Annotated in this window: 56 protein-coding genes (2 of these 56 cut by a window edge); 20 read left to right on the top strand and 36 right to left on the bottom strand. The window is 69.4% G+C overall.

The features are described 5' to 3' along the window. Positions 1 to 1291 carry the 5' portion of an intein-containing Rv2578c family radical SAM protein gene (locus tag ACUZ2Y_RS30740; RefSeq protein ID WP_476325464.1) on the bottom strand. It extends 620 nt beyond the left edge of the window, so 1291 of the gene's 1911 nt are visible here — the first part of the coding sequence; the start codon lies at positions 1289 to 1291; the stop codon falls past the left edge of the window. A 131-nt stretch (positions 1292 to 1422) separates the two neighbouring features. Between ACUZ2Y_RS30740 and ACUZ2Y_RS30735 the strand changes: the two genes are divergently transcribed. Genes ACUZ2Y_RS30735 through ACUZ2Y_RS30715 form a run of 5 tightly spaced genes read left to right on the top strand, consistent with a single transcriptional unit; the run spans position 1423 to position 6216 of the window. Beyond that, positions 1423 to 2850, top strand: coding sequence for a fatty acid desaturase (locus ACUZ2Y_RS30735; RefSeq protein WP_476325462.1), 1428 nt, complete (start codon positions 1423 to 1425; stop codon positions 2848 to 2850). Further along, the gene (locus ACUZ2Y_RS30730) at positions 2850 to 3041 is read left to right on the top strand and encodes a ferredoxin (protein WP_476325460.1); all 192 of its coding nucleotides are present in this window, start codon (positions 2850 to 2852) and stop codon (positions 3039 to 3041) included. Before ACUZ2Y_RS30735 ends, ACUZ2Y_RS30730 begins: the two co-directional genes overlap by 1 nt. A gap of 3 nt (positions 3042 to 3044) precedes the next feature. Then, the gene (locus ACUZ2Y_RS30725) at positions 3045 to 4250 is read left to right on the top strand and encodes an NAD(P)/FAD-dependent oxidoreductase (RefSeq protein WP_476325458.1); all 1206 of its coding nucleotides are present in this window, start codon (positions 3045 to 3047) and stop codon (positions 4248 to 4250) included. 1 nt (position 4251) lies between these two features. Next, positions 4252 to 4854 carry a TetR family transcriptional regulator gene (locus ACUZ2Y_RS30720; RefSeq protein WP_476325456.1) on the top strand — a complete coding sequence of 201 codons (603 nt, stop codon included), beginning with the start codon at positions 4252 to 4254 and terminating at the stop codon, positions 4852 to 4854. A 36-nt stretch (positions 4855 to 4890) separates the two neighbouring features. Continuing rightward, entirely contained in the window at positions 4891 to 6216 is a 1326-nt protein-coding gene (locus ACUZ2Y_RS30715) for a YibE/F family protein (protein ID WP_476325454.1), read from the top strand. 272 nt (positions 6217 to 6488) lie between these two features. Here ACUZ2Y_RS30715 and ACUZ2Y_RS30710 read toward each other — a convergent pair whose 3' ends face one another. Together ACUZ2Y_RS30710 and ACUZ2Y_RS30705 are read right to left on the bottom strand one after the other, a co-directional pair. Then, positions 6489 to 7244: a peptidylprolyl isomerase gene (locus tag ACUZ2Y_RS30710; protein WP_476325452.1), complete on the bottom strand. Its 756-nt coding sequence runs from the start codon at positions 7242 to 7244 to the stop codon at positions 6489 to 6491. A gap of 2 nt (positions 7245 to 7246) precedes the next feature. Further along, on the bottom strand, positions 7247 to 8128 hold the full coding sequence (locus ACUZ2Y_RS30705; RefSeq protein WP_476325450.1) for a peptidylprolyl isomerase: 882 nt from the start codon (positions 8126 to 8128) through the stop codon (positions 7247 to 7249). Positions 8129 to 8259: 131 nt separating this feature from the next. Here ACUZ2Y_RS30705 and ACUZ2Y_RS30700 point away from each other — a divergent pair, with 131 nt between their 5' ends. The 3 genes from ACUZ2Y_RS30700 to ACUZ2Y_RS30690 are packed head-to-tail and all read left to right on the top strand — an operon-like array spanning position 8260 to position 10332. Next, positions 8260 to 8970: an MBL fold metallo-hydrolase gene (locus ACUZ2Y_RS30700; RefSeq protein ID WP_476332143.1), complete on the top strand. Its 711-nt coding sequence runs from the start codon at positions 8260 to 8262 to the stop codon at positions 8968 to 8970. Between the two features lie 2 nt (positions 8971 to 8972). After that, positions 8973 to 9614 carry a hypothetical protein gene (locus tag ACUZ2Y_RS30695; protein WP_476325448.1) on the top strand — a complete coding sequence of 214 codons (642 nt, stop codon included), beginning with the start codon at positions 8973 to 8975 and terminating at the stop codon, positions 9612 to 9614. 37 nt (positions 9615 to 9651) lie between these two features. Then, entirely contained in the window at positions 9652 to 10332 is a 681-nt protein-coding gene (locus ACUZ2Y_RS30690) for a DUF6597 domain-containing transcriptional factor (RefSeq protein ID WP_476325446.1), read from the top strand. On the opposite strand, the gene ACUZ2Y_RS30685 is transcribed toward ACUZ2Y_RS30690, so the two are convergent. The 9 genes from ACUZ2Y_RS30685 to ruvC all read right to left on the bottom strand — a co-directional run bounded on the left by ACUZ2Y_RS30685 (position 10295) and on the right by ruvC (position 20171). Continuing rightward, on the bottom strand, positions 10295 to 11170 hold the full coding sequence (locus ACUZ2Y_RS30685; RefSeq protein WP_476325444.1) for a hypothetical protein: 876 nt from the start codon (positions 11168 to 11170) through the stop codon (positions 10295 to 10297). The two genes, ACUZ2Y_RS30690 and ACUZ2Y_RS30685, sit on opposite strands and share 38 nt — an antisense overlap. A gap of 52 nt (positions 11171 to 11222) precedes the next feature. Beyond that, positions 11223 to 13529: a RelA/SpoT family protein gene (locus tag ACUZ2Y_RS30680; RefSeq protein WP_476325442.1), complete on the bottom strand. Its 2307-nt coding sequence runs from the start codon at positions 13527 to 13529 to the stop codon at positions 11223 to 11225. 123 nt (positions 13530 to 13652) lie between these two features. After that, positions 13653 to 14171, bottom strand: coding sequence for an adenine phosphoribosyltransferase (locus tag ACUZ2Y_RS30675; protein WP_476325440.1), 519 nt, complete (start codon positions 14169 to 14171; stop codon positions 13653 to 13655). 1 nt (position 14172) lies between these two features. Continuing rightward, entirely contained in the window at positions 14173 to 15396 is a 1224-nt protein-coding gene (gene secF, locus ACUZ2Y_RS30670; RefSeq protein ID WP_476325438.1) for a protein translocase subunit SecF, read from the bottom strand. A 1-nt stretch (position 15397) separates the two neighbouring features. Continuing rightward, positions 15398 to 17194 carry a protein translocase subunit SecD gene (gene secD / locus ACUZ2Y_RS30665; protein ID WP_476325436.1) on the bottom strand — a complete coding sequence of 599 codons (1797 nt, stop codon included), beginning with the start codon at positions 17192 to 17194 and terminating at the stop codon, positions 15398 to 15400. Positions 17195 to 17423: 229 nt separating this feature from the next. Continuing rightward, complete coding sequence (gene yajC / locus ACUZ2Y_RS30660) at positions 17424 to 17831, bottom strand: preprotein translocase subunit YajC (RefSeq protein ID WP_476325434.1); 408 nt, start codon at positions 17829 to 17831, stop codon at positions 17424 to 17426. Between the two features lie 113 nt (positions 17832 to 17944). After that, positions 17945 to 18988, bottom strand: coding sequence for a Holliday junction branch migration DNA helicase RuvB (gene ruvB / locus ACUZ2Y_RS30655; protein WP_476325432.1), 1044 nt, complete (start codon positions 18986 to 18988; stop codon positions 17945 to 17947). An 11-nt stretch (positions 18989 to 18999) separates the two neighbouring features. Beyond that, entirely contained in the window at positions 19000 to 19590 is a 591-nt protein-coding gene (ruvA, locus tag ACUZ2Y_RS30650) for a Holliday junction branch migration protein RuvA (RefSeq protein ID WP_476325430.1), read from the bottom strand. Beyond that, positions 19587 to 20171: a crossover junction endodeoxyribonuclease RuvC gene (gene ruvC / locus ACUZ2Y_RS30645; protein WP_476325428.1), complete on the bottom strand. Its 585-nt coding sequence runs from the start codon at positions 20169 to 20171 to the stop codon at positions 19587 to 19589. Before ruvC ends, ruvA begins: the two co-directional genes overlap by 4 nt. 107 nt (positions 20172 to 20278) lie before the next feature. Here ruvC and ACUZ2Y_RS30640 point away from each other — a divergent pair, with 107 nt between their 5' ends. Continuing rightward, on the top strand, positions 20279 to 20926 hold the full coding sequence (locus tag ACUZ2Y_RS30640) for a DUF5753 domain-containing protein (RefSeq protein WP_476325425.1): 648 nt from the start codon (positions 20279 to 20281) through the stop codon (positions 20924 to 20926). Here the strand turns inward: ACUZ2Y_RS30640 and ACUZ2Y_RS30635 are convergent. From ACUZ2Y_RS30635 to ACUZ2Y_RS30610, 6 genes are all read right to left on the bottom strand, one after another. After that, entirely contained in the window at positions 20904 to 22637 is a 1734-nt protein-coding gene (locus ACUZ2Y_RS30635) for a metallophosphoesterase family protein (protein WP_476325423.1), read from the bottom strand. The two genes, ACUZ2Y_RS30640 and ACUZ2Y_RS30635, sit on opposite strands and share 23 nt — an antisense overlap. 113 nt (positions 22638 to 22750) lie before the next feature. Then, entirely contained in the window at positions 22751 to 23263 is a 513-nt protein-coding gene (locus tag ACUZ2Y_RS30630; RefSeq protein ID WP_476325421.1) for a DUF4262 domain-containing protein, read from the bottom strand. A 151-nt stretch (positions 23264 to 23414) separates the two neighbouring features. Continuing rightward, complete coding sequence (locus tag ACUZ2Y_RS30625) at positions 23415 to 24167, bottom strand: YebC/PmpR family DNA-binding transcriptional regulator (RefSeq protein ID WP_476325419.1); 753 nt, start codon at positions 24165 to 24167, stop codon at positions 23415 to 23417. A gap of 10 nt (positions 24168 to 24177) precedes the next feature. After that, positions 24178 to 24798 carry a pyridoxal 5'-phosphate synthase glutaminase subunit PdxT gene (gene pdxT, locus ACUZ2Y_RS30620; RefSeq protein ID WP_476325417.1) on the bottom strand — a complete coding sequence of 207 codons (621 nt, stop codon included), beginning with the start codon at positions 24796 to 24798 and terminating at the stop codon, positions 24178 to 24180. A 36-nt stretch (positions 24799 to 24834) separates the two neighbouring features. Further along, complete coding sequence (locus ACUZ2Y_RS30615; RefSeq protein ID WP_476325415.1) at positions 24835 to 25143, bottom strand: AzlD domain-containing protein; 309 nt, start codon at positions 25141 to 25143, stop codon at positions 24835 to 24837. Between the two features lie 52 nt (positions 25144 to 25195). Next, entirely contained in the window at positions 25196 to 25882 is a 687-nt protein-coding gene (locus tag ACUZ2Y_RS30610) for an AzlC family ABC transporter permease (RefSeq protein WP_476325413.1), read from the bottom strand. A 72-nt stretch (positions 25883 to 25954) separates the two neighbouring features. Between ACUZ2Y_RS30610 and ACUZ2Y_RS30605 the strand changes: the two genes are divergently transcribed. Beyond that, positions 25955 to 26512 (top strand): helix-turn-helix domain-containing protein, encoded by a 558-nt coding sequence (locus ACUZ2Y_RS30605; RefSeq protein WP_476325411.1) that lies wholly within the window; start codon positions 25955 to 25957, stop codon positions 26510 to 26512. Between the two features lie 450 nt (positions 26513 to 26962). Here the strand turns inward: ACUZ2Y_RS30605 and pdxS are convergent, their stop codons facing one another. Then, on the bottom strand, positions 26963 to 27874 hold the full coding sequence (pdxS, locus tag ACUZ2Y_RS30600; RefSeq protein WP_476325410.1) for a pyridoxal 5'-phosphate synthase lyase subunit PdxS: 912 nt from the start codon (positions 27872 to 27874) through the stop codon (positions 26963 to 26965). A 224-nt stretch (positions 27875 to 28098) separates the two neighbouring features. On the opposite strand from pdxS, the gene ACUZ2Y_RS30595 reads away from it, so the two are divergent. Next, positions 28099 to 30204 carry an elongation factor G-like protein EF-G2 gene (locus ACUZ2Y_RS30595; protein ID WP_476325408.1) on the top strand — a complete coding sequence of 702 codons (2106 nt, stop codon included), beginning with the start codon at positions 28099 to 28101 and terminating at the stop codon, positions 30202 to 30204. Here the strand turns inward: ACUZ2Y_RS30595 and ACUZ2Y_RS30590 are convergent, their stop codons facing one another. The 5 genes from ACUZ2Y_RS30590 to ACUZ2Y_RS30570 all read right to left on the bottom strand — a co-directional run bounded on the left by ACUZ2Y_RS30590 (position 30205) and on the right by ACUZ2Y_RS30570 (position 34562). After that, a complete protein-coding gene (locus tag ACUZ2Y_RS30590) occupies positions 30205 to 31179 on the bottom strand; it encodes an NUDIX hydrolase (protein ID WP_476325406.1) in 975 nt (324 codons plus the stop codon). Continuing rightward, the gene (locus ACUZ2Y_RS30585) at positions 31176 to 32300 is read right to left on the bottom strand and encodes a glycosyltransferase family 4 protein (RefSeq protein ID WP_476325404.1); all 1125 of its coding nucleotides are present in this window, start codon (positions 32298 to 32300) and stop codon (positions 31176 to 31178) included. Before ACUZ2Y_RS30585 ends, ACUZ2Y_RS30590 begins: the two co-directional genes overlap by 4 nt. 25 nt (positions 32301 to 32325) lie before the next feature. Then, on the bottom strand, positions 32326 to 33237 hold the full coding sequence (locus ACUZ2Y_RS30580; RefSeq protein ID WP_476325402.1) for a phosphatidylinositol mannoside acyltransferase: 912 nt from the start codon (positions 33235 to 33237) through the stop codon (positions 32326 to 32328). After that, positions 33234 to 33842 carry a phosphatidylinositol phosphate synthase gene (gene pgsA, locus ACUZ2Y_RS30575; protein WP_476325400.1) on the bottom strand — a complete coding sequence of 203 codons (609 nt, stop codon included), beginning with the start codon at positions 33840 to 33842 and terminating at the stop codon, positions 33234 to 33236. Before pgsA ends, ACUZ2Y_RS30580 begins: the two co-directional genes overlap by 4 nt. Before the next feature lie 225 nt (positions 33843 to 34067). After that, positions 34068 to 34562 (bottom strand): MarR family winged helix-turn-helix transcriptional regulator, encoded by a 495-nt coding sequence (locus tag ACUZ2Y_RS30570; RefSeq protein WP_476325398.1) that lies wholly within the window; start codon positions 34560 to 34562, stop codon positions 34068 to 34070. A 109-nt stretch (positions 34563 to 34671) separates the two neighbouring features. Between ACUZ2Y_RS30570 and ACUZ2Y_RS30565 the strand changes: the two genes are divergently transcribed. Next, positions 34672 to 35232: a YceI family protein gene (locus ACUZ2Y_RS30565; RefSeq protein ID WP_476325396.1), complete on the top strand. Its 561-nt coding sequence runs from the start codon at positions 34672 to 34674 to the stop codon at positions 35230 to 35232. On the opposite strand, the gene ACUZ2Y_RS30560 is transcribed toward ACUZ2Y_RS30565, so the two are convergent. Further along, positions 35223 to 35789, bottom strand: coding sequence for an HIT family protein (locus tag ACUZ2Y_RS30560; protein WP_476325394.1), 567 nt, complete (start codon positions 35787 to 35789; stop codon positions 35223 to 35225). The genes ACUZ2Y_RS30565 and ACUZ2Y_RS30560 overlap by 10 nt on opposite strands. A 78-nt stretch (positions 35790 to 35867) precedes the next feature. Here ACUZ2Y_RS30560 and ACUZ2Y_RS30555 point away from each other — a divergent pair, with 78 nt between their 5' ends. Continuing rightward, entirely contained in the window at positions 35868 to 36311 is a 444-nt protein-coding gene (locus ACUZ2Y_RS30555; RefSeq protein WP_476325392.1) for a cupin domain-containing protein, read from the top strand. A gap of 1 nt (position 36312) precedes the next feature. Here ACUZ2Y_RS30555 and ACUZ2Y_RS30550 read toward each other — a convergent pair whose 3' ends face one another. The 3 genes from ACUZ2Y_RS30550 to ACUZ2Y_RS30540 form a co-directional block, all read right to left on the bottom strand. Continuing rightward, positions 36313 to 36693, bottom strand: coding sequence for a hypothetical protein (locus ACUZ2Y_RS30550; protein WP_476325390.1), 381 nt, complete (start codon positions 36691 to 36693; stop codon positions 36313 to 36315). Positions 36694 to 36877: 184 nt separating this feature from the next. Next, positions 36878 to 38899 carry a threonine--tRNA ligase gene (gene thrS / locus ACUZ2Y_RS30545; protein ID WP_476325388.1) on the bottom strand — a complete coding sequence of 674 codons (2022 nt, stop codon included), beginning with the start codon at positions 38897 to 38899 and terminating at the stop codon, positions 36878 to 36880. A 194-nt stretch (positions 38900 to 39093) separates the two neighbouring features. Next, positions 39094 to 39732, bottom strand: a complete 639-nt coding sequence (locus ACUZ2Y_RS30540) for a DUF305 domain-containing protein (protein ID WP_476325386.1) — start codon at positions 39730 to 39732, stop codon at positions 39094 to 39096. Between the two features lie 184 nt (positions 39733 to 39916). Between ACUZ2Y_RS30540 and ACUZ2Y_RS30535 the strand changes: the two genes are divergently transcribed. From ACUZ2Y_RS30535 to ACUZ2Y_RS30525, 3 genes are all read left to right on the top strand, one after another. After that, on the top strand, positions 39917 to 41317 hold the full coding sequence (locus tag ACUZ2Y_RS30535) for an LVIVD repeat-containing protein (protein ID WP_476325384.1): 1401 nt from the start codon (positions 39917 to 39919) through the stop codon (positions 41315 to 41317). 157 nt (positions 41318 to 41474) lie between these two features. Continuing rightward, positions 41475 to 42893, top strand: coding sequence for an LVIVD repeat-containing protein (locus tag ACUZ2Y_RS30530; RefSeq protein ID WP_476325382.1), 1419 nt, complete (start codon positions 41475 to 41477; stop codon positions 42891 to 42893). A gap of 101 nt (positions 42894 to 42994) precedes the next feature. Beyond that, entirely contained in the window at positions 42995 to 44413 is a 1419-nt protein-coding gene (locus ACUZ2Y_RS30525) for an LVIVD repeat-containing protein (RefSeq protein ID WP_476332141.1), read from the top strand. A gap of 58 nt (positions 44414 to 44471) precedes the next feature. Here ACUZ2Y_RS30525 and ACUZ2Y_RS30520 read toward each other — a convergent pair whose 3' ends face one another. From ACUZ2Y_RS30520 to ACUZ2Y_RS30510, 3 genes are all read right to left on the bottom strand, one after another. Further along, a complete protein-coding gene (locus ACUZ2Y_RS30520; RefSeq protein WP_476325381.1) occupies positions 44472 to 45080 on the bottom strand; it encodes a malonic semialdehyde reductase in 609 nt (202 codons plus the stop codon). A 101-nt stretch (positions 45081 to 45181) separates the two neighbouring features. Beyond that, on the bottom strand, positions 45182 to 45901 hold the full coding sequence (locus ACUZ2Y_RS30515) for a hypothetical protein (protein WP_476325379.1): 720 nt from the start codon (positions 45899 to 45901) through the stop codon (positions 45182 to 45184). A 42-nt stretch (positions 45902 to 45943) separates the two neighbouring features. Continuing rightward, positions 45944 to 46108, bottom strand: a complete 165-nt coding sequence (locus tag ACUZ2Y_RS30510; RefSeq protein ID WP_476325377.1) for a hypothetical protein — start codon at positions 46106 to 46108, stop codon at positions 45944 to 45946. A 28-nt stretch (positions 46109 to 46136) separates the two neighbouring features. Between ACUZ2Y_RS30510 and ACUZ2Y_RS30505 the strand changes: the two genes are divergently transcribed. Then, positions 46137 to 47024 (top strand): HupE/UreJ family protein, encoded by an 888-nt coding sequence (locus tag ACUZ2Y_RS30505; protein WP_476325375.1) that lies wholly within the window; start codon positions 46137 to 46139, stop codon positions 47022 to 47024. Here the strand turns inward: ACUZ2Y_RS30505 and ACUZ2Y_RS30500 are convergent. Further along, positions 47021 to 47437 carry a hypothetical protein gene (locus ACUZ2Y_RS30500; protein ID WP_476325373.1) on the bottom strand — a complete coding sequence of 139 codons (417 nt, stop codon included), beginning with the start codon at positions 47435 to 47437 and terminating at the stop codon, positions 47021 to 47023. The two genes, ACUZ2Y_RS30505 and ACUZ2Y_RS30500, sit on opposite strands and share 4 nt — an antisense overlap. Positions 47438 to 47794: 357 nt before the next feature. Here ACUZ2Y_RS30500 and ACUZ2Y_RS30495 point away from each other — a divergent pair, with 357 nt between their 5' ends. After that, positions 47795 to 48094 carry a hypothetical protein gene (locus ACUZ2Y_RS30495; protein WP_476325371.1) on the top strand — a complete coding sequence of 100 codons (300 nt, stop codon included), beginning with the start codon at positions 47795 to 47797 and terminating at the stop codon, positions 48092 to 48094. Between the two features lie 288 nt (positions 48095 to 48382). Here ACUZ2Y_RS30495 and ACUZ2Y_RS30490 read toward each other — a convergent pair whose 3' ends face one another. The 3 genes from ACUZ2Y_RS30490 to ACUZ2Y_RS30480 are packed head-to-tail and all read right to left on the bottom strand — an operon-like array spanning position 48383 to position 50140. Next, positions 48383 to 48979, bottom strand: coding sequence for a tetratricopeptide repeat protein (locus ACUZ2Y_RS30490; protein ID WP_476325369.1), 597 nt, complete (start codon positions 48977 to 48979; stop codon positions 48383 to 48385). A 10-nt stretch (positions 48980 to 48989) separates the two neighbouring features. Further along, positions 48990 to 49781 carry a hypothetical protein gene (locus ACUZ2Y_RS30485; protein ID WP_476325367.1) on the bottom strand — a complete coding sequence of 264 codons (792 nt, stop codon included), beginning with the start codon at positions 49779 to 49781 and terminating at the stop codon, positions 48990 to 48992. Then, positions 49778 to 50140: a hypothetical protein gene (locus ACUZ2Y_RS30480; protein ID WP_476325366.1), complete on the bottom strand. Its 363-nt coding sequence runs from the start codon at positions 50138 to 50140 to the stop codon at positions 49778 to 49780. Before ACUZ2Y_RS30480 ends, ACUZ2Y_RS30485 begins: the two co-directional genes overlap by 4 nt. Before the next feature lie 68 nt (positions 50141 to 50208). On the opposite strand from ACUZ2Y_RS30480, the gene ACUZ2Y_RS30475 reads away from it, so the two are divergent. After that, positions 50209 to 53607 (top strand): CHAT domain-containing protein, encoded by a 3399-nt coding sequence (locus ACUZ2Y_RS30475; RefSeq protein ID WP_476325364.1) that lies wholly within the window; start codon positions 50209 to 50211, stop codon positions 53605 to 53607. 1029 nt (positions 53608 to 54636) lie between these two features. Here the strand turns inward: ACUZ2Y_RS30475 and ACUZ2Y_RS30470 are convergent. Beyond that, a complete protein-coding gene (locus tag ACUZ2Y_RS30470) occupies positions 54637 to 55356 on the bottom strand; it encodes an alpha/beta hydrolase (RefSeq protein WP_476325362.1) in 720 nt (239 codons plus the stop codon). 173 nt (positions 55357 to 55529) lie between these two features. On the opposite strand from ACUZ2Y_RS30470, the gene ACUZ2Y_RS30465 reads away from it, so the two are divergent. After that, positions 55530 to 56358, top strand: partial view of an ROK family protein gene (locus tag ACUZ2Y_RS30465; RefSeq protein WP_476325360.1) — the 5' portion only. It continues 419 nt past the right edge of the window; 829 of the gene's 1248 nt are visible here — the first part of the coding sequence; its start codon is at positions 55530 to 55532; its stop codon lies off the right edge, out of view.

Genomic DNA, 56358 nt, shown 5'->3' with positions numbered 1-56358 from the left:
TCAGCCCGTAGCGGCCCTCGGCGCGCTGGTAGGGATCGGTGTTCGTGCCCATGGCGACGCGTTCGCGGGTCCAGCGCGGCGCGCGGAGCTGTTTGGCGAGCACCTCGGCGGCGTTGACTTTGACCACGATCTGGCTGTCGAAGTCGTGGCCCGCGTCGAGATCGAGATAGTTGTGGCTGGCGCGGGCAAAACAGTTGTGGCTGACGACGCCGTCGGCGATGAAGTCTCCGGTGCCGGTGGTGATGTCGAACAGCGGCAGGTCGATGCCCAGCGCCTGGATCTCGACCACGCCCAGGCGGGCCGCGGATTTGATCGCGGCGTCGTCGATCGTGCGCTTGGCCGCGACGGCCGGGCCGATGGTGTGGAACAGCCGCAGGTGCTCGGCGAGTCCACCGTCGACGCGCACACAGCAGCGGCCCTCGGGGGCCCTGCGCTCCTCCACCGCGTGTTGGAAACCGAAGTGCGCCAACGCTTCGAGGACCGCGGCGGCGGCCTTCGCGCCGAGGTTGCGGAACCGGACGATCCGGTTGGCGAAGGTGCCGTCGCTGTCGAACACGCCCGCCAGCAGGCCTTTGCGCCACTCGTCGGTCGGCGCTTGCGGCCACGGGACCGGCAGGCTCTGCGCCAGGTCGCCGGTCAGGTACTCGGCGACGCGCGCGTGGATCTCGTCGGCGGGCGCTCCCCCGCCGTCGCCGCGGGCGATTCCGCACAAGTAGCCGCGGCGGTAGTCGGCGGTGTCCTTGGGCGGCGCGGCGAAGCGGCCGGTGCCCATGAGCTTGTTGCCCGCCGTCAGGTGCGGGCGCCTGCCCGGGCCCGCGACCGTCCCGGTGACATGTTTCCAGCCGCGTTCGGTGAGGAACCGGTGGTCGCCGCTCGCGATCAGGGAGGTGCCGTCCTCCAACGTGACCCGGTAGGCGGGTTTGACCGTGGACCAGTGGTCGCGCACCTCGGTCGGCACGTAGTGCCGGTAGCTGCCCCGGCGTTGCGTGCCGTAGACGCGGTCGCCCACGCGCAGCGCCGAGATGGGCTTCGTGGAGCCGTCGGCCATCAGGATCGGGGTGTCGCCGTGCAGGCAGTAGCCGCACGCGTGCGAACACCCGCGGTACGGGTTGACCGTCCACTGGAACGGCATCGGCGAGCCACCCGGCACCCGGTTGAGCACGGACTTGGCCAGCACCTCGTGGAAGACCATGCCCGCGAACTCCGGCGTCCGCACGCTGCGCACCAGACCGGGCAGGCCGGGAAGTGCCTGCTCGTCCGCACTACCGACCCGCTGCCCATCCCATCGCACGACCTTAGTCGAACACATGTTCGAACACGGTGTCAACGACCCGATCGGTGGTTTACAAAAACTCACCCCTTGTCAAATCTGTTTTACAAAAGCTATGGTTTTGTCCAATCAACATCCGGGAGGCGAGGGCAATGAGGCCAGGACAGGACACCGGGACCGTTTCGCAGAGCTCGACCGAGACGTGGACCGACCGCAAGCGCTACCTCTGGCTGATCGGCCTGGTGGTGCCGTCGCTGGCGTTCCTCGCGATCGGCTTGCACCAGGTCACCGACTGGGCGGTGTGGCTGTGGCTGGGGCCGGTGGTGATCCTGGTGATCGTCCCCGCGATCGACCTCATCGCCGGTCTGGACCGGTCGAACCCGCCGGACGACGTGATCGACGCGCTGGAGAAGGACAAGTACTACCGCTGGATCACCTACGCGTTCCTGCCGATCCAGTACGCGGGCTTCATCACCGCGTTCTCCCTGATCGGCGGGGACAGCCTGTCGGTGGTCGAGAAGGTCGGCCTGGCCATCTCCATCGGCTGCATCGGCGGGATCGGCATCAACACCGCCCACGAACTCGGCCACAAGAAGGAGAGCCACGAGCGCTGGCTGTCCAAGATCGCCCTGGCGCAGAGCTTCTACGGCCACTTCTACATCGAGCACAACCGCGGCCACCACGTGCGGGTCGCGACGCCGGAGGACCCGGCCAGCAGCCGGATGGGCGAGAACCTCTACCAGTTCTGGCCGCGCACGGTCTTCGGCTCGGTGAAGAGCGCCTGGCACCTGGAGAAGAAGCGCTACGCCCGCCGCGACCAGCACCCGTTCCGCCTGGGCAACGACGTGCTCAACGCCTGGTTGATGTCCGCGGCGCTGTGGGGCGCGATGATCATCGCCTTCGGCGTCGGGATCCTGCCGTACCTGCTCATCCAGGCCGTGGTCGGGTTCTCGCTGCTGGAGGTCGTCAACTACCTGGAGCACTACGGGATGCTGCGGGAGCAGGTCGGCCCACCGGACCGCCGACGCTACGAGCGCGTGGCCCCGAGCCACAGCTGGAACTCCAACAACATCGCCACCAACGTGCTGCTTTATCACCTGCAGCGGCACAGCGACCACCACGCGAACCCGACGCGGCGCTACCAGACGCTGCGCGACTTCGAGGAGTCCCCGGTGCTGCCGACCGGCTACGCGGGCATGATCGTGCTCGCCATGGTCCCGCCCGTGTGGCGGCGGGTCATGGACCCGCGGGTGGTCGCGCACTTCGGCGGCGACCTCACCAAGGCGAACATCGCGCCTCGCAAGCGCGACAAGATCCTGGCCAAATACGGCACGGCCGCCACGTCGACCACGGAGGGCCGCGCGGACACCGATGTGGATCAGGTCCGCACACCCGCGAACCTGATCCACGTCGGCCAGTGCCCGGGCTGCGACTACGTCTACGACGAAGCTGTCGGCGACCCGCGCGAAGGCTTCCCCGCGGGCACGCCGTGGAGCTCGGTGCCGGACAACTGGTGCTGCCCGGACTGCGGTGTGCGGGAGAAGATCGACTTCCGGCCGGTGACGAAGGTGGGCGTGTGATGCGGATCGTGGCCGACCGAGCCCGCTGCGAGGGCCTGGGCATGTGCGAGGCGATGGCGCCGGACTTCTTCGAGGTCGGCGACGACGGGACCGTGACGGTCCTCGACGGGACTCCTGGCGAGGAGCACCGCACAGCGGTGCTCGCCGCGGTGGACGCCTGCCCGGTCCTCGCCCTGAGCCTGGACGGCTGACCCGTGGACCTCGTCGTGGTCGGTGCCTCGCTCGCGGGGCTGCGCGCGGTGGAGTCGGCCCGCCGGGCGGGGCACACCGGACCGATCACGCTGATCGGCGCGGAACCGCACCTGCCCTATGACCGGCCGCCGCTGTCCAAGGCGTTCCTCGGCACCGACGGCCCGACGGAGGTCCGGCCGTTCCGCGGCGAGGCCGAGCTGCGCGACGAGCTGGGCGTGCGGCTGCTGCTCGGCACGCCCGCGCAAACGCTCGACACGGTCGCCTGCGAGGTGTCGGTCGGGCGGCGGACGATCCCGTACGACGCGGTGATCATCGCGACCGGCGCGTCCCCGCGGCCGTTCCCGGGCACGTCCGGTGTCGCGGGGGTGCACCAGCTGCGCACCGCGGACGACGCCGTGGCGATCCGGTCGGCGCTCGACCGGGGTGCGCGGACGGTTGTGGTCGGCGCGGGTTTCATCGGCTCCGAGGTGGCCTCGGCGGCTCGGGCGCGCGGGCACGAGGTGACCGTCGTGGAGGCGGCGTCGCTGCCCCTGAGCCGGTCGATCGGAGTCGACGCGGGCACGGTGTGCGCGGACCTGCATCGCGCGAACGGGACGGACCTGCGGCTGGGCGTCGGCGTCGCGGCCATCGAGTCGGCCGACGGTCGGGTGACCGGTGTCCGGCTGGACGACGGGACCGTGCTGGGAGCCGACCTGGTCGTGGTCGGGACCGGCGTGGCACCCGCGACCGGGTGGCTGCGCGGAAGTGGCGTGCCCCTGCACGAACGCGACGGCGGCGTGCTCTGCGACGAGACGCTGTGGACCGGCGTGCCGGGCGTGTACGCGGCGGGCGACGTCGCGCACGTCCCCAACCCGCTCTTCGACGGCGACCTCATGCGACTCGAACACTGGACCAACGCCGCGGAGCAGGGCGCGGCCGCCGCCCGGCACGCCCTTGACCCGGCGTCGGCGCGTGGGCTCGCGCCGGTCCCCTATTTCTGGTCGGACTGGTACGGCCACCGCATCCAGTTCGTCGGCACCCCGGAGTGCGACGAGGTCCGCGTGGTGGACACCGATACGTTCACGGCTCTCTATCGCCGGGGGGACCGGATCGTGGGTGCGCTGACAGTTGACCGTCCGCGCGAGGTGATGAAGTTCCGCAAGCGAATCGCCGGGCGCGGCGACTGGTCGGAGGCGCTCGCATTCAGCGCTCGGGAAGGTGCCGCCTAGCATGAACGTCGTGACGATGGCCGAATCGACCGACGTCGCGGCCGGTGGCCCGCAGCGACAGCGCATCATCGCCGCCGCGGCCGCCCTCACCACCCGGTCGGGCTGGGCGTCGGTGACGATGTCGCGGCTCGCCGACGAGGTCGGGGTGAGCCGTCAGACGGTGTACAACGAGATCGGGACCAAGCCCGCCCTGGCCAAGGCCATGGTGCTCGACGAGCTGGGGCGGTTCCTCGCGGTCGTCGACCGGGCGTTCGACGACCACCCCGAGGACCTGATCGCCGCGATCACCGCGGCGGTGCGCGGCGTCCTCGAACTGGCCGAGGGCAACACCCTGTTGCGCGCCATCGTCTCCGCGACCCACGGCGCAGATACCGAACTGCTGCCGCTGCTGACCACCCACGCGGAGTCGCTGCTGAGCACCGCGAAGGCCGTCGTGGCCGACCGGATGCGGCCGTTCCGGCTCCCGTTCACCGCCTGGGAGTTCGACGCGGCGATCGACACGGTCGTGCGCGTGGTGCTCAGCCATGTCATGCAGCCTTCGGGCAGCCCGGAGGAAACCGCCGCCGACATCGCGTGGATCGCCCGGCGAGTGCTGTTCCCCTGATCCGCGGGTGCAGGCCAGTCCTGAGAGGATTGGGCGGTGGATGACTGGGAGACGCGGCCGATCCCGCGCGTGCGCGCGGACGACGAGCCGGAGCGCGCCTCCAGGGGCAGGCACACGGCGGGCCGTGGCCCCGAATCGGATGGCGCGGGCCGTCGCCGTCGCCGCGATCCCGATGACGACATCGCGGTAACCGGCCACGGGCATGGACACGGACCGGCCACCCCGGCTTCGGCGCCGGTGCGGCGGCTTCTCGCGTTTCTGGTGTCACCGTTCGCCTTGGCCGCGGTCATCGGGATGGTGCTGCTGTTCCCCACCGGCGACGGACCTGAGAGCGTCGGGTCCGGCCAAGAGCCGGTGCTCGGCACGGTGACCGCGGCGGAGGCCGGGCCGTGCCAGTTCGGCGGCGAACCGGGGACCGAGCCGAGCCCCGACCAATGCCTGACGGTCACGGTGAAGATGAGCGACGGGCAGGCCTCGGGCAGCGAGATCCGCACGGCCGTCCCGTTGGAACCGAGCACCCCGCGCTTCGCGGTGGGCGACGACGTCGTGCTCAGCTACGGCGGCGGCGACCCCCTCAGCGGCGGCTCCTACCAACTCGTCGACTTCCAGCGCGGCATGCCCCTCGCCGTGCTCGCCCTTCTGTTCGCCGCCGCGGTGTTGGTCCTCGGGCGTTGGCAGGGACTCAAGGCGCTGACCGGCTTGGGGCTGACGTTCGCGGTGCTGCTGCTGTTCGTGCTCCCGGCCATCCTCGGTGGGGAGAACCCGCTGCTGGTGGCGATCGCGGGCGCGGGCGTGATCATGTTCGCGGTCCTCTACCTGACCCACGGCTTCTCCGCGCGGACCACGACGGCGGTCTTGGGGACGATGGTCAGCCTGGCTCTTATCGGCGTACTGAGCGCTCTCTTCGCGGCGGCGTCACGGCTGACCGGCCTGGACGAGGAGACAGCGAACCTGGTGGGGGCACTGGGCACCGGCATAGACACTCGCGGGCTGCTGCTGGCGGGCATCGTGATCGGCGCCCTCGGCGTGCTCGACGATGTGACCGTCACCCAGACCAGTGCGGTGTGGGAGCTACGGGCGGCGAACCCGACCTTGACGTGGCGGGAGCTCTACGCGGCGGGCCTGCGGATCGGCCGCGACCACGTGTCATCGGCGGTCAACACCCTGGTGATGGCCTACGCGGGCGCGGCTCTGCCGGTGCTGCTGTACTCGTCGCTGTCGGACGTGGGCCTGGGCGCGCTGCTGGGGTCGCAGTCGATCGCGCAGGAGATCGTGCGGACGCTGGTGGGCAGCATCGGCTTGGTGGCGGCGGTGCCGGTCACGACGGCGTTGGCCGCGTTGGTGGCGGTGCGGGAGGACTAGGGCGTTCGGCGCCTGCCACAGTGGCGGGCCGAAGCAGAGCACTGGCCCCGAGCACCTCGACGCCGAGCAGACGGCCGTCCCGGGTCGAGCTCGAGGATGATCTCGCCCAACCGAATCCGATCACTCTCGACAATGACTTGGGTCGTGGCCTCGCCGTGCCCGACTTCCTCGACGATTTCGACGTAGGCGGCATCCGCCTCAGGATCAAAGGTGATCGCACCCGCCAAGCATGCCCCGCACCGGGCCGGGCCGTGCCGTGGCGCTGGGTCGACTTACTCCGCGATCGTGGCCTTCTGGATCTTGACCGGCACTGTCGGTGCGCCGTCCTCTTCGCCCATCTGCGGCGTGATGCCACCCGCGGCGATCTTGTCCAGCACCGCGAGGCCCCCGTCGTCGATGGTTCCCAGAACCGCGTAGGTCGGGGGCAGTTTGGAGTCGCGGTAGACCAGGAAGAACTGGCTTCCGCCGCTGTTAGGGCGGCCGGTGTTGGCCATCGCGACCGTGCCGCGCGAGTAGATCACCGTCTCGCCGACGCCGGAAGGCTTCAGGTGGCCTGGGTTCTCGTCCTGCACCGTGTACCCCGGGCCGCCGGCGCCCTGGCCGGTCGGGTCCCCGCACTGCAGGACCGAGAGGCTCTCGGCGGCGGTGAGCCGGTGGCACGGGGTGTCGTCGAAGTACTTCTTCGCCGCCAGGTGGGCGATGCTGCGACTGGTGCACGGCGCCGTGTCGGTCGCCAGGGTGATCGCGATGGCACCCAGGTTGGTCGTGAGCGTCACCGTGGCGGGCTTGTCCTTCGCCCGCTCTGCCGGCTTGCCGACGTCCTTGCCCTCAGGGGCGGGCTGACCGGTGCTGGTCTTGTACCGGCACGGCGTTCCGGCGGCGGCGGTGGTCGCCGGCGCGGAGTTGGCCGACTTCTCCGACGTGGTCGGGGCCGACTCCACCCCGACCGGGCTGCCCGACACAGCCGACCCGCAGGCGGTCAGGGTCAGGCAGGCGAGGAGCAGCCCGGTCGCGGTGGTGCGGTTCATGGTCAGGCGACCGTCACCGTGCTGATGGTGACCGGGTTCTTCGGCGAGCCGTCGCCCGGGGAGCCCTTGCGGGTGGTGCCCGTCTTGGCGATCTCGTCGATCTTCTTGAGGCTCTCGGCGTCGATCGTGCCGAAGGCGGAGTAGTTCGGGGGCAGTTCGGCGGTGCCGTAGACGATGAAGAACTGGCTGCCGTTGGTGCCCTTGTTCGTCTGCGGGTTCTTGCCCGCGTTCGCCATGGCGAGGATGCCGCGGCCGTACTTCAGCTCGGGGAACACCTCGTCGTCGAAGCTGTAGCCGGGGCCGCCGCTGCCGGTGGCCGACGGGTCGCCGCACTGCAGGACCTGCAGGCCGTCGCTGGTGGTGAGGCGGTGGCAGCGGGTGTCGTTGAAGTAGCCCTGCTTGGCCAGGCTCACGAAGCTGTTCACCGTGCACGGCGCGAGCGCGCGGTCCAGGGTCAGCTTGACGTCGCCGCCCGCGATGTTCGCGGTCGCCACGACGGTGCCCTCGGCGGAGATGTCGGCCGTGGGCGGCGCCTGCGCGGGCTTGGCCGCGGGCTTTTCCGCCTCGGCCGGGTACTCGCAGGTGGCTTTCGCCGGCAGCGCCTGCGGCCGCTTGGGCGCGGGCGCGAGCCCGGTCGGGATGTTCGCCGGGGTGTCCACCGGCGCCTCGGCGTCGGCGCTCGGCGAGGTGGAGGCGTCCGCCGGGGTGACCGGATCGTCGCCGCGGTTGGCGAGCCAATAGACAAGTCCCACGACGGCCACGACGGCCACCACGGTGCCCACCACACCGAAGATCCGGCGCTTGCGCGCGCGTTCGGCCCTGTTCGCCAGCTGACGTTCCAGCTTGCGCTTGGCCGCCTCTCTGCGCTGCTCGTTAGTCGGCACCTGGCACCCTCCCTGACCTACACGTTCCTGGCAGGCGCGCAGTCTATGGGGACCCCCGGTAAGAACCGTGTGGTGGGACGCCCCACTAGGCTGAGAGCTTGCCAAGAATCCCGTCGACCGGAGGTTCCGCCGTGCTCGTCGTCGGCTTTCCGACTGGGGCCTTCCAGGCCAACTGCTTCCTCGTCGCGCCCGAGGAGGGCGGCCAGTGTGTGATCATCGACCCTGGTCAGGACGCCGAGGAGCCGATCGCCGAGGCGCTGCGCAAGCACCGGCTCTCGCCCGTCGCGGTGCTGTTGACCCACGGGCACCTCGACCACACCTACTCGGTGACCCCGGTCTGCGACGGCAACGACGTGCCCGCGTGGATCCACCCGGACGACCGCTACATGCTCACCGACCCGATGCGCGGCATGAGCCGTGAGGCGGCGTCGTTCTTCGGCGGCCTGGAGATGCGTGAGCCGCGCGAGGTCAAGGAGATGGCCGACGGGGTCGAACTCGACCTCGCGGGCCTGAAGATGACCGTCGACCACACCCCCGGCCACACCGAGGGGTCGGTGGCGTTCCGCTCGACCACCGAGGAGGGCGGCCTGCTGCTGTTCTCCGGCGACACCCTCTTCGCGGGGTCGATCGGCCGCACGGACCTGCCCGGCGGGTCGATGGACCGGATGACGGCGTCGCTGCGCTCGAAGATCCTGCCGCTCGACGACGAGACGGTGGTCCTCCCGGGCCACGGGCCCACCACGACGATCGGCCGCGAGCGGGTCAGCAACCCGTTCCTCACCGGGATGATCGACCTGACCGACCCGTCCTCGGCGCACCGCGGCCGCGGCCGCGGCATCTGACGATGACCGACCCCCAGCCTCCGGTCGAGCCGGAGCGGATCCCGCTGACCCTGGCCGACCCGTCGCGGCGCCGAGGCTGCGTGACCGTCGCGGTCGCCCTGCTGTTCGGCGCGGCCGTCGGCGGTGTCGTCGGCCTGATCTTCGGACAGACCCCCGGCTTGATCACCGCGGCCGTGGTCGCCGGGACACTCGCCCTGCTGACCTGGATGACCGCGCGTCGGCGGATCTGGCTGCAGGGCACCCGCGTGGTGGCGGAGACGATCGGCAGCAAGGTCGTCGACCTGCGCGCCGTCGAACGCCTCGACTTGCTGGTGACCGACGTGCGTGGTGTGCGCACGGTCGGGCTTCTGGTCGGCGCCAAGGGAAAGTCCATCAACATCGCCCTCGCGGCGTACTCGGGCACGGGCGGGCGGGAACTCGGCATCCTCGCGCTGCGGCGGTTGGCGGACGCGCTCGCGGGGAGCGAGAACACGAGCGGATTGGTGTTCTCGCAACTGCTTGTGGCTCAGCTGCGCGCGGAGGCTCGGGGTGAGGCCGCACCGGAACGGCCGCTGTTCCAGCTTGCTTCGGTCGCGCCGCAGGGGAAACTGGCTCAGCGGTTGCGCACCGAGGCGATCACCCGGTTCGTGGCGAATCTGCCGTAGCCCGCGGACTGTCGTACCGCGCCGGCACACTCGGTGGATGACCTACCGTGAGTGGCCTGTCGACCACCCAGGCATCGCCTGCCTGTGGTCGCGAACCCTCACGGCCCGAGCCACCCAGCGGATCGTGCCGGACGGGTGTGCCGACGTCATCTGGCAGCGGGAGACCGGCAGGCTGTTCGTGGCGGGGCCGGACACCGAGGCGCAGATCAGCACCTCGGAACCCGGGACCATGGTCGGGCTGCGGTTCGAACCGGGGGCCATCGCCTTGGGCGTGCCAGCCGACGAGTTACGCGACGGCAGGATCGACCTCGACGCCTTGCGCCCCGACGGCCGGGAGTTGGCCGAGCGGCTTGGTGCGGCCGAGGATCCGCGTCAGGTGTTGCTCGACGCGTTCCCCGCCCACGTCGACCCGATGATCGGCCAGGTCCGGGAACTGGCCGAGCACACCGGGTCCGTGCGGGCCATCGCGGACACCGTGGGGCTTGGCGAACGTCAGCTTCGGCGGCGCAGTCTCGCGGCGTTCGGTTATGGGCCCAAGGTCCTGCACCGCGTCCTGCGCTTCGACCGGGCGGTGCGGCGGGCCAGGGCGGGACTGCCGTTCGCCGATGTCGCCTACCGCGAGGGTTTCACCGATCAGGCGCACCTGGCCCGCGAGGTGAGGGTGCTGGCGGGAACCACGCTCACCGCGTTGACCGGCGGTACGTCGCCAACGTCCTGAGCGCGTTCACCGTCAGCACCCCGGCCCACTCGAACTCCGTCACCGGCGTCCAGATGGCCCACTTCGGCCGCCACCCGCCGTCCTCGTGCTGGGCCATCACCAGGGCGTCCAGGCTCACCTCAAGTTCCGCTGTGGTGAACCAGCGTGCGGCGAGACTGTCCGGTGTGGACGCGTAGTCGTGCGGGTCGTGCAGCTCCCCCTCGGCGTAGCCGGGCGGGACCGTCCCACTGCCGCCGAGTCGCACGAACCCGTTGTCCCGGACCATCGTCCCGATGCGTTCGGCCGCCTTCTCCGCCCGGGCCCGATCCGGGGCGTGGTCCAGGAACTCCACGCAGGCCAGGGCCTCATACGGATGCGTGGCCGTCAGCGCTTCGATGCGGGGCCAGCAGAATTCGGCCGCCCGATCGACCCACGGGTGCTCGACACCGGCGCGCCACAGGGCCCCGACGAGGTTGGCCGTGGGCAGCAGCGAACCCTCGTAGGTCTCCGGCACCTCCCACCACGGCGCCCTCGGGTAGTCGCGGGCGTTGGGGTGGACGAACGGGACACCGCCGTCCGGGGCGCTGATGGACTCCAGGTACTCGGCGACACCATCAGGTGGGGCGCCGACCTCGCTCAGGACGTTCAGGGCCGTCAGCACGGTCACTGGCTGGCTGCCCGGGCCCCGGCCGTCGGGCTCCAGCGCGTTGCCGTAGCCGCCGTCGGGATTGCGGTACGCATCCAGCGCCGCGACGACGGCCGACGCGTCACCGGAGCCGAACAGGAACTCGAACCGCCTGCGGTCGAGCAGGCGGGCGTTGAGCAGGACGAACTTTTCAGCACGGTCGAAGGAAGTCACCAAACCAACGTAACTCCGTGCGCTCGTCCGGTCTTGTACGAAACGGACACCGCTAAGACGCTGACGTCACGCGGTAGACGTCGTAGACGCCCTCGATGCTGCGGACCGCCTTGAGCACGTGCCCCAGGTGCTTCGGGTCGCCCATCTCGAACGAGAAGCGCGACACCGCCACCCGGTCCCGCGACGTCGTCACCGAGGCGGAGAGGATGTTGACCTTCTCGTCGGCCAGCACCTTCGTCACATCCGACAGCAGTCGGTGCCGGTCGAGCGCCTCGACCTGGATGGCGACCAGGAACACTGACGACTCCGAGGGCGCCCACTCGACCTCCAGCAGCCGCTCCGGGGAACCCAGCAGGTCGTCGGCGTTGGTGCAGTCCGTCCGGTGGACGCTCACGCCGCCGCCGCGGGTCACGAAGCCCAGGATGTCGTCGCCGGGCACCGGGGTGCAGCAGCGGGCCAGCTTGACCCACACGTCGCTCGCGTCCTTGACCAGCACACCCGCGTCGCCCGAGCTGCGGCGCCGGGTGATCGTGGACGGCGTCGCGCGCTCGGCCAGTTCCTCCTCGGCGTGCTCGACACCGCCGAGCAGGGCCACGAGCCGCTGCACGACGTGGCGGGCCGAGGTGTGGCCCTCCCCCACCGCCGCGTACAGGGCGCTGACCTCGGGATAGCGCAGCTCACGGGCCAGTGCGTTCACCGATTCGGCCGACACGAGCCGCTGCATGGGCAGGCCGACCCGGCGCACCTCCTTGGTGATCGCGTCCTTGCCTGCCTCGATCGCCTCTTCCTTGCGCTCCTTGGCGAACCACTGCTTGATCTTCGCCCGGGCGCGCGGGGACCCGGCGAAGGCCAGCCAGTCGCGCGACGGTCCCGCGCCCTCGGCCTTCGAGGTGAAGATCTCGATGACCTCGCCGTTCTCCAGCTTGCGCTCAAGCGCGACGAGCCTGCCGTTGACTCGGGCGCCGATGCACCGGTGCCCGACCTCGGTGTGCACCGCGTAGGCGAAGTCGACCGGCGTGGACCCGGCGGGCAGCGTGACGACGTCGCCCTTCGGGGTGAAGACGAAGATCTCGCGGGCGGCCAGGTCGTAGCGCAGCGACTCCAGGAACTCCCCCGGGTCGGCCGCCTCACGCTGCCAGTCGAGCAGCTGGCGCATCCACGCCATCTCGTCGACGTCGGTGCCGCTGTGGGTGCCCCTGGTCTCCTTGTAGCGCCAGTGCGCGGCGATGCCGTACTCGGCGGTGCGGTGCATCTCGTGCGTGCGGATCTGCACTTCCAGCGGCTTGCCGTCCGGGCCGATCACCGTGGTGTGCAGCGACTGGTAGACGCCGAAGCGCGGCTGGGCGATGTAGTCCTTGAACCGGCCCGGCATCGGCTGCCACAGCGCGTGGACCACACCCATGGCGGCGTAGCAGTCGCGCACGTCGTCGACCAGGAGGCGCACGCCGACCAGGTCGTGGATGTCGTCGAAGTCGCGGCCGCGGACGATCATCTTCTGGTGGATCGAGTAGTAGTGCTTGGGCCTGCCCTCGACCTTCGCGGTGATCCGCGAGCCCTGGAGGTCGGCGCCGAGCTGCTCGACCACTGTGCGCAGATAGGTGTCACGCGAGGGCGCCCGGTTCGCCACGAGCCGGACGATCTCGTCGTACTTCTTGGGCTGCAGGATGGCGAACGCGAGGTCCTCCAGCTCCCACTTGACCGTGGCCATGCCCAGCCGGTGCGCCAGCGGGGCCAGCACCTCAAGGGTCTCGCGGGCCTTCTTGGCCTGCTTCTCCGGCGGCAGGAACCGCATGGTGCGCATGTTGTGCAGCCGGTCGGCGAGCTTGATGACCAGCACGCGCGGGTCCCGCGCCATGGCGATGACCATCTTGCGGATGGTCTCGGCCTCGGCGGCGGAGCCCAGCTGCACCTTGTCGAGCTTGGTGACGCCGTCGACCAGGTGCGCGACCTCGTCGCCGAAGTCGGCACGCAGGCCGTCGATGGAGTAGTCGGTGTCCTCGACGGTGTCGTGCAGCAGGGCCGCGACCAGCGTCGTGGTGTCCATGCCCAGCTCGGCCAGGATCGTCGCCACGGCCAGCGGGTGGGTGATGTACGGGTCGCCGGACTTGCGCCGCTGGCTGCGGTGCGCCTCCTCGGCGACATCGTAGGCGTGCTGCAGCAGCGCCAGGTCGGCCTTGGGGTGCAGCTCGCGGTGGACCGCGGCCAGCGGCTCCAAGACCTGCTTGACCGGCGCCGCACGCTGCGCGGTGATGCGCCGGGCCAGGCGCGCGCGGACTCGGCGGGTGGCGGACGGCTCCCGTCCTGCGGGCGTCAGCGGCTCATGGGCCCCTGGGGCCGCGCTGTCTACCTCATGGGACAACCGTGCTCCCGGCAAGTTCGGTCGCCAATGGCGAACGACTCCCGGGTCACTCATGTGACCCGGATACCGAGGATAACGCCGGAACGGGTGACGAACTTCCGCTGGGGCGGCGAACTGCCCATGTCAGACGACGAGCAGCGCCCGCAAGTTGTGCCCTGCAAGTCGCTCACGACCGCCCAGCGCGGCGATTTCCACGACGACCGCCACCGCCGCGACCTTCGCGCCCGCCCGGTCCACCAGGCCCGCGGCGGCCTCGATCGTGCCGCCGGTGGCCAGCACATCGTCGATGATGACGACGTCCGCACCGGGCTCGACCACGCCTTCCGGCAGTTCGAAGGTGGCCGTGCCGTATTCGAGGGAGTACGTGACGCGGTCGGCAACGACCGGCAGCTTGCCGGGCTTGCGGACCGTGACCAGCCCGAATCCGTGCACGGCGGCCAGCGCGGCGCCGAACAGGAATCCGCGGGCCTCCAGCGCGACCACCGTGCTGACGCCGTCCGGGATCTCGGCGGCGAAAGCGTCGGTGACCGCGCGGAACGCGTCCGCGTCCGCCAGCAGCGGACTCAGGTCGCGGAAGAGCACCCCTGGTTCCGGGAAGTCGGGGACTTCCCGGACCAGGGTGAGCGCGTCTTCCAGGCGCACGTCAGCGCCGCTTCTTGCCCGAGGGCCTTCCCGAGGCCTTGCGCCGCGCGTCGGCCGCCTTCGGCGTGCGGGACGGGACACCCGCCGCGATCGCCATGGCCTTCTCCCGACGCAGTTCGGCGTTGAGCGCCTCGTCGTCGGAGAGGTCGGTTTCCGCCTCGTCCCCGTCGACGCTGTCGGCGCTGTCGGCGGTCTCAGCCTTGCGGGCGACGTTCGCGCGGCGTTGGGCCACGCGCTCGGCCTGCTGCTTGTACTTCGGCTCGGTCATCTTCAGATCGACCAGGAGCGGGGTCGCCAGGAAGATCGACGACAGCACGCCCGCGAGCATGCCCGCGGCCATGACGAGCGCAAGGTCGCCGAGGGTGCCGACACCGAGCACACCGACACCGATCACGAGCAGCCCGAGGACCGGGAGCAGCGCGATGATCGAGGTGTTGATCGAGCGCATCAGCACCTGGTTCAGCGCCAGGTTCGCCGTCTCGGCGTAGGTGCGCCGGGTCAGGCCGAGCAGGCCGCGGGTGTTCTCCCTGACCTTGTCGAACACCACGACCGTGTCGTAGAGCGAGAAGCCGAGGATGGTCAGCAGACCGATCACCGTCGCGGGCGTGACCTCGAAGCCGACGATCGAGTAGATGCCCGCCGCGACGATGACGTCGTGGAACAGCGCGACGAGCGCCGAGACGGCCATCCACTTCTCGAAGTACAGCGCGAGGAAGATCGTCACCAGGACCAGGAACACGCCGAGCGCCCACAACGCCTGCCGCGAGATCTCCCCGCCCCAGGTGCCCGACACCGCGCTGTCGCTGATCTGCGCGACCGTGGACTCACCGCTGGGCGACTGCGGCTTGAGCTGCTCGAACAGCGCGTTCTTGACCAGCCGCACCTCGTCGACGGTCAGCGCCTCCGACTTGATCTGGATGGTCGAGTTGGCGCCGGTGCCGACCTGCTGGACCGCGGCGGGCGGCTTGTTGATCGCCTCCTGGAAGACGGTCTCCACCCGCTCGATCGAGATCTGCCCGGACGCGCTCGCCGACGGCAGCTGGATCTTGGTGCCGCCCTCGAAGTCGATGCCGAGGTTGAACCAGCGGAAGATGATCGACACGATGCAGACGAGCATCAGGCCGCCGAAGATCAGGTACCAGCGCTTGCGCTTGCCGACGATGTCGAACGCGCCGTTGCCGACGTGGAGCCGCTCGAAGATGCTCTGCTTCTTGGGGGTGGACACGTCACACTTCCTTCGCGGCGGTGCCCGCGCCGACCCGCGCCGCGCGCAGGGTCTGCTGGTTCCGCTGGACTGCTCCGAGGCCGGAGAGCTTCGAGTTGGACAGCCACTTGGACTTCGAGGCGAGCGCCACCAGCGGGTGGGTCACCAGGAAGACCACGATCAGGTCGAGCACGGTGGCCATGCCCAGGGTGAACGCGAACCCCTTGACCTGGCCGACGGCCAGCACATACAGCACCGCGGCGGCCAGGAACTGGATCGCGTCGGCGGAGAGGATCGTGCGCCGGGCCCGGACCCACGCGCGCGGCACGCCGGACCGGAACGACCTGCCTTCGCGCACTTCGTCTTTGAGTCGTTCGAAGAAGATGACGAACGAGTCCGCCGTGATACCGATCGCCACGATGAATCCGGCGATGCCCGCGAGGTCGAGGGTGAACCCGACCCAGCGGCCCAACAGCACCAGGACCGCGTAGACGATCGCCGCGGAGAGCACCAGCGACAGGATCGTCAGCACACCGAGCACGCGGTAGTAGAACAAGCAGTAGATGAAGACCAGCAGCAGACCGATGCCGCCCGCGATCAGACCGGCCTGCATCGAGGCCAGGCCGAGGGTCGCGGACACGGTCTCGGCCTCGGAGGACTCGAAGGACAGCGGCAGCGAGCCGAACTTCAGCACGTTGGCCAGCTTCTGCGCCTCGGCGGTCTTGAAGCCGCCCTCGCCGCCGGTGATCTGGGTGTCGCCGTTGATGGCGCCCTGGATGGTCGGCGCGGAGACGACCGCGGTGTCGAGCACGAACGCGGCGCGCTGCTGGACATGGCTGGCGGTGTACTCCGACCAGATCCGGGAGCCCTCGCTCTTGAAGCTGACGCTGACGACGTTGCCGACACCCTGCGGGTCCGGCTGCGAGATGGCGTTGTCGATCTCGCTGCCCTCGAGGAAGGACGGGCCGAGGATGAACTTCTCGAGACCGTCCTGGTCACACGTGGCCAGTGGGAGCTTCGGGTCGTCGTTGCCGATCAGCGGGTCTTTCTTGCCGCAGTCGAGCGTGGCCAGCGCGGCCTGCTGCAGCGCGGCGTCCGCGGGCGTCTCGGCGCCGTCGGCACCCTTGCCCGGCGCGAGCGTCGGGTCCTGGCGGCAGGCCTTCGCGGCGGTGATCAGCTGCCCGACCGGCGTCTTCTGGTCATTGAGCAGCGCGGTGTACTTGGTGCAGGCGTTCTCGGCGGCGGGCGGCGGCGCGGGCTGCGACGGCGGCGCGGGCTGCGCGGCCGGAGCCGGGCGGCCCTGCGGCGCACCCGAGGTGGGCGCACCGGCGGACGGCGCGGGCGCCGTCGTCGGGGCACCGCTCGCGGGCGGCTGCACTGCCCCGGAGGCGGGCGGCTGCTGCGCGCCGGAGGACGGCGGCGGGGTCTGCTCGGCCGGGGCGGCGGGAAGCGCGCCGATCACGGGACGGAACCGGAGCTGCGCGGGCTGCGCGAGGTCCTTGGCCTTCTCACCCTGCTCACCGGGAACGGTGATGATGATGTTGCTCCCGTCGAGGATGACTTCGGCGCCGCTGACACCGGTGCCGTTGACCCGCTCCTCGATGATCTCTCGAGCCAGGTTGAGCGACTCTTTGGACGGCTCGCCGGTCTCGGTGCGCGCGGTCAGCGAGACACGAGTACCACCCTGCAGGTCGATGCCCAGTTTGGGCTTCGCCTGACGGTCGCCGGTGGCGAACACCAGGGCATACAGGACAACGACGATTGCTATGAAGAACGCCAAATAGCGTCCTGGGCGGATCTGCCCGGCCGGTGGTGCCACGGTCGGTCCGTCTCCTCGGCTAGCTTCGGATGTGAACGCATGACTCCCGCGCGCTGGGGGCCAAGCGAAGTGCGGCTGACCAGTGTGTTTGGTCATGACACTGCGCCCGCACCCGAGTCACACATGTGGGTGAGGGCGCAGCGTACCTCTTGCGGCGTGAACCCAGTGTTGCGCGGGTCACTGTCCGCCTGCGTCGGGTTCCGGGCCGCGACCCGGAACCCGAGGTCGGCTACTTCTTGTGGTCGAGCGGCGGGGCGACCTGGGCCGTGGAACCCGGGACCTCGGAGGCCTTGGGTGCCTCAGTGGCCCCAGTGACCTCGATGTCCTCAGTGGCCTCGTCCGAGTCCTCGATCGTGTCCTCGTCGTCGTCGACGTCGGGGCCGACCTTCTCGCGCACAGCCTGACGCAGCCAGCTGGTCTCCACGCCGGGCGCGATCTCGATGCCGATCGACGCGTCGTCGGAGATGTCGGAAACCGTGCCGTAGAGACCGGAGGTCGTCATCACCCGGTCGCCGACGGCGAGCGAGTTCTGCAGCTCCTGCTGCTGCGCCACCATCTTCTTCTGCCTGCGCGAGCCGAGGATCAGGGGTATCGCGAGCACCGCCACGAGCAGCAGCGGGAGCAGAGCCTGGTTCATTTCACTCCGTTTCGGGAACGTTCCCCGATGCGGGAAAAGTCCGATTGTTCGGGGTTTCTCTCACCCGAGTGTGCCAGGTGCGGGCCGCTTCATCACAGCTCACACGTGGTCGATCACTCATCGAACAGGGTAGGCCCCGCCTGGCCGAAGGCTTCGATCGGGGCAGGCAGACCCAGGTGCGTCCACGCCGCCGCGGTCGCCACGCGCCCGCGTGGCGTGCGCGCGAGCATCCCCGCGCGGACCAGGAACGGCTCGCACACCTCTTCGACCGTCGTCGGTTCCTCGCCCACGGCCACCGCCAGGGTCGACACACCGACGGGGCCGCCGCCGAAAGACTTCACGAGGGCACCGAGGACGGCCCGGTCGAGCCGGTCGAGCCCCAGATCGTCGACGTCGTAGACCTTCAACGCGGCTTGCGCGACCTCGCGGGTGACCGCGCCGTCGGCCCGGACCTCGGCGTAGTCGCGGACCCTACGCAACAGCCGGTTCGCGATGCGGGGTGTTCCCCGAGAGCGGCCCGCGATCTCCTCGGCGCCGTCCTCGTGCAGGTCGACGCCCAGGATGACCGCGGAGCGGCGCAGTACCCGCTCCAGCTCGTGCGGCTCGTAGAACTCCATGTGCGCGGTGAAGCCGAAGCGGTCGCGCAGCGGCCCGGTGAGGGCGCCGGAGCGGGTGGTGGCGCCGACCAGGGTGAACGGCGCGATCTCCAGCGGGATGCTGGTGGCGCCGGGGCCCTTGCCGACGACGACGTCGACCCGGAAGTCCTCCATCGCCAGGTAGAGCATCTCCTCGGCGGGCCGGGCGATGCGGTGGATCTCGTCGATGAACATGACCTCGCCCTCGGCGAGGTTCGACAGCATCGCGGCCAGGTCGCCCGCGCGTTCCAGGGCGGGGCCGGAGGTGATCCGGATCGGCCTGCCCAGCTCGGCGGCGATGATCATGGCGAGGCTGGTCTTGCCGAGCCCGGGCGGACCGGACAGCAGCACATGGTCAGGTGGCGAGCCGCGCCGGGTCGCGCCCTGCAGAACCAGGTCGAGCTGCTCACGCACACGGGGCTGGCCGACGAACTCGGAGAGCCGCTTGGGCCGCAGGGTCGCCTCGTCCTGCAGTTCCTCCGGTTCCGCGACCGGGGACAGCTGGGACTCCCACTCGTCCATGTCGGGCTCCATCAGCGCTTGCGGCCCAAGGTGGCCAACGCCTTGCGCAACACCGCCGACGTGTCGCTGACGCCGTTCTCGGCGAGGACGCCGTCGACGGCCTGCTCGGCGAGCTTGGCGGCGAAGCCGAGACCGACGAGCGCCTCGACGACCGAGCCGCGGACCTGGCTCGCGGGCGCGGCGGGCGCGGTGCTCGTGGGCAGCGTGCCGACCTTGTCGCGCAGCTCGATGATCAGCCGCTCCGCGCCCTTGCGGCCGATGCCGGGCACCTGGGTGAGGATGGTGATGTTGCCGTCGGCCAGCCCGGCGCGCAGCTGGTCGGGTTCGAGCACCGCGAGGGTGGCCAGCGCGAGCCGCGGTCCGATGCCGGACACGGTCTGCAGCAGGCGGAACAGGTCGCGCGCCTCGGTGTCGGCGAAGCCGAACAGGGTCAGCGAGTCCTCGCGCACGACCAGGGCGGTGGCCAGCGAGGTCTCCTCGCCGCGGCGCAGCGTCGCCAGGGTGTGCGGGGTGGCCTGCACGGCGAGTCCGACCCCGCCGACCTCGACGACCGCGTGGTCGAGCCCGACCGCCGCCACTGTGCCTCGCACCGAGGAGATCACTTCGTCACCGTCCTGATTCGGGTTGCCTTGGCCGCGGCGGCCAGCCTCGCACGGTGCGTGCGGGCGATCTCCGCCGCCCTTGCCTCGGCCTGCGCCATCCGGTCGCGCATCGGCGCGCGCCACAGGTGGCAGATCGCCAGGGCCAGCGCGTCGGCGGCGTCGGCGGGCTTGGGGGCCACGGTGAGCCCCAGGATCTTGGTGACCATGGTGGTGATCTGGGCTTTGTCCGCCCGGCCGGACCCGGTGACGGCGGCCTTGACCTCGCTCGGGGTGTGGAACATGACCGGCAGCCCGCGGCGCGCGGCGCAGAGCGCGACCACGCCCGCGGCCTGGGCGGTGCCCATGGCGGTGCGGACGTTGTGCTGGCTGAAGACGCGCTCGATGGCGACGACCTCGGGGCGGTGCTCGTCGAGCCATGCCTCGACGCCGTCGGCGACCTTGAGCAGGCGCACCGCGAGGTCGTCGTCGGCCGGGGTGCGGATCACGTCGACCGCGACCGCGCGGACCGCTCGCCCGGCGCCGCCGTCGACCACCGCGATGCCGAGGCGGGTCAGGCCCGGGTCGACTCCCAGCACGCGCACGCTTCCTCCTTGAACACTCGTTCGAGAGCGTACCGAGGAGGGGGCGGACTTGATCGAGGACACGCCGCTATGCGGGAACGCGAATAACGGGTCGCAGTGTTCGAGAATTGTCACCCTTCGCCACTAACCTGACACTCAACGTCAACTGGGAGGCACGTTGCCGCAGGCAGATCCGCAAGATCGGCGCCGAGCACAAGATGCAGGAGATCGCCGGGCTGATTGAACGATCGACAACGTTCAAGATCGCCCTTCCGGCCATGCTGCCCGGGATGCTCCAGACCTACGACTACGCCGCGAGCAACGTGCACAGCTCACTTTCAAAGGTGGGTGCGGCAGAACGACCCAAGCTGATCGCGGCGAAGATCGGCCTCAGCAGACTGCTTCACCAAGGAGCCTGCTCGTTCACCTTCCTGCTGACCGAAACTGTCGTGCGGACAAGGATTGCGTCCAACGCGGCAATGGCAGACCAGTTCGATCACCTCGTCACGGTCAGCTCCTTGCCGGGAGTCGACATATCCGTTCTGACCTTCGGCACGGCATCGCCCAAGCCGCTGATGAGCACATTCGCCATCTATTACGACCGATTAGTGATCATCGAATCCGCTGCGGGAGCGATATCGCTGCGCGACCCGGCCGATGTTCGTGAGCACCCCGACCTGTTCGACTACGCCCACGAGCGAGCCCTCAAGGGCGACGACTGTCGCGATTTCCTGCCGACGGTGGCGACCGAGTTCAGGGAGTGCGATCAATCCTGATCGGCTCCTCGATCAGTTCCGGGCGCAGCGGGTCGCATGCCGGCTTGAGCCACGGGCGGTGCCGTTCGGCGTCGGGATCGGTGGTCCAGGCGCGGCAGGTGGTCTCAAGTTTGATGGGGAAGACCGTCAGGCCGCCCTGGTCGTCGATCCGCAGGCGCAGGAATCCCTTGTAGTCCTCGATGCTCTGGCCTGCCATGACCTCGTTGAGGTTGATCCCGAAGCGGCTGGCGATCATCAGGTACACGGCGACCAGCTCGGCGTCGACGAAGCCGACGAGCAGCGGGGTGCCGACCGTGACGATCACCAGCGTCGCCCAGTCGCCGACCAGGCCGTCGGGCAGAACCGAGCTGTAGAGCCAGATGACGACGAATGCCCAGACGACGCTGAGCACGAGGTGCCCCGCCGCGTGCAGGACACCCGCGATCGTCGCCGGCCAACCCCGTTTGGGGTCTTCGATTCTGGCGAACGCCAGCGCGCCGAGGACCAGGCCGAAGCCGACCAGGATCGCCGGGGTCCAGCTGGCGACGAGACCGAAGAAGCCCTCCGGGCCGTGGCTGCCCAAGGTCTGCACGAGTCCATAGAGGACAGCCAGGGTCATGACGGTCTGGAAGATTCCGGTCATAGCCCAGAAACCGGGGTTGCGCCAGGGAAGCCGGAAGATCCCGGCGGCGAACCGCTCCGAGGTCCAGCGGTCCGGGTAGCGCTCCGCCCTCTCGTAGTCGGCGGGCACCGACGGCTCACGGACCCGGGAGGTCGGCGGCGGCAGGACCAGTTTCTGGGGCAGTTGGTGGGTGGCGGCCAGGTAGGCGCCGCCGAGCCCACAGGTGATCCGCTGCCGGCCGCCGCCGCGCTCGGCGTAGCGGACGTAGTGGTGCTTGTCGCCGGAGAGCATCACCCGAACCGACGCGCCCTGCGAGCGGACGATCTCGCGGTCGAAGAACTCGAAGGTGTCGTAGCTCTTGGTGTGGCCGCCGGACCCGGCGTCGACCCAGGCGGGCGCCGAGGTGCAGAGGATGACCCCGTCGCCGGGGCGCAGCTCGGCGGACGCCCGGCGGAAGTACTCCAGCTGTGGGGCGTCGATGTAGTCGTCGAACTGGGTGTCGATGGCGAAGAGCCACCAGCGGTGCGGCAGCTCGATGGCGAAGTACGACCGGGTCTGCTCGGTGTCCCATCCCCCGAAGTTGCGCTTCTGGGCGAAGACGCGGAGGAAGGAGGTCAGGCCGTCGTACCAGTCGTGGTTGCCCGGGAGGGCGAAGAGGGTGGGGGCGTCGCCGTTGAGCGCGGGGAAGGCGGCGCGGTAGACGCCTTTGGTGCGGTCCTCGTAGTTGCGGGTCGACGCGGAGGGGTAGACCTGGTCGCCGCCCATGATCAGCAGCCGGCCGCGAGGCAGCTCGTGCCCGCCGATGTCGAGCTTCTCGGCGGCCAGCAGGGTGGCGACGGAGTAGGTGGCGTCGAACCCGTCACCGACATCGGCGACGAAGTCGATCCAGAGTTCGTCATCGTCGTCGTAGCGGTGGACGGTCGCGGGGAGGCTGCCCTGGAGCTCGCGTTTGTCGGCGTAGGAGCCGAAGATGGTCGCGATCACGGACTGGATGCCGGTGCTGATCAGGACCTTGGGGGCGAGCCAGCGGACCGCGGGTTGCGGTTCGAAGCCGAGTTCGGTTTCGGCGCGGGTTCGCGGGCGGGGTCGGGATCGGGGTGGTGGGATCACAGGCCTCCTGTCTCGCGGGGGAAGCCTAGCGACGTGATCACCACCGGGTGACGGCCGTTCGGGCATTGTTCGGCGAATGGCCTATCGGGGGGCGTGCTGCCCGGGCCGCCCTGTCAGGGGCCGTCTATTCCGGGGCGCCAGCTTTCGGGGCGGCCGGATTCGGTCAGGACCGGTTGCCAGTTGGCGAATCCGGCCGGGGCGTCAGGGCTCCACGGCCAGTGGCCCTTCGGGGTGGCGACGATGAGTTGCAGCGCCGGGAATTCGCCGGAGGGGTACAGCAGGAACGCGCTTCCCAGGAATTCCGGGTAATAGGCGCGGTGGACACGTTCGACGACCACCGGCACGCCGTCGAAGAAATCGAGGTACGGCAGGCCGGGGAAGAACCGTTCCCCCGAGGCGGCGCGGCGGACGTAGAGGTCGATCAGGGGTTGGGCCATGTCCACCGGCAGGCCGATGACGACCGCCTCCGGTGCGCCGAAGCGGCGCCAGGCGCCCACCGAGAAGGCGTAGGGGGCGCCGTTCTCGTCGCCCTCGATTTCGATGACGGCGTGGCCGTCCTGGTCCGCCGTGCGCAGTAGCCATTCGCGCAGGTTGTTGTCTTCGGCGGTGGCGCCGTCCAGGGCCATGCGCACTCCTCGTCGGTGGGGATCGACTCGGGGAACAAAGCGGCCCGGGCAGCGAACCCGCCCGGGCCGTTCAGTTCAGCTTGCCACTCAGGCGTCGACCGCTGCCATGACATCGTCGGACACATAGACGTGTCACAGTGCGTACACATCTCTACGCGTCGACCTCTGCCATGACATCGTCGGACACATCGAAGTTCGCGTACACATTCTGTACGTCGTCGGAGTCTTCCAGGGCGTCGATCAGCTTGAAGATCTTGCGGGCGCCCTCGGCCTCCAGCTCGACCGTCACCGACGGCACGAAGCTCGCGTCCGCCGATTCGTAGTCGTAGCCCGCTTCCTGCAGCGCCTTGCGCACGGCGACGAGGTCGGTGGCCTCGGAGATGATCTCGTAGCTCTCGCCGAGGTCGTTGACCTCTTCGGCACCCGCGTCCAGCACCGCCATGAGGACGTCGTCCTCGGACAGGTCGTTCTTCGGCAGGACGACGACACCCTTGCGGTTGAACATGTACGCCACGGAACCCGGGTCGGCCATGGAGCCGCCGTTGCGGGTCATCGCGATGCGCACCTCGCCCGCGGCGCGGTTGCGGTTGTCGGTGAGGCACTCGATCAGCACGGCCACGCCGTTGGGGCCGTAGCCCTCGTACATGATCGTCTGCCAGTCGGCGCCGCCCGCTTCCTCGCCACCGCCGCGCTTGCGGGCGCGTTCGATGTTGTCCTGCGGGACCGAGTTCTTCTTCGCCTTCTGGATCGCGTCGAACAGCGTGGGGTTGCCGTCCGGGTCACCCCCGCCGGTGCGGGCGGCGACCTCGATGTTCTTGATCAGCTTCGCGAAGAGCTTGCCACGCTTGGCGTCGAGGGCGGCCTTCTTGTGCTTGGTTGTCGCCCACTTGGAGTGGCCGCTCATCTCTCCTCCGTCATGATTTCCGAACGATGTCCACGAACAGTCGGTGCACACGGTGGTCGCCGCCCAGTTCCGGGTGGAACGCGGTGGCCAGCACATCGCCCTGCCGAACGGCGACGATCCTACCGGCGGCGGCACCGGCGGCAGGCGTATCCGGAACCGTAGCCAACACCTCGACGGCGGGCGAGGCGGACTCCACCCAAGGCGCACGGATGAACACCGCGTGCATCGGTCCGCCCTCGACCCCGGCGACGTCCAGGTCCTCCTCGAAGGAGTCGACCTGCCTGCCGAAGGCGTTGCGGCGCACGATCATGTCGAGCCCGCCGAGCTGGTGCTGGTCGGGTCGGCCGTCGAGGACCTTCTCGGCGAGCAGGATCATCCCGGCGCACGAGCCGTAGGTCGGCATGCCCTCGGCGATCCGGGCGCGCAGCGGCTCGAGGAGTTCGAAGGTCTCCAGCAGGCGGGAGATCGTGGTGGACTCCCCGCCGGGCAGCACGAGCCCGTCGACCTCGGCCAGCTCCGAGGGCCTGCGCACGGAGATCACCCGGGCGCCACCCTCGGTCAGGGCGGCGGTGTGCTCCCGGACGTCGCCCTGCAGCGCGAGGACACCGATCAGCGGACGGTCAACGGACATCGAACCCTCTCCCACGTGTGGTTTTCCAGCCTAGTCTCACGCCACTCCGGCCAGCCGGAGCAGCGCGGCGGTCGCGGCCGCGGCGGCCACGACGACGACGAACGGCGCCTTGCGCCAGGCGAGCACGCCACCCACCAAGACCCCGGCGGGCAGCGCCCAGCCGGCGAAGGACTGCCCCTTGGCCAGCGACGACGTCGCCACCAGGGCGACGAGCAGGACGATCGCGGCGGTGGAGAGCAGCTCGCGGATGTGCTCAGGCATGGTGACCCGCTCGCGCAGCAGGACGCCGCCGAAGCGGAAGGCGAAGGTGCCCAGGGCGAGGACGAGAATCGGGATGAGCGTCATGCGGACACCCGCTCCTGGAAACAGCGGGCGGCCCGAAGAACCGGCACGACAGTCATGCGGGCACCTCCGCTTTCTTCCGTCGCGGCACCGCGAGCAGGCCGAACAGCGAGAGCAGCACGGGCACCCCCGCAGGCAGGAATGGCGTGGTGGCCAGTGCGATCGCCGCGCCGATCAGGGCGGGCCGCAGCTTGCCGCTGTCCTTGAGCGCGGGCAGGACCAAGGCGAGCATCACCGCGGGAAACACCGCGTCGAGGCCGAGCACTTCGGGGTCGCTGACGAGCCGACCGGCGAGCGCTCCACCAAGCACACCCGCGTTCCAGGCGACGAACAGCGAGCCACTACAGGCCCAGTAGGCCGCCCGAGCGCGTCGGGCATCGGACTGGGCCATGGCGAACGCCACCGACTCGTCGACCAGCAGATGGCTCCCCACGATCCGCGCGGGCCAACTCCGGCCGATGAGCTCGCCGACCGCCAGACCGAACGGCAGGTGTCGGGCGTTGAGGATGAGACCGCCGAGCACCGCCGCGAGCGGACTTCCACCCGCCGCGACCACACCGACCGCGAGGTACTGCGAGCCGCCGGCGAAGATCAGGACCGACATCACCACGGGCACCCACAGCGGCGTGCCCGCGGCGACCGAGATGGCACCGAAGGACGCTCCGTTGACCGCCGCCGCCAGGGCGATCGCCAGCACGCCGCGCCACAGCTCGGCATCGAGTGTTCGCCATATCGAACGCATGTGTCTTATCCTGAACACACGCGAGGTGTTCGTCAAGGCGAACACGACGACCGTCACACCGAACGGAGAGAGATGGACCAGCGCGGCGCACCGTTGGAGGTCATCGCCCACTCGCTGCGGCGGGAGCGGGAGCGAATCGGCCTGTCCCTGTCGGAGCTGGCCAAGCGCGCGGGCATCGCCAAGTCCACGCTCTCGCAGCTCGAAGCGGGTGCGGGCAACCCCAGCGTCGAGACCCTGTGGGCGCTCGGCGTGGCGCTGGGCGTCCCGTTCAGCAGGCTGGTCGAGCCGCCCAAGCCGAAGGTGCAGGTGCTTCGGGCGGGCGAAGGGCCGATTGTCTACTCCGAGCGTGCGGACTACACGGCGACCCTGTTGGCGTCCTGCCCCCCGTACGCGCGGCGCGACATCTACCGGATCACCGCCGAGCCGGGCAGCAAGCGCGAGTCCGACCCGCACATGCCCGGCGTGATCGAGCACGTCGTGATCGCCTCGGGCCGGGCCCTGGTCGGCCTGACCGACGATCCGATCGAGGTCGGCCCCGGGGACTACGTCGCCTATCCGGGTGATCTCGCCCATGTGTTCGAAGCCCTCCAACCTGGGACGACGGCGTGCATGGTGTCCGAACACGTGTGAAAGGCGGTGGCGTGGCTCGCGAGTTGATCGCTCCCTCGATTCGCGAGGAGCGAGAGGCACTGCCGTTGACCACGCAGATCGTCCTAGACGCTTCGGCCCTTGTCTAAATTCTGAGCGCCACCGATCCCTGATGTCGCTACGCAAGCATGTGCGCCGTGGCGAAATGCGGGCAGACATCGCGGATCACGCCGCCGCGCGACTCCGTGAACTGCCCATCGCGCGTTCGAGCCACCATCCGATGACACCGTGACTCTGGGAACTCAGGGAACTCAGGGAACTCAGGCACTCGATCACGCCCTACGACGCCGCGTACGTGGCTCTTGCCGAGCAACTCGACATTCCGCTGGTCACCTGCGACGCCAAGCTCGCCGGGTCCAACAGCCACACGGCCAAGATCGAGATCTACCCGACTACTGACGGGTGGCCCGGTCCGAGCCACCCGTCAGCGAGTCACCAGCCGCGCTGGGCCAGGCGGTGCGGCTCGGGAACTTCCTCGACGTTGATGCCGACCATGGCCTCGCCCAGACCGCGGGAAACCTTGGCGATCACGTCGGGGTCGTCGTGGAAGGTGGTGGCCTTCACGATCGCCTCGGCGCGCTGGGCCGGGTTGCCCGACTTGAAGATGCCGGAGCCGACGAACACGCCCTCGGCGCCGAGCTGCATCATCATCGCGGCGTCGGCCGGGGTGGCGATGCCGCCCGCGGTGAACAGCACGACCGGCAGCTTGCCCGCCTGGGCGACCTCGCGGACCAGCTCGTACGGCGCCTGCAGCTCCTTGGCCGCGACGTAGAGCTCGTCCTCGGCCATGGTCTGCAGCCTGCGGATCTCGCCGAGGATCTTGCGCATGTGGGTGGTGGCGTTGGAGACGTCTCCGGTGCCCGCCTCGCCCTTGGAGCGGATCATCGCCGCACCCTCGGTGATGCGGCGCAGGGCCTCGCCCAGGTTGGTCGCGCCACAGACGAAGGGCACGGTGAACTGCCACTTGTCGATGTGGTTGGCGTAGTCGGCCGGGGTGAGGACCTCGGACTCGTCGATGTAGTCGACACCGAGCGACTGCAGCACGCGAGCCTCGACGAAGTGGCCGATGCGGGCCTTGGCCATGACCGGGATCGAGACGGCCTCGATGATGCCGTCGATCAGGTCGGGGTCACTCATCCGGGCCACGCCGCCCTGCGCGCGGATGTCGGCTGGGACGCGCTCGAGCGCCATGACGGCCACGGCGCCCGCGTCCTCGGCGATCTTGGCCTGCTTGGCGTCGACCACGTCCATGATCACGCCGCCCTTGAGCATCTCGGCCATGCCGCGCTTCACGCGGACGGTGCCGGTCTCGGCGACGGGAGTGGAGGTCTGTGCGTCGGACACGATGTGGGGCCTTTCGAACGTCGGAGCTGGTGCTTTGCCCAGCGTACGTCCGATGTGGCCCGCTCCGACATGCCAATCCCAGGCGATCTCGAAAGGCCACTTTCGCCCGCACGGCTGGCCAGTGGCCACATGGGGTTGTCCCGATCGGAGAACAGGTGTGAGATCGAACACAAAGTGCCGATCGGGAGCCCCGGCGGCTCCCCGACGAGTGGGAGGTGGGCGACATGGGAAGCAAGCACTCCGAGAACGGCCAAGCCGAGTCAGGTGTCGCGGCGGACGACCCGGCCAAGGTGCGCAACATCGTCCTCGTCGGTCCTTCCGGCTCGGGCAAGACGACCCTGACCGAGGCCCTGCTGACCGCGACCGGCGTCCTGCCGCGCGCGGGCTCGGTCACCGAGGGGACGACGGTGTGCGACCACGACCCGGCCGCGGTGCGCCAGCAGCGCTCGGTCGGCCTGGCGGTGGCGCCGTTCCTGCACGACGGGATCAAGGTCAACCTGATCGACACCCCGGGGTACGCGGACTTCGTCGGTGAGCTGCGCGCCGGTCTGCGCGCCGCCGACGCCGCCCTGTTCGTGGTGTGCGCGGCCGAAGGTGTGGACTCGGCCACCACCACGCTGTGGGCGGAGTGCGCCGCCGTCGGCATGCCGCGCGCGGTCGTGATCGCGCGCCTCGACCACCCGCGGGCGGACTTCGACGGTGAGCTGGCCCAGTGCCAGGCCGCGTTCGGCCCCAACGTGCTGCCGCTCTACCTGCCCATCGGCGGCGACGGCCTGGTCGGGCTGATCAGCAGGCGCGTGTTCGACGGCCACCCTCCCGCGGTGCGCGACGCCACCGTGGCCGAGCTGGAGCAGGTCTCCGACGCCCGTGACGCGCTGCTCGAGGGGATCATCGCCGAGAGCGAGGACGAGTCCCTGATGGACCGCTACCTCGCGGGCGAGCCGGTCGACACCGACACGATCATCGCCGACCTGGAGACCGCCGTCGCGCGCGGCTCGTTTCACCCGGTGATCCCGTTCTGCGCCCAGACCGGCGTCGGCATCGAACCCCTGCTTGAGGCCCTGACCAGGGCTTTCCCGTCCCCGCTGGAACACCCGGTGCCGATGGTCACCGACCCGCAGGGCAAGCCGCATGCTCCACTGACCGCCGACCCGAACGGCCCGCTGGCCGCCGAGGTCGTCCGCACCGCCGTCGACTCCTACGTCGGCCGGGTGTCGCTGGTGCGGGTCTTCTCCGGCACGCTGCGCCCCGAACGCCAGGTGCACGTGTCCGGGCACGGCCTCGCCGACCGTGGCCACGACGACCACGACGTCGATGAGCGCGTCGCCCACATCTACTCACCGCTGGGCGCCAGCCTCCGCGAAGTCCCCTACTGCGTCGCGGGCGACCTGTGCGCGCTGACGAAGGTCGGCTCAGCGGAGACCGGCGACACGGTGTCGGGGCCGGAGGACCCGATCCTGATGCGGCCGTGGCAGATGCCGGAACCGCTGCTGCCGGTGGCGGTGATCGCGAAGACCCGCAGCGACGAGGATGCCTTGGCCCGCAACCTGTCCAGGTTGGTCGCAGGCGATCCGACGCTGCGGATGGACCGCAACCCGGAAACCCACCAGCTGGTGCTGTGGTGCATGGGCGAGGCGCACGCGGACGTCGTCCTTGCCCGGCTGCGCGCGGGCGGGGCGGACGTGGAGACCGAGCCGGTGAAGGTGTCGCTGCGGGAGACGTTCGCCGAGCCATCGCGGGGACACGGGCGGCATGTGAAGCAGTCCGGCGGGCATGGGCAATACGCGGTGTGCGACGTCGAGGTCGAGCCGCTGCCGACCGGGGGCGGGTTCGAGTTCGTGGACAAGGTGGTGGGCGGGTCGGTGCCGCACCAGTTCATCTCGTCGGTGGAGAAGGGGGTTCGGGCTCAGCTCGCCCGTGGCGTGCAAGGGCATCCGATGGTGGACATCCGGGTGACGCTGGTCGACGGCAAGGCGCACAGCGTGGACTCCTCGGACGCGGCGTTTCAGACAGCCGGGTCGTTGGCGTTGAAGGACGCGGCCGCGAACGGGCGGATCTCGTTGCTGGAGCCGGTGGACACGGTGGAGATCCGGTTGCCGGACGAGCACCTGGGCACCGTGCTCGGTGACCTGTCGTCGCGCCGCGGGCGGGTGCTGGGCACCGAGTCGGACAGCGACGGGTACACAGTGATCCATTCCGAGGTGCCTGCCGCCGCTTTGCCCCGGTATTTGATCGAGCTGCGGTCCATGACGTCCGGCTCGGCTTCGTTCAGTCGGGGTTTCGCGCGGTTCGACCCGGTGCCGGAGTCGCTGTCGGCGCAGTTCGCCTGATCAGCGGACCACGCGGAGTGTGCCGTCCCAGGTCGTCGCCGTCGGGAGGAGTTCGGCCAACTGGACCGGGTACACGGTTTCCCCGGTCGCCTTGAGGTCCTCTGTGGACCACCAGCGGTGTTCCCCGATGGTGCGGGCTTCGAGGTCGGTGAAACCGACGGTGTCGATCACCGCGTCGGCCGGGAGGCGGGCGAGGAAGAACCATTCCTCGCCGTCGTAGTTGCGGCCTTCGAAGCTGAACGCCACCCGCCTGCGCCACAGCGGGCCTTCGAGTTCATCTGGCGAGACCCGAACCCCGGTCTCCTCGCACAGTTCGCGGGCGGCCGCGGTGCGCAGGTCCTCCCCCGGCTCGACGCCGCCGCCCGCGGTGAACCAGAAGGTGTCCCGCGCTCGGTCGGGGTCGTGCCCGTGGAACAGCAGGACCCGGTCCTGCTCGTCCAGCAGGATCACCCGCGCCGCCGGGCGGGGGCGGGGGAACTCGTCGAGGGTGGGTTCGGCGATCTCCAGGTACCCGGGCTCCGGTGCGGTCCCGGCGAGCTTGAACCACCGCACCACGCGCCGCCTGCGCTGGGTCAGGGTGTCCCGGACGGCATCGCCGTGGACGCGGCGGGCGATGACCAGGCGGTGTTCGGCGTCGATCAGTTCGGCGGCCAATGCCAGGGCCAGGGTGGGCCGGTCGACCTCGGCGAGGACTCTGGTGAGTTCGTTCTCGGCGGTCTCACGGTCGGCGCGCGAGGCTCGTTCGGCGCGTTCGGCCACCACCCGCAGGCGGTCGCCCAGACCGTGGTCGACCACACCGGACACGGCCCGGGCGACCACCGCCCGGCGCGCGAGGGCCGCGTCGAGGGCGGCCCAGGCGGCGTCGGTGCGCACATGCAGTCGGTCCAGGCGGTTGGCGGTGCCGACGAACCAGACGCCGATGATGACGACCAGCGACAGCACCACGACCAGCGTCGTGAGTTCCCAGCCGGTCATGTCACCTCGCCGACCCGGCGCGGGTTGGCGGCCACGGCCTGCTCGTAGACCCGCAGCACCTGGTTCGCCACGACGGACCAGTCGAACGCGGCGACCCGGCGGTCGCCCTCGGCCACCAGCTGAGCCCGCCGCGACGGGTCGGTCAGGACCGAGCGGAGGCCGTCGGCCAGGGACACCGGGTCGTTGACGGCGGTGAGGACGCCCGCCCGGCCGTCGTCGAGGACGCGGCGGAAGGCGTCGAGGTCGCTGGCGACCACGGCCGTCTCAGCCGACATCGCCTCGGTGAGGATGATGCCGAAGCTCTCGCCGCCGGTGTTCGGCGCGCAGTACACGTCGACGCCGCGCAGGGCGCGGGCCTTGGTCTTGTCGTCGACCTGGCCGAGCAGGTCGAGCCTGCCTGCCAGCTCCGGACCGGCCATCTTGCGCAGTTCGTCCTCGTCGCCGCGCCCGACCACGAGCAGCCGCACATCCGGCAAATCCAAGTGCCGCATGGCATCGAGGAGCACCGGCATGCCTTTGCGCGGCTCGGTGTAGCGGCCGACGAAGCCGATCGTGCCGCCCGCGCGCGGGTAGCCGTCGAGCGGTTCGGCGTCGCGGAAGAAGGCGACGTCGACGCCGTTGGGGATCTCCACCGCGTCGCCGCCGAGGTGCTCCACCTGCACCCGCCGGGCCAGGGCCGACACGGCTATGCGCGCGGTGATCTTCTCCAGGAACGGCTGCAGCACGCCTTGAAAAGCGCTGAGCGTGCGCGAGCGAGGGGTCGAGGTGTGGAAGGTCGCCACAATCGGGCCGTCGGCGATCATCAGCGCCAACATCGCCAAGCTCGGCGCGGTCGGCTCGTGCAGGTGCAGGACGTCGAAGTCGTGGTCGCGGATCCAGCGGCGCACCCGGGCGTAGGACACCGGGCCGAACGACAGCCGGGCCACCGACCCGTTGTACGGGATGCCGACCGCGCGGCCGGCGGGCTGGACGAACTCGGGCAGCGGTGTGTCCTCGTCGGCGGGGGCGAGCACGTCGACCTCGTGGCCGAGGCCGCGCAGCGCCCTGGCCAGGTCCATGACGTGGGCCTGCACTCCTCCGGGTACCTCGAAGGAGTACGGGCAGACAATCCCGATTCTCAACTGACGGTCCTCACCAGGTGTGGATCTATTCGCGCAGCGCTTCCTGGCGGGCGGCCGAGAGGTCGGCGACCCACAGTTTCTGCAGCATGTGCCAGTCTGCGGGATGCGCGGCGATATCGGCGGCCAAAACGTCGGCGAGGGCCTGCGTGGCGGCCTGGACGCCGTCGGCGCCGCTGACCCGGATCGGCGGGTGCAGCCGCAGCCCCCAGCCGTCCTCGGTGAACCACAGGCCCGCCGGGATCAGCGCCGCCCCGGTCTTGGCGGCCAGGTACGCCGGGCCGGCCGGCATCCGGGTCCGTTCGCCGAAGAACGTCACCGGCACCCCGGAGGGGGTCAGGTCCCGGTCGGCGAGCAGGCACACGATCCCGTTGGCGCGCAAGCGTTCCGCGAGCACATCCGAGGGCGCCCGGTCACCGCCGGACGCGGCGAGGATCTCGAAGCCGAGCGACTCACGGAACGCGACGAACCGGTTGTACAGCGACTCGGGCTTGAGCCGTTCGGCGACCGTGGCGAACTTCCCGTGGGTGCCGACGAGCCACACGCCCGCCGCGTCCCAGTTGCCCGAGTGCGGCAGCGCCAGGATCACGCCGTTGCCCTCGGCGAGGGCGGCGCTGAGGTTCTCACGGCCGGTCATGTCGGCGTCGATCACCCGGTGGACGTCGCCATGGTTCATCGACGGCAGCCGGAACGCCTCCATCCAGTACCGCGCGTACGAACGCAGCGCCTGGCGGACCAGCTCGTCGAGCTCGGACGGGCCCGCCTGCGGCACGACCCGGGCCAGATTGGACCGCAGCTGCCGGGTCCCCGGCCCCTCGCGGCGCGCGGCGAGGTCGGCGCCGAAGCGGAACACCCCGCGCGCGACCCCCTCGGGCAGGACGCGGACCAGCCGCCATCCCGCGGCGTAGCCCCAGTCCGCGAGGCGGTGGCCCAAACTCATGCGCTCTCCTCCTTGGCCGCGCGGCGCACCGCGAGCAGCCGCTGGGTGACCGTCGCGACGGACCCCACGGCCAGCAGCCACAGTGCGACGGGCAGCGCGTACGGGACGCCGAGGCCGGCGAGAAGGGCCCCGACGAGACTGATGATCAACCGCTCGGCGCGTTCGACGAACCCGCCGTCGGCACTGAGCCCGGTCGCCTCGGCGCGGGCCTTGACGTAGGAGATGACCTGGCCGGACACCAGGCAGATCAACGCGGCCGCGGCCGACGATCGGTCACCGCCAGAGAAGGCATACCAGGCGATCCCGCTGAACAGGGCGCCGTCGGCGATCCGGTCGCAGGTCGCGTCGAGAACGGTCCCGAACCGGGTGCCGCCGCCCTGCGCCCTGGCCATCGCGCCGTCGAAGAGGTCGAAGAGGACGAACACGGTGACCACGATGGCGCCCGCGACCAGGTGCCCGGTGGAGAACAGCCAGAGCGAGGCGGCTACCGCGCCCGCCGTGCCGATGAGGGTGACGGCGTCAGGGGTGAGGCCGGTTCGAAGCAGCCAGCCGCCGATGGGATCGGTGACGCGCGAAACCGAGGCGCGAGCGAAGATGTTCAGCATGAGGGCGTCGGTTGCACCTAACAGACGGCATTGTGGCCAAGGCAGCCTAGTGTCCGCCTCCCCGGATTTTATGTCGGGGTCAAGACGTGTTGTCAGGCGTGTCTGACAGACCCGGAGCGCATCCAAGCGGCACCTAAGGGACCGTGACGAACCCCGACCACGGTCGCCCACCCATCCGCACCATGTCCTGACAGGTGACCCCAAGATAAATTCCGGGGAGGCGGACTAGTCGGGGCAGCCGGGGAGTTGCTTGTCTGGGTCCAGGCCTTCGAGGACCGCCTTGCTGATCTCGCCCAGGGTCTTGACCTGGTCCGGGGTCAGGCGGTCGAACAGCTTCTCCCGCACCGCCGTCACGTGGCCGGGCGCGGCGGCGGCCAGGGCGGCGAAGCCGTCGTCGGTGAGGACGGCGAGGGAGCCGCGCTTGTCGGTCGGGCATTCCTGCCTGCGCACCCAACCCGCCTGCTCCAGCCGGGCCACCGCGTGCGACAGCCTGCTTCGTGACGAGCCGCGCAGGCCCGCGAGTTCGCTCATCCGCATCGAGCGGTCGGGCGCGTGGGAGAGGACCACGAGGATCTCGTAGTAGGTGTAGGGCATGTCGGAGTCGCGCTGGAGTTGCCGGTCCAGCTGATCGTTGAGTGCGCCGCTCATGGTGATGAAGGCGCGCCACACCTCCTGTTCACCGTCATCCAACCAGCGCGGGTCGTCCGTCATGTCTCCCATCCTACCTCATAGTTGAACCCTCAACGGTTCTGGTGTAGAGTCTGCGATTGAGCGTTCAACTACTCAAAGTTCAACTATCACGGGTTCAACAACTCAGGAGACGATCCGCATGAGCACCACCACCCTCACCGAGATCCCCGGTTTCATCACGGGCACGTGGGACATCGACGCGTCGCACTCCGATGTCGCCTTCACCGTGCGCCACCTGGTCATCACCAAGGTCCGCGGCCGCTTCGACGACGTGACCGGCACCATCGTCACCACCGACGACCTGGCCATCGCCGGCGTCGAGGTCGTCATCGGCCTGAACAGCATCAACACCAACAGCGAGCAGCGCGACGGACACCTGAAGTCCGCCGACTTCTTCGAGACCGAGACCTACCCGGAGATGACCTACAAGGCGACCGGCGTGCGCCCGGACGGCGACAAGTACGTCCTCGACGGCGAGCTGTCCCTCAAGGGCGTCACGAAGACCGTGCCGGTGGCCTTCGAGCTCAACGGCTTCTCCCCCGACCCGTGGGGCGGCACCCGCATCGGCCTCTCCGGCGACGCGTCGATCAACCGCAAGGACTTCGGCGTGAACTTCGAGGGCGTGCAGAACGGCCTCGCCGTCGTCTCCGACAAGATCGACATCCACCTCGAGATCGAGGCCGTGCTGCGTCAGGGCTGAGCCCAGGCCTCCGCGAGCAGAGCGCGGGTTTCGCCGAGCAGCTGCGGCAACACCTTGGTGTGACCGACGACCGGCATGAAGTTGGCGTCGCCGCCCCAGCGCGGCACCAGGTGTTGATGCAGGTGGGCGGCGATACCCGCGCCCGCGACCACCCCCTGGTTCATCCCGATGTTGAACCCGTGCGGCGCCGCCACCCGCCGCGCGACCCGCATGGCCCGCTGGGTGAACTCGCCCAGCTCGACGGTCTCGGGTGCGGTCAGCTCCGTGTAGTCGGCGACGTGCCGGTACGGGACGACCATCAGGTGGCCGGGGTTGTACGGGTAGAGGTTCAGCACCGCGTAGACCAGCTCACCGCGCGCGATGATCAGCGCGTCGGCGTCGGCGAGGTCGACCAGCCCGCAGAACGGGCAGCCGTCCTCCTCGTCGTGCTCGGGCTTATTCTCGCCGCGGATGTAGGCCATCCGGTGCGGCGTCCACAGCCGTTGGAGCGCGTCCGGCACCCCCACCCCGTTCTGGGCGACGAGCTCGGGCTCTCCGGAGCCAACGGCAGCGGCCATGTCCACGATCCTAGTGGCGGCCAGTTCCCCGGGATTGGCCGTGGTCGCGACCCCGCACGGTCCCCTAAGGTCGGGCGGGTGACCGTGCTGATCAAATCTCCCGCCGACGTCGAGCGCCTGCGCGCGGTCAGCGGCGAGTACCGCGTCCTGCTCTCCGGCGCCGACACCGGCGGCAGGCTCGCGGTCGTCGAGCAGATCCTCCCGCCAGGCGCCCTCGGCGCGGCCCCGCATGTGCACCACGGGCACGAGGAGGACTTCATGGTCACCTCGGGCGCGATCACGTTCGACACCGCGACCGACGCCCGCGTGGTTTCCGCGGGCGGCGTGGTGTCGGTGCCCAGGGGGGCCGCCCACGGCTTCCGCAACGACTCGTCCGAGGACGCTCGGTGCATCGTGACGTTCACGCCCGCCGGATATGAGGACTACTTCCGGCTGATCGACGAACTGGTTCGGGCGGGCACGTCCCCCGATGCCGAGACTCTTGCCCGATTGCGCGCCCGATTCGCGACTTCGGCGGTGTGAGTCAGCGACTCGTCAGTGCTCGGATGTAGGCGTTGGCTTCGGCGCGGAACATGAGGACCGTTCCCACGATCGCGGCTGCGGCGACGAAGGTGATCGCGATCAGTTCGATTCCAGGGCCTGTGCCCACGAAAGTGCTTGCGGCTAGGTAGAGAAGGACGGCGGCGATGAGGCCCAGCAGGATTCTTGGGCCTCGCCAGCCTTTTCTGAGGTTGGTGGCGCAGAGGACGATCACGATTCCGGCGAAGAACACCACGCCGTGGCTGGGGACTGGGTTGGTGTTGAGGATAATGGTGATCAGGACGAACAGCAGCAGCGTGATGCCCAGGGTGAGCCAGACGGCGTAGGCCTGGTCCAGGCACTTCGGGCGCTCGGGGCCGTCCATGAGGGCGATGCTATCGATCGTTGCCGCTTTCGGCGTTTCGAGCGCCCCATCTGGGTGGTCGGCTTGGCCGGTGGCGCCTGTTTGGGTGGGCGTTGGGCTTGCGCCCAAACAGGCCCCGGATTCGGGGTGAGTGAAGGAAGCGGGCCGTCCATGGACGGCCCGCTTCCTTCACTCATGCTTGATTCTATTCGGTGATCTTGAAGGTTTCCGCCGAAGGTGACGTGTTGTCCCGACGTTCGATCCATTCGTGGACCGCCTCCACCGCGCGGTCCACGGGGATTCCGTTGACCTGCGACCCGTCCCGGAAGCGGAACGACACCGAGCCGGACTCCACATCCTTGGCGCCCGCCACCAGCAAGAACGGGACCTTCTGCATCGTGTGGGTGCGGATCTTCTTCTGCATCCGGTCATCCGAGGTGTCCACGTCCACTCGGACACCCTTGGCGCGCAGGGCCTTGGCGACCTGCTGGAGGTGTTCGACGTGGTCCTCGGCGATCGGGATGCCGACAGCCTGGACTGGGGCCAGCCACGCCGGGAAGGCGCCCGCGTAGTGCTCGGTCAGGACGCCGAAAAACCGTTCGATGGAGCCGAAGAGCGCCCGGTGGATCATGATCGGCTGCCGGCGTGAGCCGTCCGAGGCGGTGTATTCCAGTTCGAAGCGGCGGGGCTGGTTGAAGTCGAGCTGGATGGTCGACATCTGCCACGACCTACCGATGGCGTCCTTGGCCTGCACCGAGATCTTCGGACCGTAATACGCCGCGCCGCCCGGGTCGGGGACGAGGTCGAGGCCGGAGTCGACCGCCGCTTGGCGGAGCGTCTCGGTGGCCTCCTCCCACTCCGCCGGGTCGCCGATGAACTTCGGTGAATCGTCCCGGGTGGACAGTTCCAGGTAGAAGTCGCTCAGGCCATAGTCGGCGAGCAGGTCGAGGACGAACTTCAGCAGCGACCGGAGCTCGCCGGGCATCTGCTCCTTGGTGCAGTAGATGTGCGAGTCGTCCATCGTCAGGCCGCGGACACGGGTGAGGCCGTGGACCACGCCGGACTTCTCGTACCGGTAGACCGTGCCGAACTCGAAGAGCCGCAGCGGCAACTCGCGGTAGGACCGCCCGCGCGAGCTGAAGATCAGATTGTGCATCGGGCAGTTCATGGCCTTGAGGTAGTAGTCCTCGCCCTCGAACTGAATGGGCGGGAACATCGTGTCCGCGTAGTACGGCAGGTGACCCGAGGTGTGGAACAGCCCGCTCTTGCTGATGTGCGGGGTGTTCACGAACTCGTAGCCGGACTCCTCGTGCCTGCGGCGCGCGTAGGTCTCCAGTTCGCGGCGGATGATGCCGCCCTTGGGGTGGAACACCGCCAGGCCGGAACCCAGTTCGTCCGGGAAGCTGAACAGGTCCAGCTCCACGCCGAGCTTGCGGTGATCACGCCGCTCGGCCTCGGCGATGCGCTCCAGGTGCAGCTCGAGCGCCTCCTGCGACTCCCATGCCGTGCCGTAGATGCGCTGCAGCTGCGGGTTCTTCTCGTTGCCGCGCCAGTATGCCGCCGCCACCCGCATCAGCTTGAACGCCGGGATGTGCTTGGTCGTGGGCACGTGCGGGCCGCGGCACAGGTCGCCCCAGACCTGCTCGCCGCTGCGCGGGTCGAGGTTGTCGTAGATCGTCAGCTCGCCGCCGCCGACCTCCATCACCTCGTCGGTGTCGACATCGGACTTGAGATCGACGAGCTCAAGCTTGAACGGCTCGGCGGCGAGTTCCTGCTTCGCCGCCTCCACCGACTCCACCACGCGCCGGGAGAACCGCTGCGAACCCTTGATGATCGCCTTCATGCGCTTCTCCAGCGCCTGCAGGTCCTCCGGGGTGAACGGCTTCTCCACCGAGAAGTCGTAGTAGAAGCCGTCGCGGACCGGCGGGCCGATGCCGAGCTTGGCCTCGGGGAACTGCTGCTGCACCGCCTGCGCGAGCACGTGCGCGCAGGAGTGGCGGATGACCGCCCGGCCGTCGTCGCTGTTCGCGGCGACCGGCTCGACCGTGTCGTCGGCCTCCGGAACCCACGACAGGTCGCGGAGCTGCCCGGCGGAGTCGCGCACGACGACGATCGCGTCGGCGCCTTTGCCGGGGAGACCGGCTTCGCGCACGGCAGCGCCCGCGGTAGTGCCCGCCCGCACCACCACGCTCGTGGCGGGTGCGACGGATACGGGCTGCTCGGACACGGTGACTCCTCGGCTAGGACACGGCCACGGCTGTGGCTTCAACGAGGAGTGATGTTACTAGTCCGCCTCCCCGGAATTTTTACGGTTGGTCACCAGGGAGCGAGACCCGCGGACGGTGGGTGACCGTGGTCGGCCGCCGTCACGGTGCCCCTTGGCATCGGTTGGTCGACGCGATGGATTCAGGACCGTGGGCGCTAGGCCCCGAGCATTCCCTGCATGCGGCGGATCTCGGCGGACTGCGTGGCGGTGACGTCGTCGGCCATCTCCTGCACCCGCACCTCCGTGCCCTTGGTCTTCACGGTGTCGGCCATCGCGAGCGCGCCCTGGTGGTGGGCGATCATCAGCCGCAGGAACAGCTTGTCGAACTCGGTGCCCTTGGCCGCCTTGAGCTGGTCCATCTGCTCCGGCGTGGCCATGCCCGGCATGCCCGCGTGGTCGCCGTGCCCGCCGTGTTCGGCCGGGGGAACCGGCGCCTTGTTGTGCTTGGTCAGCCAGGCGTTCATCATCTCGATCTCCGGGCCCTGCGCGTCGGCGATACGCGAAGCGAGGCCCTTGACCTGCCCGTCCGCGCCGCGGTCGGGGACGAGCACGGCCATCTCGATGGCCTGCCGGTGGTGCACGATCATGTCCCGCACGTAGGTCACGTCGGCGTCGTTCGGCGGCGTGTCCGGACGCGCGCTGCCCGCTTCCTCAGGGGACAGCGTCTTGTTCGACTCCCCCGGCTTGCCCGGCTGGAGCACCGGCGCCGTCGGCTTCGCGCCCGCGGGCTCGTCTTCGCCACCGCACGCGGTCAGCCCCAGCAGCGCACTCAGCACCACGACTCCGCCAACCATCCGCCGAAACCTCATTCAGAGCACGCCCTCTCCCGTCCAGCAGCACAACGACCGCAAGGTACTACGACATCTGTTGCCATTCACTCTTCGACTGGGAAAAACGCCGGTCAGGAAACGCTTCTGCCTGAGAGAACGCCGGTCGAATAATGTCTTGACCCACTTCCTGCAGCGAGGGGATCTTCCCGTGACCCACTCCAAACGCCGTCTGGCTTGCGCGGCCGCGGCGGGCGTCGCCGCCGCCGCCGTCCTCACCGCCGGCACCTCGACCGCGCTCGCGGCGCCGCCACCACCCGGTCCGGGTGTGGACCAGATCGTCAGCAGCCCGAACATGAGGCAGCTGGCGAACGTCCCGCCCGCCGCGCCGCTCTCGGGCGCGAGCTCGACCGGCACCGACCTGGCGTTCACCGGCAACTACGCCGTCCAGGGCAACTACCTGGGCTTCACCATCTACGACATCACCACCCCGAGCGCACCGAGGATCGCCAGCCAGGTGCTGTGCCCCGGCGCGCAGAATGACGTCTCGGTGCACGGGAACCTGCTCTTCCTGTCCACCGACTCGCGGCGCAGCGACGACTCGTGCAACTCCGCCTCCTCCTCCAGCGGCACCGCATACTGGGAGGGGATCAAGATCTTCGACATCGCCGACAAGGCGAACCCCCGCTACCTCAAGAGCGTCGAGACCGCCTGCGGGTCGCACACGCACACCCTTGTCCCGGACAAGGCGGGCACGGACGTCTACCTCTACGTCTCCTCTTACAGCCCGTCGACGACGCTGTCGAAGTGCCAGCCGCCGCACGACAAGATCTCGATCGTGAAGGTGCCGCTCGCGGCCCCCACGACCGCGTCGGTCGCGGCGACCCCGGTCCTGTTCCCGGACGGCGGCAACGCCGGCAGCAGCAAGACCTCGGCCACCACGGGCTGCCACGACATCACGGCGTACCCGTCGAAGGACCTCGCCGCGGGCGCGTGCATGGGTGACGGTGTGCTGCTCGACATCGCCGACCGCCTCAACCCGCGGGTCATCGACCGGGTCCAGGACAACGCGAACTTCGCGTTCTGGCACTCGGCGACCTTCAACAACGCGGGCACCAAGGTGATCTTCACCGACGAGTTGGGCGGCGGCGGCGCGGCCACGTGTGACCGCAAGACCGGCCCGACCCGGGGCGCCGACGGCATCTATGACATCACCGGCGCGGGCGACACCCGCGACCTCGTGTTCCGCAGCTACTTCAAGATCCCGCGCTTCCAGACCAACACGGAGAACTGCGTCGCGCACAACGGATCGCTGATCCCGGTCGCGGGCAAGGACATCATGGTCCAGTCCTGGTACCAGGGCGGCGTGTCGGTGTGGGACTTCACCGACTCGGCCAACCCGCGCGAGATCGGCTTCTGGGAGCGTGGCCCGCTGCCGGACGGCGGCTCCGGCGGCACCTGGTCGGCGTACTACTACAACGGCAACATCTACTCGTCGGACCTGGTGAAGGGCCTCGACGTGCTCGACATCAGCGACCCGGCGACCGACAGCGCGAAGAGCGTCCGGTTCACCGAGCTCAACGTGCAGACACAGGGCACCTACAGCGGCTGACGTTCGACGTGAGGGGCCCTTCCGGATTCTGGAGGGGCCCCTTTCTACGCCAGAGAGTTCCCGGCTAAACGGCAACTGGGAAAAATATTCGCTGTTTGGAAGTAGATCCACGGGAGACACTGCGCGGATAAGACGTCCTACGAATGAGGGGAACAGCGTGAGGGCGACACGCCTTAGTTCAAGATCCCGATATGTCACGGCCGCGATCATCGGCGCGACCACCATCTCTCTCTCCCTGTGGGGAGCGACCTCCGCGGCCGCCCAGGACGCGGCCGACCTCGGCGAGCCGAACTTCGTCACCAGCCCCAACGTGCGCCAGGTGGCCAACGTGCCCGCCACGGCGCCGCTGCTCGGTGGCGGGGCCCGGTCCTCGGACCTCGCGTTCATCGGCGACTACGTCATCGGTGGCAACTACAACGGCTTCACCATCTACGACGTGAAGCACCCGAAGAAGCCGACGATCGTCAGCCAGGTGCTCTGCCCCGGCTCCCAGGGCGACGTCAGCGTCGCGGGCGATCTGCTGTTCTACTCCGTGGACTCGCGCCGCAGCGACGACTCCTGCAACTCCGTGGCCCAGAGCGACGGCACCAAGCCGTACTGGGAGGGCGTGCGGATCTTCGACATCAGCGACAAGGCCAACCCGAAGTACGTGAAGTCGATCGAGACCGACTGCGGGTCGCACACGCACACGCTGGTGCCGGACAAGGCGGGCACGGACGTCTACCTGTACGTGTCGTCCTATGGCCCGTCGGCCACCATCGCGAGGTGCCAGCCGCCGCACGACAAGATCTCGATCATCAAGGTGCCGCTGGCGAACCCGACCGCGGCGACGGTCAGCTCCGCGCCGGTCTTGTTCCCGGACGGCGGCAACGCCGGGATCCCCGGAAACTTCCCGGACCACCACGTGCGCGAGACCAGTGGCTGCCACGACATCACCGCCTTCCCCGAGAAGGACCTCGCCGCGGGCGCCTGCATGGGTGACGGCGTGCTGTTCGACATCTCCGACCGCGCCGCCCCCAAGGTGATCGAGCGGATCCAGGACAACGCCAACTTCGCGTTCTGGCACTCGGCGACGTTCAACAACGACGGCACCAAGGTGATCTTCACCGACGAGCTCGGCGGCGGCGGCGCGGCGACGTGCAAGCCGGAGATCGGCCAGGTTCGCGGCGCGGACGGCATCTACGACATCGTCGGCACGGACCTCGTCTTCAAGAGCTACTTCAAGATCCCGCGGCACGACAGCGAGATCTGCGTGGCGCACAACGGATCGCTGATCCCGGTGGCGGGCAAGGACATCATGGTCCAGTCCTGGTACAAGGGCGGCGTCTCGATCTGGGACTTCACCGACTCGGCGAACCCGCGCGAGATCGGGCACTTCGACCCGCTGCCCTCGCGCGTCGGACCGTCGGGCACGTGGTCGGCGTACTACTACAACGGCTACATCTACTCCAACGACGGACAGCAGGGCCTCGACGTGCTCGAGATCAACGACCCGCTGACCAATTCAGCCAAGTCGGTTCACCAGAAGGTGTTCAACGCGCAGACTCAGTACTCGCTGCGTCACGGCAACAACTAACCAAGCCACCGTACTCGGGATCGCGGATGGCGAAGATCACACCGCCCCGAGATACTGCCTAGCACAGACCTGCAGGGAATGAAGGGAAAAGAGTGAGTTCGATTCGCTTCAGCAAGAGGTCTCGCAGAGCGGCGCTCGCGCTGCTCGGCGTCGCCGCGGCAGGACTGTCCGTGGTAGGCGGCCCATCCGCCGCCGCCCAGGACTTTCCGGCCAATGACGAGATCGTCACCAGCGCCAACGTCTCGCACGTCGTCAACATCCCGCCCACCGGCCCGCTGTCCGGGCCGGGCTCGGTCGGCACCGACCTCGCGTTCAGCGGCGACCACGCCATCGTGGGCAACTACCTCGGGTTCACGATCTACGACATCAAGAACCCGAAGAAGCCGACGATCACCAGCCAGGTGCTCTGCCCCGGCGCGCAGAACGACATCTCGGTGAGCGGGAACCTCGTGTTCGTCTCCACCGACGCGCGCCGCAGCGACAACTCGTGCAACTCGACCTCCCAGAACGACGGCACCAAGCCGTACTGGGAGGGCATGAAGGTCTTCGACATCACCGACAAGGCGAACCCGAAGTACGTCGCGGCTGTCGAGACCGACTGCGGGTCGCATACGCACACGCTGGTGCCGGACAAGCGCGGCAAGGACGTCTACCTCTACGTCTCGTCCTACGGCCCGTCGGCGGCGCTGCCGAAGTGCCAGCCGCCGCACGACAAGATCACGATCATCAAGGTCCCGGTCAAGAACCCGGCGGCCGCGGCGATCGTGGCCACCCCGGTGCTGTTCCCGGACGGCGGCCACCCGGGCAAGCCCGGCACGATCGACACCGGCTACGTGGTGCCGACCAGTGGCTGCCACGACATCACCGTCTTCCCGGCCAAGAACCTGGCCGCGGGCGCGTGCATGGGCGAGGGCGTGCTGATGGACATCTCCGACCGGGAGAAGCCGCGGGTGTTCAACACCGTGCGGGACGACGATCACTTCGCGTTCTGGCACTCGGCGACGTTCAACAACGACGGCACCAAGGTCGTCTTCACCGACGAGCTCGGCGGCGGCGGAGCGGCGACCTGCAATGCCAAGATCGGCCCGACCCGCGGCGCCAACGGCATCTATGACATCACCGGCGGCGGCGACGGGCGCAAGCTCGAGTTCCGCAGCTTCTTCAAGATCGACCGTCACCAGACGGACTCGGAGAACTGCGTCGCGCACAACGGCTCGCTGATCCCCGTCCCGGGCAAGGACATCATGGTCCAGGCCTGGTACATGGGCGGCGTGCAGGTGTTCGACTTCACCGACTCGCGGGCGCCGAAGCAGATCGGCTTCTTCGAGCGGGGCCCGGCCGCCGACCCGAACCAGGGTGGTGGTGTCTGGTCGTCGTACTACTACAACGGCCACATCTACGCCTCGGACATCGGCAAGGGTTTCGACGTCATCGAGATCAACGACCCGGCGACGAACGTGGCGCGCGGTCACAAGTGGTCTGAGCTGAACGTCCAGACGCAGTACGGCTACGGCAAGTAGTCAGCAGAGTCAGCTGCACGAAGAAGGGCCCGCCGCACGGCGGGCCCTTTTCGTCGGTTCAGACGGTCTCCACGACCTGGTCGTACTCCAGGCGCGGGCTGCGCGGGAACGCGGCGTCCGCACCAGGGTTGCCGATGTTGACCACGACCAGCGAGCGCTTGCGGCCGTCGGGGAAGAACTGGCGGTCGACACCGGCGGCGTCGAAGCCCGCCATCGGCCCGGCGGCCAGCCCGGCGGCGCGCACCCCGAGCACGAAGTAGCCAACCTGCAGCGCGGCGTTGAACCTCGCGTTCTCGGTCCGGTGGGTCTCGTCGGCGTAGTAGTCCTTGGCGCCCGGCAGGTGCGGGAAGAGGGTGGGCAGGTGCTCGTGGAAGTCCACGTCGGCGGCCAGGATCGCGACGAGTGGCGCGGACGCGGTCTTGGCGCGGTTGTTCTCGGAGAGCAGCGGCAGCAGTCGCTCGCGTGCCTCGTCGGAGCGGACCAGCAGCACGCGCAGGGGCTGGCCGTTCATCGCGGTGGGCGCCCACTTGACCAGGTCGTAGATGGCGCGGACCTGCTCGTCGGTCACCGGTTCGGTGGCGAAGGTGTTCGCGCTGCGGGCCTCGCGGAACAGCAGGTCCTGGGCGTCCCGAGGGAGGGCGAGGGTGTCGTTCAGGGCGGCGGTCATCAGATCCCCTAGGTCGGCGGGTGGTTCACTGATGGCCAACTTGATTGAGAGCTTGACTATTCCAGTTGAGAGCTTGACTATTTCGTGAGCCGCGCCACTCCCTACGTGCGGAGTTTGTAGGGCACCACATCGGCGAGGAAGTCACCCGCGATCTTGTCCGCGACCAGCGCCGGGTCCAGCGGACTCCCCAGGCGCTCGGCCAACGCCTGGATCTCCGCCGCCCGCTTCTCCAGGACGTCGGTCAGGACGCGCTTGCCCCGCAGCCACAGCACGGGCGCCATGAGCGGCCTGAGCAGACCCTTGCCCCGCACGTCGGCCACGACGTCGACCGTCCAGCCGGGCCGGACCCAGGCTTTGACATCGCCTGCCACCCGGTCGTGCTCGATCGAGCCGACCAGTTGTGGCACGTCCTTGTGCAACCCGTCGAAGTCGAGCGTGGCCGTCCCCCGCACCGTGCCACCGAGGCCCTCGATGCTCCCGTCGAACGTCGTGTCGACCTTCGACGCGCCTTTGGCCACCGTGACCTCGATCGGCACGTCGCCTGCCCGGTCCACCCGCACCCGCACCTCGGCCGGGCTGTCGGCGACCACCTCGGCGACGTAGTGCCCGGGCCGCTCCCCCGCGGTCACGACCTCGTAGCGAGCACCCGCCCGGGGATGCTCGCCCGCCACCAGCGCCAGCCCCTCCCGCCGCCGCCCGTCGACCAGCACGACACCGTCGTCGTCGAACACCAACTCCTGCCACCGCTTCACCAGCAGCGGCACGACCTCCGCGATGGAGTCGTCCACTCCGACCAGCGTGACGGCGCTTTTGATCCGCATCCGCGCAGCGTAAAGCCGCTCACGCTCGCGCGCTCGGGATGATCAGCCACCTTGAGCGTGCAGCCGGTCCACCTCGGCTCGCAGGACCTCGGCCTCTTCTGCCGGCGCAAGCACGTCCACTTGGGACGCCCAGTCGCGGACCGTCGCCTCGCGCAGCCGCAGGAGCGACTTCTCCCGCTCGCGGACGGCCGCCGCTTCCTTCCTCAAGGCGGGCCACGAGAAGGTGGCGGCCTACGTGACCGAGCGCCTGGTCGTCGAACTCGACGACACCCGGTGCGCCGCCAAGCTCGACGACACGGGAATCGTGAAGCGGCAGAACTTTCTCTACGCCCGCCTGCACCTCGTCCACACCTGCCCGAACTCGGCGAACGGCCAGTTCACCGTGCGCTACGGGGTGTTCGCGGAGACGCACGCCATTGGGTCCGACCACATGAACGTGGTCGACTACGTGTTAGGCGGTGTCGGTGGCAGCGACGTCTTCGAAGGCGGCCACCGCGAACTGCGGGTGGGCGAGCGCAGCAATGCCGCGAGTGCGCCCGAAGCACCGGACACCGGCTTCCTCTCGTCGATGGCCCGCTTCGTGGGGCTGGGGCTCGAACACATCCTGCTCGGCATCGACCACGTGCTCTTCCTGGTGCTGCTGCTGCTCGGCGCCCAGAGCTGGCGCAGCGTCATCCGGCTCGCCACGGCCTTCACCGTGGCGCACAGCGTCACGCTCGCCCTGGCCGTACTCGGGTGGGTCGACGTCCCCGCCGCGGTCGTCGAACCCCTGATCGCCGCATCCATCGTCTACATCGCCGTGGAGAACATCGTCCGCGGCGAGTCACGGCACCGAACCGTGGTCGTGTTCGCCTTCGGCCTGCTGCACGGCTTGGGTTTCGCCGGGGCACTGAACTTCACCGACGACTTCAGCGGCGGCCTGATCGGCGGGCTGCTCAGCTTCAACCTGGGCATCGAACTGGGACAGCTCCTGGTCGTGCTCTTGGTGTTCCCGCTGCTCCTGTTGGCGCGCCGCCATTCGTGGTCGTCGAAAGCCCACCTCACCACGGCCGCCATCGTCGGCGTGATCGGCCTGATCTGGTTCGTCGAACGCCTACTCCTGACCCCGAGCGGCGCCGCTTAGCGTGCGACCAGATCCCCAGCGTGCGCCTCGGCGAGTTCCGTGGCCCGACCACTGCTGGTGGCGTACGCGAAGAAGTGATGCACGACCTCGCCACTCACAATCGAGTCCAGCTCGGACTCCTTGTCCTTGGCCTCGACACCTTCGACTTCTTCGATGGGGTGGTCGCGGTGAGCCAGGCGGCTGGCCGCGATCAACGGGAACGGCGGCCACACCTCGACCTCAGCTCCCCTTACGTGACCGTGACAGATCCAGTAGTGGACGACCCGGAAGCCGGTTTCCTCGTCGCAGCGAACCAGGATGTGGTCATCGAGTTCGGCGAGGAGAATCTCGGCGCGTTCGAGCGTGCCGAAGGTCCCCGCGATATCGCCGGATCCGGTCGGCTGCGCGCGGACGACGGCCCACGTGGTGTCCATGGCCGCCATGATGCCGGGCTCGGGTCGGAGGATCGCGCAGATTCGCCCTGTCAGGTGAACAACTCGGCCCGGGCGGAGTTATCGGCGCGGCCGAAGCTGACTGGAAGGGCGCTCTGCTTGGCGCTTCTCGCCCCGGTCCTTGCTCTCGTGGCGGTGTTCGTCGCGGTCCCCGGTGCGGGAGCCGCCGAGGCGCTCGACGAGCACACGATCAAGGTCGTCACCTACAACGTCGGGGACGCGGGGGCCTCCGGTCCGACACGTGTGGGCCAAGCGGCACACCGCCGGGTCCGAGGTCGACGCCCTGTCCGGCTACGGCAGCGACCACCGCCCGGTCCGCGTCCGCGTGACGGTGACCCGATGAGCGGGCCGCGGCGGGCCGCGGCGCTGAGCGCGGTTGTCCTCGCGTGCGTGGCGGGCCTGTTGGCCGCGGTGCCGGGCGCGACCGCCGCGTCGCGGCCGAGTGACGAGTCGCTGGACTTCCGGTTCCCCGCGGCGGACCTGATGCGGGTGCCGGACACGAACACCTACGTGGCGTACGGCGCCGGCATCGCGGGCAACCGACCCCGTCGGTCGCGGCTCGGCGCAGGGCACCGAGCAGATCGCGCAGAGGTCCGCTGCGCGAAACTACAACCGCCTGTGGGTTCCGGCTGCATCTGATCACTTTACGCGGTCTCGACTGGTGTTTCCGTGCTACGTGCTCACTCGAGTTGCCGCGATTATCCGCGCTACTTGAGCATCTGCGCCTCGAGTCGCTCATTGAGCGGCCGGGCCTCCATCGCGTGACCGCGCCGACGACCTCCACATCGCAAGGCCGTCGCCATCGTGGGTTTCCGGTCTGTCAAACGTTCTTGTGTTGCGTGGCAGAGGTTGGCGTTGCCGGGTCGACGCGACCGGGCTTCGCCTGTGGTCGGGTGCACATGCTGGTCGACATCGCGCTCGACGTGGTCACTTGAGCCTCGTGTTCAGCAGCACGATGTCCAGCTGGTGGGCAATGTCGGCGACCAGCGGGTCGTTCTCCCCGAAGGCCCGCCTGCCCGCGTCGAGGGCCTCGTTGAGGGTGGTGATCGCGCCCCGCGGGTCGCCCGTCGTGAACAAGAAGACGCCGAGGGTCGTGGCGGTGGTGATGGTGTCCTCGTGGCGCTTGCCGAGTTTGCGCCGCCTGCGTGCCAGTGTGTCCCGCAGGAGCGGGATGGCCTCTCGGTCGCCCATGATCACGAGGGCGCAGGCGAGATTGTGCGCGAAGAGCAGCGTCGCCGGATGGTTGGGGCCGAAGGTGGTGAGCGCCCGGCGGTGCGCCTCGAGGTGCATCTCCCGCGACAGGTCTAGTTTCCTGAGCCGGAAGAGCACTGAGCCGAGGCGGTCGACGTTGGTGATCGTTTCCGAGTGGTCGGGGCCGAGCTGGTTCTCGTACTCGGCGACGAGTGCGCGCCACTCGGGCTCGGCGTGCTGGTACTGGCCCGCGTCGAACAGCGCCAGTGCGCTCCGGGTGCGCCGGGCGAGTTCGTCGGGCACCGGCTTTTCCTTGCCACGTGAGAACAACACGGTCGCCTCCCTAGAGACCGGATTTCCCCAGTCGGTCGTCGATCGATCTTCCTTCGGTCACACCGAGCACTTCCCCCAGACCGCGCAGGTGCACGTCGATCGCGGCCTCGACCAGCTCGGCGTGTTCCGCGACCGTGTGCCGCGACCGCTGCCACGCGGTGAGCCACACCGTGCCGCCGATGATCAGCGCGGGCCACCACAGCAGGCCCGTCAGCAGGTACAGCGTTCCCCAGCCGGTGAGGGTCACGGCGTCGGCGTAGCGGGCTCGCACGTCGCTGATCGGACGGCGGGCGTCTTCGGACATGAGCAGCCACACGCGGGGCCACACCAGCGCCGCGCTCACGCGGTACTCGGCCCTGACTCGTGCCTCGACGAGCCGTACGCGATCACCGATCCACGTCGGTCGTCGCGGCAGGTACGCGGCGACCGTGCCGACCTCGGCGCGCTGGGCGGCGGCCACCGCGCGGGACCGCCGCGACCACCGGGAACGAATGATCAGACCACCGGTGAGGAAGCGATCACGCAACCACCAACGCTGAACCACCTTCCCGATCCAGCCTGCCGCGGACCCGAGCACGCCCGCCGCGGCGACGGCCGACGCCGCGGTCACCACCAGCTGGTCCGGCCGCGCACGGAGGAGCCCGCTCACCCGGTCGGTCACCCGGGTGACGTCGAGGGCGTGGGCGTGGCCGAGCACGACGGCGGTCGCTCCCACGACCGCGAGAAGCAGCCCCGGCAGCAGGATCGCGGTCAGCCAGTGGCCGCTGACCCGCTTGCCGACCTCCGTCAGTACACCGGTCATGCCGGTCGCATGGGCTCGTCGAACGCCGTGCAGCGAGGCACGTGGCCGTGCTCGTCGCGGTGTGCGCGACGGGCGCACCGGTCACGCGGGCAAGCGTAATCACCCGCACTCATTCCGGGCGTCGCGCGCACACCGGGGAGACCGGCCATGCCCACCGCTGGGCGGTCGGCCCAGCCGCGCAGCGCTTCGGCCGACTCGCGCGGCAGCCACTTGAGCAACGCGCGTTGGGCCGGTCCGCCCTCACGAACCCGGTCGACATCCCGGTCGAGCCGCGCGAGTACCCCGTTGGCGCGGGCGTGGTCGCGGAGATGAGGCAGCTGTGCGCACCAGAGCGCGAGGGAGTCTTGCTCGTTGCCCAACGGATCCCCCTTTTCACCAGCTACGGTGAGCGTAGACCAGGTCACTGGGTGGAGTTGGGGGAACGGGCATGTTCGGGCGCCGTGCACGCGGCAAGTACGAGCCCGCCGAGGACATCGGCTTCGCGTTGCGCAACGCCCGCGCCTGGTTGCAGAGCTACCGGGAGTCGGGGGACACCGCCGAGCTCGACGAGTCCATTGCCGAGGCCGCCCGTGCGGTGTCGCTGTGCACCGCCGACACGCCGGAACGGCCGGCGGCGCTGCTGGTGCTCGGCGAGGCCCGCGGCATCAAGTGCCGCAACACCGAGGCGCCGAAGGACATCATGGACTGCGTCGAGGTGTACCGGGAGCTGACGAGCGTCGCACCCGAAGCCTCGAAGCTGTTCGTGTTGGGGAGCTTGGCGGAACACTCCCTTGTGCTCGGCCGCGTCACCCGCGACTGGCGTCCGGTGGGCGAGGCGGCCGAGGTCGCCAAGACGCTGTTGCTGATCGGTGAGAACGGTGACGCGGCCCTCGTGCGGTACGCGATCAAGCTCATGGGTGTGTGCCTGGCGTGGCTGCCGCCCGACCTCGACGGGCTCGGCTCCCTGTACGGCCTGCGCGGCGCGGCCACCGTCTCGTTGACGAAGCTCAGCGGTGACCTGACGCTGCTCGACGCGGCTCAGCAAGACCTTGAGCGCGCGTTGCGGCTGCTGCCCGCGGACGACGGCAATGCCTACCCTTTCCTACGGAACCTCAGCGAGGTGCGCGGTGTCCGCTACCGGATCAGCGGCACCATCGAGGACCTCGACGCGATGCTGCAAACCTTGCACCACGTTCTCGACGTGTGTCCGCGCGATCATCCGGAAGCCGCACGAGTGCTGTTCAACATCGGCGCCGGCTACCGCGACCGCTTCCGCGAAACGGGCACCGCCGCCGACATCGACGAGGCGGCGCAGTACCTGCGGATGGCCGCTGAACGCACCGCGGAACCCCAGACGCGGGCCATCGCGGAGGAAGCGCTGGCCGACGTCATCGAACTGCGTGGCCCGCTCCAGCTCCCGCTGCCGCCGGGGGCCCAACTCATTTATGACCCTGAGTCGCTCAACGCGCGCGCGAACCGGCTGGTGACGACGCTGGGTCAGTACGAGGAGACCCGTGACGTGATGCTGCTCGACCAAATCTGCGCCGAGGGCCGCGCCTTGGTGGCCGAAGCAGGGCCGGACCGATGGATGGTCGGCTGGGCGGTCGGCCCAGCACTGACGCGCCGGTTCGAGGAGCGCGGGCAGGCGGCCGACCTGGACGACGCGGTCGAACTGCTACGCGAGGCCGTCGCACACCCCGCACTCGGCTCGGTGCCGCTCGGCGACGACAAGCTCGCCCATATAGTGAATCTCGGCGCGGCATTGACCAATCGGTTCCGGCGCGACCAGAGCGGTGCGGACCTCGATGAGGCGATCGGCTACGCCCGACGGGTCGTCGAGCTGCAGCCGGGAGAATCCCGCTACCTCAACAACCTGGGCACCGCACTGATCTACCGCTTCGAGCACGCCGGGCGTCGGGCGGACCTGGACGAGTCCGTCGAGATCGGGCTCAGGGCGGTGCGCACGGCCACGTCGCCGTCCGAACGCGCCCACGCACACGCCAACCTTGGCAACCGCCTGCGCAGCCGCTTTGGGGCCACCGGTGTCCGCCAGGACATCGACGCGGCCATCGACTCACTGCGCGTCGCTCTCGACGCACGACCGGTCCCCTCGGACCGGATCAACCTGGGGCTGGCGCTGCGCGACCGCGGCCTGGCTTCGGACGGCCGTGACGACCTGGCCGAGGCCGCCGAGCTGTTCCGCGCGGTGATCGCCGCCACACCGGAACAGGCACCGAAGCACCAGCTGGCGTTGCTGACACTCGCGCAGGTGCTCGCGGATCTCGGCATGGCCGAGGAAGCGATCGAGACACTGACTCGTCAGGTCACGGGGACCACAGGCAGGCCGCTCGACCGGATGGACGCGTTCGTCCGCCTGGCCGGGCTGTACGCGGACGGCGGCGAGTGGGAGTCCGCGAGCCGCGCGTACGCCGACGCGATCGGCTACCTGCACCTGATCGTCTGGCGCGGCCTCGCCCGCGCTGACCGTGAACGGCTGCTCGCGCGCTGGCCCACCGTCGCGTGCGACGCCGCCGCGTCGTTCATCGCGGCAGGCGAACCCCAGCGTGCCGTCGAACTGCTCGATCATGGCCGCTCGCTGCTCTGGGGCCAGGCCCTCGACACCCGCGCCGACCTGCGGGCCCATCCCGATCTCGCCGCGCGACTGTCGAAGCTGCGCGCCGAGTCCGACGCGCTGGGGTGGGCGGATGCCCGAAGCGCAACCGACGTGGCCGAACGCAGGCGAGCGCTGGCACGAGAGTGGGACTCGCTCGTCACGGATGTACGCGCCCGCCCCGGTTTCGAGCGATTCCTCCTGCCCACCCCGTTCGCGGACCTGGCCGCGGCAGCCGCGGACGGCCCGGTGGTGCTGGTCAACGTGAGCAGGCTGCGGTGCGACGCGCTGGTGGTGGCGGACGCCGGCGTCCGGGTGGTGGAGCTGCGCGACCTCACCGCGGATCTGGTCAAGGAACAGGCCGGCTTCTATCTCGACGCGGTCGCCAAGGCCGGTGTCGGCGCGGGTGGTTCCGCCGGGTCGCGCGAACAGGTCGTGCTCGCGGTACTGGAATGGCTGTGGGTGGCGGTGGCGGCGCCCGTACTCGCCTCGGTTCAAGGTGGGCGCCTGTGGTGGTGCCCGACCGGACCGCTCGCGCTGCTGCCACTGCACGCAGCAGGCTTCCACGACCCGGACGACGAACCCGGCTCGGCCGTCCTCGATCGCGTCGTCTCATCGACGACCCCGACGTTGCGCGCGCTGCTGTACGCGCGGCGGGCGTCCGCGGCGAAGCCCCGGCAACCGCTGGTCATCGCCTGTGACGAGCGGCCCGTCTACGTGTCCGGATTGCCCGACCTGCCGTCGGCTTCGCGCGAGGCCGACCTGCTGCGGGCACGTTTCCCGCACACCGTGGTACTGACCGGGGCCGCGGCGACCCGCGCACTGGTGCTGGAGTCACTGCCGCGGCACTCGCGTGCGCACTTCGCGTGTCACGGTGGGCGGGACGGGCTCTACCTCGCCGACGCCCTGCTGAGCACGGCCGACATCGCGGCGCTCGACCTCGATTCGGAGCTGGTGGTCCTGTCGGCGTGCCACACGGCCATCGGCGGCGACCTGCCGGACGAGGCTTCGCACGTCGCCGCCGCCATGCAGATCGCCGGGGCCCGGCAGGTCGTCAGCACCCTGTGGGCGATCGGCGACGACACCGCGGTACTCGTCACCGACATGCTGTACGGCGAACTCGCCCTCGCTCCGACGCGGGTGGCGCAGGCACTGCACGCCGTGGTCCTGCGATTGCGCGCCGAGGATCCCTACCGCCCAAGCAGGTGGGCACCTTTCGTCCATTTCGGACAGTGACCAGACCGCATACCGCCCGCGGGTGTTCGGGTCGCCGTAAAAGACGAGGTCCAGCCCACCGACGCCATGCTCGACGCCCTGGAAACCCGATGGACCACATTCGGAACATGGACCCGGAACGACCACACAGGACCTGACCCCCATAGGAAACGAGCATGTGGTCACCGCCCCCTGCTCCCCATTTGCTCCCCATTTGCTCCCCACAACAGCAAACCGCCCACCGATGAATCACCGGCAGCCCGTCTAGCTGCAAAAACACATGGTGGACCTTGTCAGTGACTATCACAATTCCGAGACCACGCTGGGTCGTGAGATGCCGCACCGTGGGAGTGTGGGGCTTGGCCCCCATAACAAAGAACAAGCGACCTGGTCCACGCTTTCCGTGGACACAGGCCGCCTGAGCTTGTGGGCGATACTGGGATCGAACCAGTGACCCCTTCGGTGTGAACTATGCCGGAAATCGGTCTTGACCTGCGGAAACAAGAATTCGGCAGGTCGCCGTAGGTCGGTTGGGGGCAGTTGGACATCGTTTAACGCAGTTGAGCGCATCGAACTGCTCCCAATTTGCTCCCACGCGTGCTCCCCGGCGCTCCCCGCTTGCCCGTTGGGCTGCGGCGGTTACCGCTTCGCGGCATGAGCGGATGTCGAACTGGTTACCCGTCAAGTCGGCTTGGGGGCATGTCGTGTGGGCCATCGAGGATGATTCAGGCCGCTGTGCCTGCCGAGGGCGGCCGGTTCCACGGTCACCCGCCGTACGAAGCTCAAGGTCGCCGAGCGGGCCAGGGTGGTCGCGCGGCCGCTCGAACAGCACCGGGCCCGCCGCGGCCACCCCACCGCCGATGACGGCCCGCTCGACGTCGCACAGGGTCGCGGTGTCGATGATGCCGCGGACCAGCGCCCGGTGCCGCGGTCGAACGCGGCGACGGCCACGGCATCGCCGCGGGCCGCGTCGGCGGCCAGGGCTTGGGCGGGCGGACCCGGCCCAGCCCTGCTCGCGGGCCCAGTTCCAGTTGACGATGCCCGAGATCCTTATCCGCCACCCCCGCATGACCACAAGACCAGCGCGGGACACCGGATCTGCTTCCCGGCGCTCCTGTCGGCCTCCTCATGGGCCTGGTCGACAGTAAGACCGGCCCGATAGTCCTCCAACATCGCCCGCACCACGTCGGGGTTCCGCACGGCCTCGCGCCACTCGTCGTGGTTCTCCTGGCCCATGCTGTCTGGGTCGCCGTGGTACCAGTTGTCCGGATCGGCGTTGATGACCCGTTCGGGGATGTCTGGCTGCGCGAAGAAGAACCAGTGCCACCACTGCGTGGCGACCTTCGCGGTGATGCGGGACAGGTGCTCGCTGATGGGCATGCAATCGATCAACGCGATCCGCGACACCGCTTCGGGATGGTCGAGGACGAGGCGGAGCGCCACGGCGCCGCCTCGATCATTCCCGGCCAGCAGGAACCGCTCGTGCCCCAGCGACCGCATCACCGCCATCACATCTCCGGCGACCGCGCGCTTCGAATAGCCCTCGTGGTCCGCGGTGGGGACCGGTCCCCGAGATCGGCCGTAGCCGCGCAGGTCGGGGCAGACGACGGTGAACCCGCGGTCCACCAGAGAGGGCGCGACGCGGTGCCACGTCGCGGAGGTCCTGGGGTGGCCATGCAGCAACAGCACCGGGGGTCCTGCTCCCCCGTAGCAGGTGAAGATGGATGCCCCGTCCACCTCGATCGAGCGTGCTTCGAAATCCTCGAACATCCGGCATGTCCTCCCGCACACGGCTGAAGCTGCGCCTCCGTCTGGCACAGGAGCCTGACGCTGCTCGTCTGCGCCCCGCCCATCACATCAAGTGCCCCGAGGGCGACCCTTCCGGCACCAGTGGTTAATTTAGCTACCATTCAAACTAGTTACCTCGATCGGAAGCGGGTGGAATGGAGGACGGGGCGAGCCGCGCGTCGATTCGGCGGAAGAATCTTGGGTTGGCGTTGCGCCACCTGCGTGCAGGCGCTCGGTCGCGGACCCGGCTGGCTCAGGACATGGGCTTGCCGAGGCCGACGGTGACGGTGTTGGTCGCCGAGTTGGTCGAGCGTGGGCTGGTCCGGGAAGGCGAGGTCGCGCGAGCCGGGATGATCGGTCGCCCACCGCTGGCGTTGGAGTTGGACGGGCGGGGGTTGTGCGGGCTGGGTGTGGAAATCTCGGTCGACTACGTCCGGGCGGTCGCGTTGGGGCTCGACGGCGAGGAGTTGCTGGACCGGAGGGTCACCGTCGACCTCCCGCGCGATCCCGGTCCCGTCCTGGATGTCGCCACGGAGCTGATCCGTGACGTCATCGCCTGCCTCGCGGCCATGGGCCGAGCGCCCGTCGGCGTGACGATCGCGGCGCCGGGGGAGATCGATCGCGAGCGTGGCGTGGTGGTGTTCGCGCCGAATATGGGGTGGGCGGATGTCGCTGTGGTCGATGGGGTCGTGGCTCGCCTTGGCTCGTCCGCTCTCCCCGTCTCGATCGACAATGACGCGCGGCTGGGAACGGTCGCCGAGTACGCGTTCGCCTCAGTCGAGGGGGTGCGCGATCTCGTCTACGTCCGGGGCGAGGTCGGAGTCGGCTGCGGCATCGTCATCGGAGGCAAGCTGGTTGTCGGGGCCACCGGGTTCGCAGGGGAGATGGGGCACGTCCGGGTCAACCCCGACCCCGTGCCGTGTGCGTGCGGCAAGCTCGGCTGCTGGGAGACGATGGTCGGCTTCACCGCGCTGCTGAACCAGG

It is taken from the genome of Actinokineospora sp. UV203 (genome assembly GCF_056323665.1).
The sequence above is the reverse complement of the archived record's forward strand: the minus strand, read 5'-3'. Positions and strand labels throughout refer to the sequence as shown.

Bases quoted from the DNA above. Each gene is read 5' to 3' on its own strand.
- ACUZ2Y_RS30735 (WP_476325462.1), top strand. From the start codon at position 1,423: ATGAGGCCAGGACAGGACACCGGGACCGTTTCGCAGAGCTCGACCGAG.
- ACUZ2Y_RS30730 (WP_476325460.1), top strand. From the start codon at position 2,850: ATGCGGATCGTGGCCGACCGAGCCCGCTGCGAGGGCCTGGGCATGTGC.
- ACUZ2Y_RS30720 (WP_476325456.1), top strand. From the start codon at position 4,252: ATGAACGTCGTGACGATGGCCGAATCGACCGACGTCGCGGCCGGTGGC.
- ACUZ2Y_RS30710 (WP_476325452.1), bottom strand. From the start codon at position 7,244: ATGAACCGCACCACCGCGACCGGGCTGCTCCTCGCCTGCCTGACCCTG.
- ACUZ2Y_RS30695 (WP_476325448.1), top strand. From the start codon at position 8,973: ATGACCGACCCCCAGCCTCCGGTCGAGCCGGAGCGGATCCCGCTGACC.
- ACUZ2Y_RS30690 (WP_476325446.1), top strand. From the start codon at position 9,652: ATGACCTACCGTGAGTGGCCTGTCGACCACCCAGGCATCGCCTGCCTG.
- yajC (WP_476325434.1), bottom strand. From the start codon at position 17,831: ATGAACCAGGCTCTGCTCCCGCTGCTGCTCGTGGCGGTGCTCGCGATA.
- ruvB (WP_476325432.1), bottom strand. From the start codon at position 18,988: ATGGACGAGTGGGAGTCCCAGCTGTCCCCGGTCGCGGAACCGGAGGAA.
- ACUZ2Y_RS30630 (WP_476325421.1), bottom strand. From the start codon at position 23,263: ATGGCCCTGGACGGCGCCACCGCCGAAGACAACAACCTGCGCGAATGG.
- ACUZ2Y_RS30625 (WP_476325419.1), bottom strand. From the start codon at position 24,167: ATGAGCGGCCACTCCAAGTGGGCGACAACCAAGCACAAGAAGGCCGCC.
- pdxT (WP_476325417.1), bottom strand. From the start codon at position 24,798: ATGTCCGTTGACCGTCCGCTGATCGGTGTCCTCGCGCTGCAGGGCGAC.
- ACUZ2Y_RS30615 (WP_476325415.1), bottom strand. From the start codon at position 25,143: ATGACGCTCATCCCGATTCTCGTCCTCGCCCTGGGCACCTTCGCCTTC.
- ACUZ2Y_RS30610 (WP_476325413.1), bottom strand. From the start codon at position 25,882: ATGCGTTCGATATGGCGAACACTCGATGCCGAGCTGTGGCGCGGCGTG.
- ACUZ2Y_RS30605 (WP_476325411.1), top strand. From the start codon at position 25,955: ATGGACCAGCGCGGCGCACCGTTGGAGGTCATCGCCCACTCGCTGCGG.
- ACUZ2Y_RS30595 (WP_476325408.1), top strand. From the start codon at position 28,099: ATGGGAAGCAAGCACTCCGAGAACGGCCAAGCCGAGTCAGGTGTCGCG.
- ACUZ2Y_RS30590 (WP_476325406.1), bottom strand. From the start codon at position 31,179: ATGACCGGCTGGGAACTCACGACGCTGGTCGTGGTGCTGTCGCTGGTC.
- ACUZ2Y_RS30580 (WP_476325402.1), bottom strand. From the start codon at position 33,237: ATGAGTTTGGGCCACCGCCTCGCGGACTGGGGCTACGCCGCGGGATGG.
- pgsA (WP_476325400.1), bottom strand. From the start codon at position 33,842: ATGCTGAACATCTTCGCTCGCGCCTCGGTTTCGCGCGTCACCGATCCC.
- ACUZ2Y_RS30570 (WP_476325398.1), bottom strand. From the start codon at position 34,562: ATGGGAGACATGACGGACGACCCGCGCTGGTTGGATGACGGTGAACAG.
- ACUZ2Y_RS30565 (WP_476325396.1), top strand. From the start codon at position 34,672: ATGAGCACCACCACCCTCACCGAGATCCCCGGTTTCATCACGGGCACG.
- ACUZ2Y_RS30560 (WP_476325394.1), bottom strand. From the start codon at position 35,789: ATGGCCGCTGCCGTTGGCTCCGGAGAGCCCGAGCTCGTCGCCCAGAAC.
- ACUZ2Y_RS30550 (WP_476325390.1), bottom strand. From the start codon at position 36,693: ATGGACGGCCCCGAGCGCCCGAAGTGCCTGGACCAGGCCTACGCCGTC.
- ACUZ2Y_RS30540 (WP_476325386.1), bottom strand. From the start codon at position 39,732: ATGGTTGGCGGAGTCGTGGTGCTGAGTGCGCTGCTGGGGCTGACCGCG.
- ACUZ2Y_RS30520 (WP_476325381.1), bottom strand. From the start codon at position 45,080: ATGACCGCCGCCCTGAACGACACCCTCGCCCTCCCTCGGGACGCCCAG.
- ACUZ2Y_RS30515 (WP_476325379.1), bottom strand. From the start codon at position 45,901: ATGCGGATCAAAAGCGCCGTCACGCTGGTCGGAGTGGACGACTCCATC.
- ACUZ2Y_RS30500 (WP_476325373.1), bottom strand. From the start codon at position 47,437: ATGGACACCACGTGGGCCGTCGTCCGCGCGCAGCCGACCGGATCCGGC.
- ACUZ2Y_RS30495 (WP_476325371.1), top strand. From the start codon at position 47,795: ATGAGCGGGCCGCGGCGGGCCGCGGCGCTGAGCGCGGTTGTCCTCGCG.
- ACUZ2Y_RS30485 (WP_476325367.1), bottom strand. From the start codon at position 49,781: ATGACCGGTGTACTGACGGAGGTCGGCAAGCGGGTCAGCGGCCACTGG.
- ACUZ2Y_RS30475 (WP_476325364.1), top strand. From the start codon at position 50,209: ATGTTCGGGCGCCGTGCACGCGGCAAGTACGAGCCCGCCGAGGACATC.
- ACUZ2Y_RS30470 (WP_476325362.1), bottom strand. From the start codon at position 55,356: ATGTTCGAGGATTTCGAAGCACGCTCGATCGAGGTGGACGGGGCATCC.